This window comes from Methylobacterium sp. GC_Met_2 (genome assembly GCF_026540795.1).
GTDB lineage: Bacteria > Pseudomonadota > Alphaproteobacteria > Rhizobiales > Beijerinckiaceae > Methylobacterium.
Genome location: NZ_JALNUM010000035.1, coordinates 1 through 49,345, shown reverse-complemented (window position 1 = coordinate 49,345; position 49,345 = coordinate 1). Strand labels below are relative to the sequence as shown.

The window sequence follows — 49,345 nt, the reverse complement described above, 5'->3', positions numbered from 1 at the left end:
CAACTCCTCCCCGCAAGGGGGAGGAGAGATCCGCGCGTCTGATCCTCAGGCCGCCGCCGGCTGCCCCTCCGGCTCCAGGTAATCCTGCACCGGCTGCGCGGGCCCGCTCCGCATCAGCACGTAGAGGAACGGCACCAGCAGCAGCGTCGCCGGCGTCGCGAAGGCGATGCCGCCCATCACAGCCCGCGCGAGCGCCGCGTTCTGCTCGCCGCCCTCGCCCGTGCCGAGCGCCATCGGGATCAGCCCGAAGAACATCGCCGAGGCGGTCATCAGCACCGGCCGCAGCCGGGTCTCGCCCGCGGTGATCGCCGCCTCCTGGGCGCTGCAGTTCGTCGCCTCCCGGTGCTCCTTGGCGAAGGTCACGAGCAGAATCGAGTTCGCCGAGGCGATGCCCACCGACATGATCGCCCCGAAGATCGACGGGATCGAGAACGCGGTGCCGGTGATGAACAGCGCGAAGGTGATGCCGCAGAACGCCATGGGCAGCGCCGCGATCACCACGAAGGGGTCGCCCCAGCTCTGATAGTTCACCGCCATCAGCAGATAGACGGCGATCAGCGCGATGCCGAGGCCGATCTCCAGGCGGAAGAAGGCCGAGCGCATGTTCTCGATCTGGCCGCGGACCGCGATCTTGTCGGGCGCCTCCAGGTTCTTCTGCTCGTCCTGCACGACCGCGTCGATGTCGCGCGCCACCGAGCCGAGGTCACGGTCCTGCACAGCGGCGAAGATGTCGAAGGTCGGCTGGATGTTGACGTGGCTGATCATGGTCTGCGTCGGCATCCGGCGCAGATCCGCGAGGCTGGAGAGCAGCGTCAGCACGCCGGGGCCGGAGCCCGAGGTCGCGGCCGCGCGGACGAACATCGGCGTGTTGCGCAGGTCGGTCAGCGAGCTGTTGCGGTACTCGGGCGTCTGCACCCAGAGCTGATAGGGGATGCCGGTCTTCGGATCGGGCCAGAAGTTCGGCGTCACCTGATAGCTGCCCGACAGCGAGATGTTCATGTTCTGCGCCACCTGCTGCTCGGTGAGCCCGAGTTCGGAGGCGAGGCGCCGGTCGACGTCGACGTAGAATTGCGGCTCGTTGACGATCTGCTGCAGATGGACGTCGACGAGGCCCTTGGTGTGCTTCAGCCGCTGCACGATACGCTGGGCGACCTCCAGATCCTTCTCCTTGTGCCGGCCGGAGACCTGCACGTCGATCGGCGTGATGACGCCGAAATTCAGGATCTGGGTGATCATGTCGGCGGGCTGGAAATACACGGTCACGTCGGGGAAGCGCTTCATCAGCACGTCCCGCAGGCGTTTCGTGTAGCCGGCCACTGAGCCGTGGCCCTCCTTGAGGCTGATGAGCATCTGCCCGTCGTTGTAGGAGACGAACGAGCCGTCCGAGAACGCGAAGTTGTAGTTGTTCGAGGGCAGGCCGATGTTCTGGAGGATCTGGTCGACCTCGGCCGGCGGGATGATCGCGCGGACCGTATCCTCGACCTCGGCGAAGACCTGCCGGGTGGTCTCGATGCGCATGCCGGTGCGGGTGCGCAGATGCAGGGTCATCTGGCTCGCCTCGATCTGCGGGAAGTAATCCTGCCCGACGAAGACGAACAGCACGCCAGTCATCCCGAGTACGACGCCGACGACGCCCAGGGTGACGATCCGGTGGCGCAAAACCGCGTGCAGCAGGCCGACATAGCCCCGGTGGAACCGGGTGAAGCCGCGCTCGAAGTGGCCATGGACCCAGCCGGCAAGCCGCATGACCGGCGCACCGATGAGACCGACGGCGCGGGCGATGCGGCCCCGCCGGGGTGGCTCCTGCTGGTCCCGGTCCTTGGCGTGCTTCTGCCGGTATTCCGGCGCCACGATCACGTCGATCAGCAGCGGCACCAAGGTGCGCGACAGCAGGTAGGAGGTCAGCATCGCGAACACGACCGCCAGCGCCTGCGGCGTGAACAGGTACTTTGGCGTGTCGGTGAGCGCGAACACCGCCGTGAAGGCCGCGCAGATCGCGAGCGTCGAGATCAACGCCGGCTTGGCGATGCCGGCGGCGCCATGGACCACGCTCTCGCGGAACTCCTCGCCCTCCTCGAACAGCCGGTAGGTGTTCTCGATCGCCACCGTGGCGTCGTCCACGAGGATGCCGACCGCGAGCGCCAGCCCGCCCAGCGTCATGACGTTGATGGTCTCGCCGAGCGCCGCCAGCACGGCGAGCGAGGTCATCACGCAGAGCGGGATCGAGATCAGCACGATGATCGTCGAACGCCAGGAGCCGAGGAACAGCAGGATCGCGAGCCCGGTCAGGGCCGCCGCGGTCAGCGCCTCGTGCAGCACGCCCTCAATGGCGTTTGAGACGAAGACCGACTGGTCGAACAGCTGCTTGATCGACAGCCCCTCGGGCGCCGCCGCGCGGATCGTCGGCATCGCCGCCTTGACGTTGTTGACGACGTTCAGCGTCGAGGCGGTGCCGTTCTTGATGATCTGCATCAGCACGGCCTGCTGGCCGTCGGCGCTCACCACGTTGACCTGCGGCGGGCCGCCGTCGCGGACATAGGCCACGTCGCGCATCAGCACGGGCTGGCCGGCCACCACCTTGATCGGCGCGAGGTTGAGGGTCTCGATCGAGGGAGGGGTGGCGTTGAGTTGGACTGGGTATTGTTGCTCGCCGATCTTGGCGAGGCCGGACGGCACCGTCAGGTTCTGGGCCGTCATGGCGTTGGTGACGTCGAGCGGCGTCAGGCCGAGCGCCTGCAGGGCGTTGAGGTCGAGATCGACCATGATCTGCCGCGGCGCGCCGCCGAAGGGCGACGGCAACGTCGAGCCCGGCACCTGCGCCAGCGTCTGGCGGATCCGGTACTGGGCGTAATCGTAGACCTCGTTGAGGCTCTGTTTGGCCGAGGTCAGGGCGAGCTGGATCACCGGCACCGAGGAGGCGGAGTAGCGCACGATCACCGGCGGCTGCGTGCCGGTGGGCATCACGGCGCGGATCGAGTTGGTCGAGGACACCACCTGGGCGATCGCGAGGTCGATGCTGACGGTCGGGTCGAAGTAGATGCGCTGCACCGCCGTGCCCTGGAGCGTGGTCGACTCCATGCGGCGGATGTTGTTGACGTTGTTGGAGATGCCGTATTCGGCATAGGTGGTGATGCGCTGTTCCATCTCCGGCGCCGACAGGCCGGTATAGGTCCAGACCACCACGACGACCGGGATGTCGACGACCGGCAGCACGTCCTTGGGGGTGACGACGATGGCGCCGATGCCGCCCAGCATCATCAGCACCGCGAGCACGTAGGTCGTGATCCGGAACTTGAGGGCGTAGAGGACGAGGCCCATGCGGTCTCCGCCGGCCGGCGCGGGGCCGGCAACTCCGCGTTGTGTACCGGCTAGCCGTTACACCCGGACTGTTTCGCTATCACGTCCGGACAGGCAAGGGACGGGCCGCGTCGCCGCAGGGTTGCGGTGGCGCGCGCGGGAACGCCGAGTGGCGCTATCTTGCCGGCATGGGCCCGCAGATCGCCTTCAGCGCCGTCCAGTCCGGCGAGTCGAGGAGGGGTGCCCGCGCGCCGGACGGGGCTGTCGCGAGCAACCGCATCACCGCGGCACGGTCCCGGGTAAAGGGATGGGTGCGCAAGTAAGCCGGATCCCCACCGCTATCGGCCGCGATCCGCTCCAGAATGGTGGCCACGGCCGCCCCGTCGCCGCCCGCCCGGGCGAGGGCCGCGACCGCATAGCCATCGGCTGCACGCTCGGCCTCCCGGCTGTGACGGGCCGACGACACGGTCCGCCCGAGCGCCACCACGACGGCCGAGCCGGTCACGTCGCCCGTCAGATAGCCGCGCACGAAGGCGAAGCCGGAATTGCGGATCAGCCCCCGGGTCGCGGTCGCGAAGACCAGGATGCACCAGCCGGAGGCCCGTGCCGCGTAGGCGAGTCCCGATCCGTCCTGGCCCAGGCGGATGCCGCGCCACAAGGTGCGGGAGACTCGGTAGCGGCGGCAGCGGCACAGCGCGAGCTGCCCGAGGACGAACAGCACGACGACGCTGAGGAGCGCCGAGACCTCGGCGACGTTCGGGAACAGGAGCGAGACCGCGAACAGGCCGACATAGGCCTGCACGAGGACCACGATCGCGACGAGAAACCCGAGGAACAGCTCCTGCCCGCCGCCGACATAGAGGGCGGTCGACCCATCCACGACGGTCCGGCTCCAGAGGAAGCGCTGCAGGTTCGAGATGTACCAGAATCGGTAGAGGCCGGAGGTGAGGAGCGAGAGCAGGAAGCCCTTCACCACGATCCCGGTCAGCCCGTCGAGCCGAAGGTCACCTCGCCTTCGCGCGTCGTCGCGACGGCCCCTGCCCCAATCCGATCGCCCATCCTGCCCCCGACACGCCACAGATTCGCGGCGTCGGCGGAGTCTTGCGCATCGGCCAGGAATGCTCAAGACAAACGGGCGTCACGACCCAGCCGAGGGCCGAAGCGCAAAGATTTCCTGTCGGCGGTACAACAGATCGACGGTCGAAACGAGCCGCAAAAATTCTACTTCAAAGAGGATCAGCGCAGCAGAGCCGACTTATCGACTTGCAGGGCCCCGGCGATTTCATCAAGTGCCTTGTGCTCGACCGCGCTGATGCCATCGATATCGGCCACGTCGGCGCCGATCAGGAATACGTCCTGGCGCTGCTCGATCGGCCGCTCCGCGATGGCGCCGATGAGGCGCAGGTTCTCCAGCCGGCCGGCCCGGGTCTTGGCCCGGGCGATCGCCTCGTAGAGTTCCTGCTCGACCCGCAGGGTGTCGTAGGATTTCTCGAGGATCGGGTTCGCGCGGATCCCGGTGATCGCCGATTCGATCTCCTCCTCGGCGACATCGCCATCCGCCACGATGACGTTGGCGGCGGACGAGACCGCCGCCAGCAGAAAGACGGCATCGCCCGCATACGACATGATCGTGCGGCCGAACCGAAGGATGGCGTCTTGAAAAATGCTCATGCCGATTCCCGTCCGGTCGGAGATGGCGGATATTGTGGCCGCCGAGTCAAGATGCGGCCGAGCTTGCCCAGGGGATGCCGCTTTCAGGTGGCGGGTTCATGCCCCGGCCAGTCCCGTCCGAGATGGGCCGCCACGCGGGCCGGATCGTCGCCGACCTCCGCCACGGCCGTCTCGACCTGCTCCACGGGCACCATGAACCGGCGCGCCCAGTAGGCTCTCTCCCAGGCATGGCCGACGTTCACGGCCCGGGGCTCGGTCGGATCCTGCTCGCTCTCGTCGGCCATCGGCCCTCCGCGTCTCGCGAGGGCCACGCGGCCCCCGGCGTGACAAACGCCGGCCGGGGCTGATCGGGTCCACTCAGCAGCAGCGGAAGCCCGCGGTGTTGCCCACACCGAGGCGGGCAGTCTCACGATTGCGGAAGAACGCCATCTCGGTCATCGGCGCCCGGTCGAGATGGATGCGGCCCGACCGCGGCCCTTACCCGACACGGAGGGTGCGGGCGGCGGCCCGCAGCGCGTCGTTCATCCGGCCCTGCCAACCCGGCCCCGTGGCCTTGAACGCCGCGACCGTGTCGGCATCGAGACGCAGGCTCACGAGCTGCTTGGTCGGTGCCTTCTGCAGCCCGCGGGAGCGGCGCAGGGTGGCCGCCAATTCAGGGAAGGCCTCGGCGAAGGGGCGCGCCGCCCGGGCCTGTTCCGCGGTGATCTCGGGGTTATTCGGATCGCCCGCGATGCCGGCCTGGATGCGCGACTCGTCGGCATCGGTGATCGGCGGAAGGTCGAGCTTAGGCATTCTCGTAGATCCTCCGTTCCGCACGACTGGCCGGACGCAGGCTGATCAGCGACAGCGCCTCCGATCCCAAGGGCGCGATCACCGCCGTGACGAGCAGTCCGTCCAGCACACCGATCGCCACGAAGCGGGGCCGACCGTCTGGCCCTGGATAGGACGGAACGATCACTGATTCCTCGAACACGAGGCGGTCGCGCGCATCCGCGAAGTCGAAGCCGTGCTTGGCGAGATTGGTCGCCCGCTTCGACTCGTCCCAGACAACGCGCATGCCTTCAGCTACGATCCTGACCGTGAGAGGTCAATCGAATCGTAGCTACGATTTGCGACCGCTCCACTGCTCAGCAGCAGCGGAAGCCCGCGGTGTTGCCCACCCCGAAGCGGGCGTTCTCGCGATTGCGAAAAAACTCCACCTCGGTCATCGGCGCCTGGTCGGGATGGGTGCGGCGAATGTGGTCGGCATAGGCCGCGTAATCCCCCTGTCCCACCATCAGCCGGGCGCCGTCGCAGACGCATTTGGACAGCGTCTTGATCCGGTCCCGCAGGTTCGTCGGCTGCATGGGCCCTACTCCGCAGGGACCAGGCGCGGCTCGGTCTCCAGCGCGGTCCAGCGATCGGCCCGCCATGCCTTCAGGCAGGCCGCGATGCCGAAGCCTGCGATGGCCACGACGAGGCCGATGAACAGGGCCGCCAGCACCGCGTCGATCCGGTCGTTGAGGATGATCTGGCTCATCTGGTCGGCGGTCTTGGCGGGCGCCAGGATCTTGCCCTCGGCCGCAGCCGTGGCGTAGCGCTCGGCATGGGCCAGGAACCCGATCTTCGGATCGGCGGAGAAGATCTTCTGCCAGCCGGCCGTGAGGGTGCACAGGCACAGCCACGCGGTCGGGATGATGGTCACGAACGCGTAGCGCTCGCGCTTCATCTTGAAGATCACCACCGTGCACAGCGTCAGCGCCACCGCGGCGAGCATCTGGTTCGAGATGCCGAAGAGCGGCCACAGGGTGTTGATGCCGCCGAGCGGGTCGGTCACCCCCTGGTACAGGAAGTAGCCCCAGGCGCCGACCGAGATGGCGGTCGCCGCGATGCTCGGCCCCCACGACGTGGTGTTCTTGAACGACGGCACCGCCAGCGCGACGAGATCCTGCACCATGAACCGGCAGGCGCGCGTCCCCGCATCCACCGCGGTGAGGATGAACAGGGCCTCGAACAGGATCGCGAAGTGATACCAGAAGGCCATCATCGCCTTGCCGCCGATGGCCGAGGAGATGATGTGGGCCATGCCGACCGCCAGCGTCGGAGCGCCGCCGGCCCGCGAAATGATGGTGCGCTCGCCGACGTCGGCGGCGGTCTGGGTGATGATCTCAGGCGTCGTGGCGAAGCCGAGCTTGGTCACGGCGGCGGCTGCGGTTTCCGGCGTGGTGCCGATGAGCGCCGCGGGCGCGTTCATGGTGAAGTACACGCCCGGGTCGATCACGCAGGCCGAGACCAGCGCCATGATCGCCACGAAGGATTCCATCAGCATGCCGCCGTAGCCGATGAAGCGGGCATCGGCCTCGCTGGCGATCAGCTTCGGCGTGGTGCCCGACGCGATCAGGGCGTGGAAGCCCGAGACCGCGCCGCACGCGATGGTGATGAACAGGAACGGGAACAGGCTGCCGGCCCAGACCGGGCCGGTGCCGTCCACGAACTTGGTGACCGCCGGCATCTGCAGGTGCGGAGCGACGACCGCGATGCCGAGCGCCAGCCCGACGATGGTGCCGATCTTGAGGAAGGTCGACAGGTAGTCGCGCGGGGCGAGCAGCAGCCAGACCGGCAGGATCGAGGCGACGAAGCCGTAGCCGATCAGCATCCAGCAGAGCTGCGGGCCCGTGAAGGTGAAGGCCGGGCCCCAGACCGGGCTCGCCGCCACCGAGCCGCCGGCCATGATCGCCAGCATCAGCAGGACGAAGCCGAGGACCGAGCCCTCGCCGATCTTGCCCGGGCGGATGTACCGGGAATAGACGCCCATCAGCATGGCGATCGGGATCGTCGACATCACCGTGAAGGTGCCCCAGGGGCTCTCGGCCAGCGCCTTCACGACGATCAGCGCCAGCACGGCGAGCAGGATCACCATGATCAGGAAGGTGCCGAACAACGCGATGATGCCCGGCACGGTGCCGAGTTCGGCCCGGATCAGCTCGCCGAGCGACCGGCCGTCCCGGCGCATCGACACGAACAGGACCATGAAGTCCTGCACGGCGCCGGCGAGCACCACGCCGGCCAGGATCCAGAGCATGCCCGGCAGGTAGCCCATCTGGGCGGCGAGCACCGGGCCGACCAGCGGGCCCGCGCCCGCGATCGCCGCGAAATGGTGACCGAACAGGACGCCGCGGTTGGTGGGCACGTAGTCGAGCCCGTCATTGTGGCGCACGGCGGGCGTGACCCGTTTCGGGTCGAGACGCATCACCTTGTCGGCGATGAATTGGGAGTAATACCGGTAGGCGATCAGGTAGACGCAGACTGCCGCGACAACGATCCAGAGGGCGTTGACCGTCTCGCCCCGCTGGCTCGCCACGATCGCCAAAGCCGCGGCGCCGAGCGCGCCCACCAGGGCCCAGGGCCCATGCCTGCCGATCGCCGAACCCATGATGTCCCTCCCGGAGGCCGCATCGAGCTCGGTTGGCTCCCCCGAGCCCCCCGGCCGGAATTCGTGGATCCCGTGCGACAGGACCGGTTTATCCTCTCCACATCCCGTTGACGCAAGCGATCCGAACTGTGATGCAGCGCATCAGACCGCACGATAAACGCACCGTGTAACAGCGTACATTCGATGCGGACCCGACTTTCTCATCCGAGCCGGACCATGGAAACCAGACGCCGCTCGCCGCTGATGTGGCTCCTGCTGCTGCCCTTCCTGGGGCTCCTCTGGGTGCCGTTCTACAACCAGCGCGATCCGATGCTGTTCGGCTTCCCGTTCTTCTACTGGTACCAGCTGGCCTGGGTGCCGCTGACCTCCGTCATTCTCTACGTCGTCTACCGGGCCGTGCGCGATGACCGCTGATCTCGACATCCCGGCGCTGTCGGTCTTCGTCTTCTTCTTCCTGCTCGTGACCGTGATGGGTTTCGTGGCCGCGCGCTGGCGCCGGCCCGAGACCCTCGCCCATCTCGACGAATGGGGCCTCGGCGGTCGCAAGTTCGGCACGTGGATCACGTGGTTCCTGATCGGCGGCGACTTTTACACCGCCTATACGGTCATCGCGGTGCCGGCGCTGGTCTATGCGGTGGGTGCCTACGGCTTCTTCGCCCTGCCCTACACGATCATCGTCTACCCGTTCGTGTTCGCGGTGATGCCGGTCCTGTGGCAGGCCGCCAAGGACAAGGGCTACGTCACGGCGGGCGACGTCGTGTACGGCACCTACGGCTCGCGGGCGCTGGAACTCGCGGTCGCCGTCACCGGCGTGATCGCCACGATGCCCTATATCGCGCTCCAGCTGATCGGCATGGAGGTGGCGATCAAGGCCCTGGGACTGCACGGCGAGCTGCCGTTGATCGTCGCCTTCCTGGTTTTGGCCTTCTACACCTACTCGTCGGGTCTACGGGCGCCGGCGCTGATCGCGTTCGTCAAGGACATCATGATCTACATCGTGGTGCTGGTGGCGGTGGCGATCGTGCCCTCGAAGCTCGGCGGCTACGCTGCGGTGTTCGACGCGGCCGACGCCGCCTTCAAGGCCAAGGGCTCGGGCGGCATCCTGCTCAGCCCGGCGCAGATCCTGCCCTACGCCTCGCTGGCGCTCGGCTCGGCGCTCGCGGCCTTCATGTATCCGCACACACTGACCGGCATCTTCGCCTCCTCGGGCGGCAACACGATCCGCAAGAACGCGGTGCTGCTGCCGGCCTACACGCTGCTCCTCGGGCTGCTCGCCATGCTGGGCTATATGGGCCACGCGGCCGGCCTGAAGGTGACGAGCAACAACGACATCGTGCCCGCCCTGTTCAAGACCCTGTTCCCGAGCTGGTTCGCGGGCTTCGCCTTCGCGGCGATCGCCATCGGCGCCCTGGTGCCGGCGGCGGTGATGTCGATCGGTGCCGCCAACCTGTTCTCGCGCAACGTCTGGAAAGCCTACGTCAACCCGAACGTGACCTCGGCCGGCGAGGCGCAGGTCGCCAAGATCACCTCCATGCTGGTCAAGCTCGGCGCGCTGGTGGCGATCCTGGTCCTGCCGACGCAGTTCGCGCTCGATCTCCAGCTGCTCGGCGGGCTGTGGATCCTGCAGACCCTGCCGGCCCTGGTGTTCGGCCTCTACGTCTCGTGGTTCCGGGCACCGGCTCTGCTGGCCGGCTGGGCGGTGGGTTTCGTGGCCGGCAGCCTGATCGCGTGGTCGGACGGCCTGAAGCCGCTGCACAGCCTGACCTTCGGCGACACGAAGCTCACGCTCTATACCGGGCTCCTGGCGCTCGCCGTGAACATCGTCGTGGCGGTGCTGGTGAACGCGGTGCTGACCCTGGGCGGCCGGAATACGGCCGTCGCGGCGGGCCGCTGAGCCCGTCGGAAGCCTGTTTGAGGAGAGCACAATGGCGAAGGTCGCATTCCTGGGTCTCGGCGTGATGGGCGGCCCGATGGCGGGCCACCTCGCCAAGAAGGGGGGCCACGCTGTCACGGTCTACAACCGCACCACCCCGAAGGCGGAAGCCTGGGTGAAGACCTATGGCGGCGCCTTCGCGCCGACGCCCCGGCAGGCCGTCGAGGGCGCCGAGATCGTGTTCGCCTGCGTCGGCAACGACGATGACCTGCGCAGCGTCGTGCTGGGCGATGACGGGGCGCTCGCCGGCATGAAGCCCGGCGCGATCTTCGTGGATCACACCACGGCCTCGGCCGAGGTCGCGCGGGAACTCGCCGCCGCGGCCGAGGCGAAGGGCGTCGGCTTCATCGACGCCCCGGTCTCCGGCGGCCAGGCGGGCGCCGAGAACGGCGTGCTCACCGTGATGTGCGGCGGCGAGGCCGCGACCTACGCCAAGGTCGAGGGCGCGATCGGATCCTTCGCCCGGGCCTGCCGGCTGATGGGCCCGGTGGGCTCCGGCCAGCTCACTAAGATGGTCAATCAGATCTGCATCGCCGGTCTGGTCCAGGGCCTGTCGGAGGGCGTTCACTTCGCCAAGCGGGCCGGCCTCGACGTCGAGGCGGTGCTCGACGTGATCTCCAAGGGGGCCGCCGGCTCCTGGCAGATGGAGAACCGCGGCAAGACCATGAGCGCGGGTACATTCGACTTCGGTTTCGCGGTCGACTGGATGCGCAAGGACCTCGGGATCCTGCTGGACGAGGCCCGCCGCAACGGGGCGAAGCTCCCGGTCTCCGCGCTGGTGGATCAGTTCTACGCCGAGGTGCAGGCCATGGGCGGCAACCGCTGGGACACGTCGAGCCTCGTGGCGCGGCTGGAGCGCTGAGTTTTTTCGCACTTCAGAAGGCCGGGGAACCCGCACGGCAATCCAGACCCCGCCACGGCCCCTCCCTCCCCCTCTGTGGGCCACGGTCTTCACGCATCTCAGGCTAAGGCGCGGGTTCCCCTCTCCCCGCGGGCGGGGAGAGGCCCGCACGGACCTCGTCGTCCGTGCGGGAAGCGGAGGCGAAGCCGCAGCGGCGGTGAGGGGGCGGCTCCGGAAGAGACTCCTCCGTTCGTGCCCCCCTCACCTTCGGCTGCCGCCTCGCTCCGGCGACGACAAAGTCGCCGGAGCGCTCTCCCCGCAAGCGGGGCGAGGGGATCACCCGGCTTTAACGATGCAGCCGAATCAAGAGCGGCAGAGCGCTGTGTGAATCCGGTAGCCCCTCTCCGGAGGAGGGCGTTTCGCGGCAAGTTCACAGCTCAACCTGGGCCGCCTCCGGATCCATCCAGTGCCAGCCCTCCCCCATCTGGTGGCGGAACCACGTGAACTGGCGCTTGGCGTAGGCGCGCGTATCCGCCTGCCCCCGAAGAATCGCGTCTTCGAGGCTCACCGCCCCGTCGAGATGGGCGATCAGGCCCGGCACCCCGTGGGCGCGCATCACCGGCAGCATCGGGTCGAGACTCCGCGACCGCAAGCGGGCAACCTCATCCAGCGCGCCCTCCGCGATCATGGTCCGGAACCGGACATCGATCCGGGCGCGCAGCACCGCGCGATCGGGCGCCAGGAAGATCTTTTCGAGGTTCCATCCGGCCAGCGGGCCGGGAACGGGATCGCCGTAGAAGCTCGCGATCGGACGTCCGGTGGCGAAAAAGATTTCCAGGGCGCGCATCACGCGCATCCGGTCGCTCGGGCGCAGGCGTGCCGCCCCCTCGGGATCGTGCCGGGCGAGGTCGGTGTGCAGCGCCTCGGTCGGGCGCCCCTCCGCCGCGCCCCGCACCTGGGCGCGCACCGCCTCGGGCACGGGCGGCAGCTCCGAAAACCCCTGCTCCAGCGCCCGGAAATACAGGCCCGTTCCGCCCACGAAGACCGGCAACCGTCCGTCCAGGGTCAGGAGCAGCGCCGTCGCATCCCGGGAGAAATGCCCCACGGAATAATTCACGGCGCCGTCGACATGGCCATAGAGCCGGTGGGGCACCCGCGCTTCCTCGTCGGGATCGGGCCGGGCGGTCAGACGCCGAAGGTCGGCGTAGACCTGCATGGAATCGGTGTTGATCACCACGCCGTCGTGACGCTGCGCCAGCCGGGCGGCGAGCGCCGACTTGCCCGAGGCAGTGGGCCCTGCGATGAGGATCGCCGCCGGGCGCCCCCCGGCCTCTCGGTCTGGCAAGGCGAACCTCCACAATGCTGGTCGCGGTCCTGATAGCAAACCCGGATCGGCCGTCCATCACCGACGCGGTGCTGGCCGAGACACGCGCGGTGCTGCGGACGGAGCACCAGCCCCGAATCCTGCACGGTGAGGTGGCGGCCGAGTTGCTGGTGCCCGGCGAGCCCGCGGCTGCAGCGGCCCTGACCGACGCACTGCGGACGGCGCTGGCCGGGGAGCCGATCGACCTTGCGGTGCTGCCGGCCGATGCGCATCGGCGCAAGCGCCTGTTTCTGGCCGACATGGATTCCACCATGATCGAACAGGAATGCATCGACGAACTCGCCGGGACCCTCGGCCTCAAGGACCACGTGGCGGCGATCACCGAGCGGGCGATGCGGGGCGAGATCGCCTTCGAGCCCGCGCTCCGGGAGCGCGTCGCGCTCCTGAAGGACATTCCGGTCGATGCGGTCGACGGGCTGATCGCCGAGCAATTGAGCCTCACGCCGGGCGGTCCCACGCTGGTGCGGACCCTGCGGGCACACGGCGCCCGGACCTGTCTCGTCTCCGGCGGCTTCACCCTGTTCACCGGCCCGATCGCCGCGATGATCGGCTTCCACGAGCATCGATCCAACGTACTGGGTGTGGCGGACGGCCGCCTGACCGGCACGGTCGAGGATCCGATCGTCGGCAAGGCGGAGAAGCGTGCGACGTTGATCGAACTGCGCGGCGTGCTCGGCCTCGACGCCGCCGACACGCTCGCGGTCGGTGACGGCGACAACGACCTCGATATGCTGGCCGAGGCCGGCCTCGGCGTGGCGTTCCGGGCCAAGCCCGCGGTGGCCGCGGCGGCACAGGTCCGCGTCGAGCACGGCGACCTCACCGCGCTCCTCTACCTGCAGGGCTACGCGGCTGCGGAGTTCGTGGGGTGAGCGCTCAGGGGATGGTCCGGGTCAGGACGACCACGGCACCCAGCACGGCCAGCGTCTGAAAGCCGATCGCGCCGACGAGCCAGCGCACCGTCTCGACTTTTGCGGCGGCGATCGCACCCTTCACGGCTTCGATCTCGACCTTTGTTTCCAGGCGCAGACCACCGATGTCCGCCTGTGTCGTGAGACGCAACGCTTCGATATCCGACCGGGTCTGAATCTTCAGGGCCTCGATATCGCTTCGAACGATTTGAATCTCGGCTTGCACATCCCGGATATTGGTTTGCAGGTCACGGATGTCGGCTTTCGCAGCGATGTTCCCATCGAAGACGTCTACGAGTGCGTCGGCCAAGCCCTCCGCCTGTTCGGGCGCCAGCTTCGCCTTATCACGCAACGCCCGGGCGAACTTCAAGGTATCGAAGGCGACAGCTGTCATAGGTCCAGGACCGTCCGAGCCGCACCGACTCGCCGGATCAGTGTGCCGCCCCGCAGCGCCGCGTCAATGCGGCGTCCCGCATGCAAAAGGCCGCCGCTTCTCACGTAGCGACGGCCCCTGATCCTGCGTGAGAGCCCGCTCAGTCCAGCCCGACCGCCACGAAGCGCACGTCGCCCGTCGCGCTCGCCACCAGCAGCAGCACCGACTTGCGCCCATCCTTCTTCAGGGCATCGATCCGCTTGGTCACGTCAGCCGGCGTGTTCACCGCCTCCTGGCCGACCTCGACGATCACCTCGCCCGGCTGGATCCGCTTGTCGGCCGCCGTCGAGTTCGGATCGACGCGGGTGACGACCACACCCTTCACCGTGTCCTTGATGGAGTACTTCTTGCGCAGATCGTCGGTCATGCCGGACAGGTTGAGGCCCAGCGCCTGACGCGTGGCGCTCTCCGGCTCGGGCTGGCGCAGGTTGGCGGGCTGCGGCTTGTCGCTGTCCTCCAGGCGGCCGAGGGTGACGGGCTTGGTCACCTCCTCGCCCTTGCGCATGACGATCACATCGACCTTCTGCCCCACCGGGGTGGAGGCCACGATCCGCGGCAGGTCGCCGGAGGCCTTCACGGGCGTGCCGTTGAACTTGAGGATCACGTCGCCGACCTCGATCCCGGCGGTCTTGGCCGGGCCCTTTTCGTCGACGCCGGCGACAAGAGCGCCCCGCGGCCCACCCTTGAGGTTCAACGCCTCGGCGGTGGCATCGTCGACGTTCTGGATCCGCACCCCGAGCCAGCCGCGGCGAACCTCGCCGAACTCGCGGAGCTGGTCGATCACCGGCTTGGCCGTGTCCGAGGGGACGGCGAAGCCGATGCCGACCGAGCCTCCGGTGGGCGACAGGATCGCCGTGTTGATGCCGATCACCTCGCCGTCCATGTTGAACAGCGGACCGCCGGAATTGCCCTTGTTGATGGCCGCGTCGGTCTGGATGTAGTTGTCATACGGACCGGACTCGATGTTCCGGCCCCGGGCCGAGACGATGCCGGCCGAGACCGAGCCGCCCAGCCCGAACGGGTTGCCGATGGCGATCACCCAGTCGCCCGGCCGCATCTTGTCGGAATCACCGAACGGCACCGCTTTCAGCGGCCGGTCGGCTGTGGGCTTCACGCGCAGCACCGCGAGATCGATCTTCGAATCCTTGCCGACGATTTCGGCTTTCAGCTTGGTGCCGTCGTGCAGGATCACCTGGATGTCGTTGGCATCGCCGATGACGTGGTTGTTGGTCACCACGAGCCCTGAGGCGTCGATGATGAAGCCGGAACCCAGCGAGTTCGACTTGCGCTGCGTCCGTGGCGTGTCGTTGTCGCCGCCACCTCCCCCGCCTCCCCGACCGCCGCGGCGATTGAAGAATTCCTCGAACAGATCCTCGAACGGCGTACCCGGAGGCACCTGAGGTCCGGCTCGGCTGCCGCCGCGTGCCTCGACCGTCGTGGAGGCGGAGATATTCACCACCGCATCGGTCACTTGGTCGGCGAGGTCGGCGAGCGAGGCCGGCCCCTTGGCGAAAGCCGGGATCGGCAGGGCCGCCGTCACCGCGGCGGCGCCCACGAGGACGGCCGCCACAAGGCTGCGGGCGCGGGAGCGGGCCAGGATACGGGGCTGCGCCTCGGCGCGGCCGAAGGGCGCCACGGGGGCGCGCACGACGGGGTGCATGATCGACCTCTTCAAGACCGCGTTTCCGGCTCCGCGAATCCCTGACCGGAGATCAGGGTCCGCGTGTTGTCGCACTCAGTAGTCCCGGGGGCCGGGACGCCGACACGCTCAGCGTGCGGCGCCCGCGGTGGACCCGGTGGTCGCGTTCGGATCTGCAGGGCGCGGGGGACGCGTTGCCGCGGCGCGGCCCTGTGGATCGCTGAAGTAGCGGAAGAAGTCCGTATTTGGGCTGATCACGAGGCGCGTGTCCGATCCCTTCAGCCCAACCTCGTAGGCCTGCATCGAGCGGTAGAAGCTGAAGAAGTCCGGGTCCTTGCCGAACGCCTCGGCGAGGATCCGGTTCTTGTCTGCGTCACCCTGACCGCGCAGCTGCTCGGATTTCTGGGTCGCCTCAGCCAAAATCACCGTGACCTCGCGATCGGCCTTTGCACGGATCGTGGCGGCGATCTGATCGCCATTCGCCCGGATGTCGGCGGCCTCGCGCTCGCGCTCGGTCTTCATCCGCTTGTAGACAGCGGCCGAGTTCTGCGCCGGCAGATCGACGCGGGTCATGCGCAGATCGACGATCTCGATGCCGAGCGCCTTGGCCTGCCGGTTCACGTCCTCCTGGATCTGGTGCATCAGCTGGCCGCGATCGGTCTTCACGATGGCGTCGCGGGTCGAGCGGGCCAGCACGTTGCGCAGACCGGAATTGGTGAAGCTCGCGAGCCGCTGGTTGGCCAGCCCGATATTGCCCACCGCCTGATAGAAGCGCAGCGGATCGAGAATCCGGTAGCGGGCGAAGGCGTCCACCTCCAGGTTCTGACGGTCCGCGGTGAGCACCGTCTGAACCGGTAGATCGAGGTCGAGCACGCGCTTGTCGAAGATCACGACGTTCTCGACGAACGGGACCTTGAAGTAGAGCCCGGGCTTCTCTTCGCCGGTGGCGTTGAGGACGGCGCGGACCCGGCCGAATTGCAGGACCAGCGCCTGCTGCATCTGGCCGACGGTGAAGATCGAGGCGTAGAGCCCGATCGCGACGATCGCGGCGACCGCGATCAGGCCGGTGCGAAGAGCCTGCTTCATCGGGCGGCTCCCGTCTGGGTCTGGGTCTGGGCCCGGGCGCCGAACTCCGAGAGCGGCAGCACCGGCAGCACGCCGGCCGCCGTCGCGGCGCCGGGCTGTGTCCCGTTCTGGTCGATGATCACCTTGTTCACGGAGCCCAGAACCTTCTCCATCGTCTCCAGGAAGATCCGCTCGCGGCTGATCGCCGGGGCAGCCTTGTAGGAGGCGTAGACCTCGCTGAAGCGCGCCGCCTGGCCGGTGGCATCGGCGGTCGCCTTGGTCCGGTAGGCCTCGGCCTGCTGGAAGATCTGGGACGCCTTACCGCGGGCCTGAGGGACCTCGCGGCTGGCGTAGGTCTTGGCCTCGTTCTGCGCCGTATCGGCATCCTGCTGGGCGGCGTTCACGTCGATGAAGGCCGGGCGCACCTCGGGCGGCGGGTTCACCGAGACGAGCTGCACCACCTCGATGCGCACGCCGGCGCCGTACTCGTCCAGCGCCTTCTGGACCATCTCCTTGACCTCCTGGGCGATGCTCGACTGCTCGTTGGTCAGGATCGCCTGGATGTTGCGGCGGCCGATCACCTCGCGCATCGCGCTCTCGGAGATCGCCTTGATGGTGCCCTCGGGGTTCTGGAGGTTGAACACGAAATCGGAGGCCTTCAGCGGGTTGATCCGCCACTGCACCTCGAAGTCAAGATCGACGATATTCTCGTCGCCGGTGAGGATCAGGCTCTCGTCCGGCACGTCGCGGTTGCGGCCCTGGCCGCCGGGACCGGCGCGGAAGCCGATCTGGATCGAATTCTGCGATCCGACGTCAGGCTTGACCACGCCGCCGATCGGATAGGGGAAGTTGTAGCGCAGGCCCTCGCCCTTGGTGCCGACATAGCGGCCGAAGATCGTCTCGATGCCGACCTGACGCGGGTAGACGGTGTAGAATCCGGTGGCGAGCCAGACCGCGACGGCGAGCGCCGCGATCACCGCCGCGCTACGACCGCCACCGAGGCCGGTCGAGCCGCCGCCGCCATAGCCGCTGGAGCCGCCACCGCCCGGGATCAGGCCGCGCAGCCGGTCCTGCCCGCGCCGAAGCAGGTCCTCAAGGTTCGGCGGGGTCTTACCGCCGTTGCCCCACGGACCTCCACCGCCGTTGCCGCCGTTCCCGCCGGGCCGGCCCCAGGGGCCTCCGCCGCCGCTCTGATTGCTCCAAGGCATCCTAGCCGTCGTCTCCCGCCTGTCCGCGCCCGACCTTCATGCCGGCCGGCGCCCCTTGCCTGAACGGCCACGCTCGCCCGCCTAGTCCCGCCGATCCGGGTCGATAGCCGGGCGACCTGGGCCTGTCGGAGGCCTAAGAGCCTGCACGCGCGCATCTTCCTGTAAGATACGCAAGCCCGACGTGAGCACGCGCACCAGACAGGCACCTGCGGGCGCACGCCCCGTGCTGTCAAGGCTGGCAGGTGGGCATCCCGGTCCCCAAAGGCAAATGCGGCCGCGCGCCTCAGCGCACACGTTCCCAATCTACGAACGCGAACGCGTGCTCGTCGCGTGGGCCGGCGGGGTGCGCCTCGCGCAACATCTCGCGGAACCAAGCTCGGTCGAAGGCCGGGAATCGCACGTCGCCTTCGGGCTCGGCCGCAACCTCGGTCAGATGAAGGCGATCGGCCTGCGGCAGGGCCAGGGCGTAGATCTCTGCGCCGCCGACCACCATCAGCTCAGAGCCGGACGCGGCCGCCAGTGCGGCTTCCCAGTCGTGAACGACCTCGACGCCCTCGGCCCGGAAAGCGCGGTCGCGGGTCAGGACGAGCGTGCGGCGGCCCGGCAGCGGTCGGCCGATTGAGTCCCAGGTCCGGCGGCCCATCAGCATCGGCTTGCCCATAGTGAGCGCCTTGAACCGCTTCAGGTCGCTGGACAGGTGCCAGGCGAGGCCGTTGTCGCGGCCGATCACGCCATTGCGGGCGACGGCCGCGACCAGGGAGACGATCGGTCTCATACCGCCACCGGCGCCGCGATGGCCGGATGCGGGTCGTAATTCTCGATGGCGATGTCCTCGTACCGGAAGGCGAAGAGGTCCCGCACCGCCGGGTTCAGCCGCAGCTGCGGCAGCGGACGCGGCTCCCGGGCCAGCAGGGCGCGGGTCTGCTCCAAGTGGTTCCGGTAGAGATGCGCATCGCCGAATGTATGGATGAAGTCGCCGACCCCGAGGCCCGTCACCTGCGCGATCATATGGGTTAGGAGCGCGTAGCTCGCGATATTGAACGGCACACCCAGGAAGGCGTCGGCCGAGCGCTGGTAGAGCTGGCAGGAGAGCCGCCCCTCGCTTACGTAAAACTGGAACAGGCAGTGGCAGGGGGCGAGCGCCATCCTGTCGAGATCGGCGGGGTTCCAGGCCGAGACGATCAGGCGGCGCGAATCCGGGTTGCGCCGGATCTCGTCCAGCACCCAGGCGATCTGATCGACCGTGCCGCCATCGGGCTTCTGCCAGGAGCGCCACTGTTTGCCGTAGACCGGGCCGAGGTCACCGTGCGCGTCGGCCCACTCGTCCCAGATCGTCACGCCGTTCGCCCGGAGCGCGGCCACATTGGTGTCGCCGGCCAGGAACCAGAGCAGCTCGTGAATAATCGAGCGCAGGTGCAGGCGCTTCGTGGTGACCAGGGGAAATCCGGCCGACAGGTCGAAGCGCATCTGGTGGCCGAACACCGAGAGGGTGCCGGTGCCGGTGCGATCCTCCTTGGGGGCGCCCGCGTCGAGGATGCGCCGGAGCAGGTCGTGATAAGCGTCCATCCGCCATTCCTGCGCGCGACCGGGCCGCCGGGCAAGCGCGCCGGCAGCATCTATGCACCGCCGTCGCGCATCAGGGTGATCAGCTCGGCCAGAGCAGATAGGTCACGAGCGCCAGGTTCGACCAGCCGTGCAGGGCAATGCCAGGCCAGAGCCGGCCGGTCCGCCAGCGGAGCCAGCCGAGGGCCAGGGCCAGCGGCAGCAGCGAGACCGGCCGGGCGAGCCCCCAGGACGAGACATGGGCGGCCGCGAAGATCAGAGCGGTGACCAGGATCGCCCCCACGGGCCCGACGGCGGCCTGGGCGCGGGCGAAGGCCTCGCCGCGCAGCAGCAGCTCCTCGGCCACGGGGGCCAGGATCGTGAGATAGGCGAGCCACGCCGCCACTGCGGCCTGGCTCATGAAGGGCGACAGCCGCACGTGCTGGCCGAAGCTCGCGCCGAACAGCTCAGCCGTACCGGTCACCCACACGATGTGCAGCACCGGCCAGGCCAACAGGATCCCCAGAAGGAGGACGGGTCGCATCCCGTTCGGGCGCTCGCGGTCGAGGGCAAGGCGGCGGCGCCATCCGGCCCGGTCCCGTAACCACGCCCCGCCGATGACCAGGAGGGCGAGGAAAACCTGACGCAGGGCGTCGACCGCGAAGGCCCGGTGGGCGAGTTCCACCGCGCCGAGGAACGGGCGCCGCTCCGGCGGCAGGAACGGGTCGATCCCGCTCCACAGATCGAACCCGACGCGTACGGCGGCGAGCGACAGCACGCTCGCTGCGCCGAGATAGAGGATCACCAGGCCGATCAGGGCACCGAGGCGCCAAGTCGCGGACCAGATCCGGTCGAGACGGCCTCGCTGATCCGGCATGGGGGCGCCCGACTGCGCACTTCCGGCAACAGCCTCGCCCGGAGGCGCGATAAGAGGCGGTGGCGCGACACGATCGGGCTTCAAAACCGGACCGATCCCCTCTATATCTCGGGAGCCGGTCGCGAGGCCGGCTATGGCGATAAACGTTCTTCGCAATAAACCTATCGGACCCGGGGGCGGTACCCGGCGCCTCCACCGGAACCCAGGACATGCTGCCGCAAGGCGCGTTGTCAGAAGCCTGGGCTCCGGCGGGGGCGACATAGGATCGACGAGGGCGTAAAGGTTGGACTTTCGCTCGGCATGGTTCCGCCGTTATCGGGCCGTTGCAAGAGTTGCCAACGACAACTTTGCTCCGGTGGCGGTGGCCGCGTAAGCGGCCCCCAATACCGACTTGAAGACCTAGCGGGTAGCACCGCATAGGCGGGGTTCGGAGGCACCCGGCACCAGAAGCTTCCACTCCAAGTCCTCGGTCCGGCCATCCGCGGCGGGGCGCCGGGCAGACCGGGCGAGAGCGCAACCGCTGATGGCAGACGACCTGATCCGCTACGATCTCTTGGTACAGGACGCCCTGCGTGGCGTCGTGCGCAAGGTGCTGACCGACGCGGCCCGCGAGGGGCTGATGGGCGAGCACCATTTCTACGTCTCGTTCCGGACGGAGGCGCCCGGCGTGCGGATGTCGCAGGCCCTGCGCGAGAAGTACCCGCAGGACATGACGATCGTCCTGCAGCATCAGTTCTGGGACCTCAACGTCACCGAGCACGCCTTCGAGGTCGGCCTGTCCTTCTCGGGCGTTCCGGAGCGGTTGCTGGTGCCGTTCGACGCGCTGTCGGGCTTCTTCGACCCCTCCGTGCAGTTCGGGCTGAAGTTCGATCTGAGCGAGGCCGGCGAGGCGCCCGAGGAGGCGAACGCCACCCCGGCCAAGGCCGGCCCGCGCGGGGCTGGTTCCGAGCCCGGCGAGGTTCGCCCCAAGGGTGCGGGGCTCGCTACGATCGGCGCAGCTGCGCCGAAGGGTCTGCCGGCTCCCGCGGCGGCGAGCGACAAGGGCTCGCCCAAGCCGGACGAGAAGGCACCCCGACCCGCCGCCAAGAAGGAGGGCGAGGAAGCCGGCGCCGAGGTCGTGAGCCTAGACGCGTTCCGCAAGAAGAGCTGAACCGGCCGGGCCGAATCACATGTCGGCCCTCGGCCTCGGCGATCTCATCATTGCGTCCCGGCTTTACGATCGCGTTACCCGTCAGCTTGAGGCGTGACGGGGCGCTTAGCCCCGCCCCTCGGCCTCCATGCGCAGCCCGTGCTCCGGCCGCAGCGTCACCCGGTGCAGCGGCGTGACCGGCGGGTGATCTTCCGGCAGGTGGAACCGCACGGCCCGCACGATATGCGCCAGCAGGATCACCGCCTCCTGCACCGAAAAACTCTGCCCGATGCAGACCCGCGGCCCCGCCCCGAACGGCAGGTAGGTGAAGCGCGCGATGCTGTCACGGTTCTCGGGAAGGAACCGCTCCGGAACGAAGGCCTCCGGGTCGTCCCAGAGCAACTGGTGGCGGTGGAGCACCCAGGGGGCCACCATGACCAGCGAGCCCCGCGGCACCTTGATCCGGCCAAACCGGTCGTCCCGCACTGCCTGTCGGCTAAGGAACGGCACCGGCGGGAACAGCCGCATCGCCTCCTCGATCACCGCCCGCGTGTAGGGTAGCCGCTCCACGGAAAAGTCCCCCGGTCCGGCGGCATCGATTTCGGCTTCGATCCGGGCTTGGGCAGCAGGATCCTGCGACAGGCAATACAGCGTCCAGGTCAGGGAATTGGCGGTGGTCTCGTGACCGGCGGCGATGAAGGTCACGATGTTGGCCTTCACGGCGAGGTCCGAGAGGCCGGTGCCGGTCTCGGGATCCTGCGCGGCGAGCAGCAGCGTCAGCAGATCGCGCGGCGCCTCGTCCTGCGCCATCAGCGCCCTGCGCCTGGCGATCAGCTCATCGACTACCTCGGCGAAGAAGCGACCCGCCGGGCGCGCCCGCAGGCGGCCGATCCGCGGCACGAAATCGGGTACGCCGAACACGTCGAGCGGGTCGATCGGTCCCACCGCCTCTAAAAACCGGGTGATCGCGCGCCCGAGGGCGTCCGGATCGCCCGGCAACCCCTGCGTAAAGATCGTCCGCTCCAGCACGTCCAGCGTGACCCGGGTCATCTCCAGGGCGACGTCGACCTGCTTGCCGGCCCGGCGGGCGAGACGCCGGCCGAGCCGCGCCCCGGCGGCGTTCATGGCGTCGGAAAAGCCCTGGACCGTGCGGGCGTTGAAGATCGGTGCCAGCGTCCGGCGCTGAAGCCGCCACTCGTCGCCCTCGGCACTGAGCAGGCCGTTACCAAGCCCAGGGGCGAGAACCCGGCGCTGGAGGTCGTCCTTGCGGTAATTCTCGGCGTTCTCGATCAGCACGTAGCGAACCAGCGCCGGGTCGCTCACCAGGGTGATCCGGCCCATCGCACCCTCGGCCGCCACCACCGGCAGCTTGAAATGCGCGTCCATCCACGTGGTGATCGGATTCTTACGCGCCGCCCGCAGGAACGCGAACAGGCCGAGCGGTTCCTTGAGCGGAGGCGGCACGGTAGGGCGGAACCGGGTGGCGGGCTCGGGCAGGTCGATCGTCGCGCTCATCGGCTCCTTCCGGCGGGAACAGAGCCCCGCCCTTGTCGGCGCGCTGCGGAAAACCGGCATCGCGATTCATCGGCGCCTCATTTAAGTAGGCACCGCACTGCACCAGACGTAGAGGCCACGATGTCGCCCACCGAGACCGCCACCCGCACCGAGTCCGATACGTTCGGTCCGATCGAGGTCCCGGCGCATCGCTACTGGGGCGCGCAGACGCAGCGCTCGATCCAGAACTTCAAGATCGGCACCGACCGGATGCCGGCGCCGCTGGTCCACGCCCTCGGGGTGGTGAAGCAGGCCGCCGCCCTGGTGAACAAGGATCTCGGCGCGCTCGACCCGAAGCTCGCCGATGCCATCGCGGACTCGGCCGCCGAGGTCGTGGAAGGTCGCTACGACGACGAGTTCCCGCTCGTCATCTACCAGACCGGCTCGGGCACGCAGTCGAACATGAACGCCAACGAGGTGATCGCGAGCCTCGCCAACGAGCGGCTAGGGGGCCAGCGTGGCGGGAAGTCCCCGGTCCACCCGAACGACCATTGCAACCGCGGCCAATCCTCCAACGACACTTTCCCCACCGCCATGCACATCGCGGTAGCCCGCGAGATCCAGGGGCGGCTGTTGCCGGCGCTCTCCCACCTGCATGGAGCGCTCGACGCCAAGGCCCAGGCCTTCGCGTCGATCGTCAAGATTGGCCGCACGCACCTTCAGGACGCGACGCCGGTCTCGCTGGGCCAGGAATTCTCGGGCTACGCCGCCCAGGTGGCGCTGGGCGGTTCGCGGGTCGCCGCGACGCTGCCGGGGGTGCTGGCGCTCGCCCAGGGCGGCACCGCGGTCGGCACCGGCCTCAACGCCCATCCGGAATTCGCCGAGCGCTTCGCCGCCAAGGCTGCCGAGCTGACTGGATTGCCCTTTACCTCGGCCGACAACAAGTTCGAGGCGCTGGCCACCCATGACGCCCTGGTGTTCACGCAGGGCGCGCTCGCCGCGCTCGCCGCCGGCCTGTTCAAGATCGCCCAGGACATCCGCTTCCTCGGATCGGGCCCGCGCTCCGGCCTCGGCGAGCTGTCGCTGCCGGAGAACGAGCCCGGTTCGTCGATCATGCCCGGCAAGGTCAACCCGACCCAGTGCGAGGCCTTGACCATGGTCTGCGCCCAGGTGATCGGCAACGGCACCACAGTGAGCTTCGCAGGCTCCCAGGGCAATTTCGAGCTCAACGTGTTCAAGCCGGTGATCGCCAACGCGGTGCTGCAATCGATCCGCCTGCTCGCCGATGCGGCGATCAGCTTCACCGACAATTGCGTCGTGGGCGTCAAGGCCAACAAGGACAAAATCGCCGACCTGATGAGCCGCTCGCTCATGCTGGTGACCGCGCTGGCCCCCTCGATCGGCTACGACAAGGCCGCCGAGATCGCTAAGACCGCGCACAAGAACGGCACCACCCTCAAGCAGGAAGCGCTGCGCCTCGGCTACGTGACGGAGGAAGAGTTCGAGCGCGTGGTCCGGCCGGAGACCATGCTGGCCCCCCGCGTCGACTAAATTTGCGACTTGGCCGGCGCGGATGTCACGCGCCGGTCGGCACTATCGGGAGGCGATCCGTGGCCGAGATCATCAACCTGCGTCAGGTCCGCAAGGCGAAGGCTCGCGCGGCCGACGATGCCAAGGCAGAATCGAACCGGATCGCGTTCGGGCAGCCGAAGAAGGCCAAGACCCTGCAGCAGCGGCGCAAGGCCCTGGAGACCGAGCGCCACGAGGGCCATCGCCTCGAACGGGGCGAGTCCGATCCGGCGGAATGAGGATCCGATCCTATACCCGTGCGGCCGCCTCTGTATGAGCGCGGGCCTTACCAAGCACTCCGTGATGATCGCGGGTCACCGCACCAGCGTGTCCCTGGAGGATCCGTTCTGGGCGGCCTTGCGCGAGGTCGCGGCGGCACGGGGCCAATCGCTCCAGGCGCTGATCGGCGCCATCGATGCCGGGCGCGGCGGCCAGAACCTGTCCTCGGCGATCCGGGTGTTCGTACTGGAGGCCGTGCGCCGACCGCCGATCCAGCAAACGTGAAGCAGCCCCAGGCCAGCCCGAGCTTCCCGCCTGCGGCAAAGTGTGACATCTGCGCGACAGACCAACGTAGGGTGCATCGCTCATGACCACGCGCGAACCGCTGCTCAAACCCGTTCCGATCGCCGACTTGCGGCCGACTCAGATGACGGTCGGCTACCGGGAGGTTGCGGAGAAGCGCCGTCGCTGGCGCAGCTATGACGGCGAGAAGAAACGGGCCTTCCTCGGCGCGCACATGATCCCGACGGTGCTGGGCCCCAAGAAGCGCCATTACGTGGTGGACCATCACCACCTCTCCCGCGCCCTGCAGGAAGAAGAGGTGAAGGAGGTGCTGGTGACGGTGATCGCCGACCTGCACCATCTTGAGAAGGATGCGTTCTGGACGGTGTGCGACCACAAATCCTGGGTCTACACCTACGATGCCGAGGGCGTGCGCCGGGATTTCGAGGATCTCCCGAAGGCGATCGCCGATCTGGCAGACGATCCCTTCCGCAGCCTCGCAGGCGAGTTGCGCCGGGCCGGTGGCTTCGCCAAGGACACGACGCCGTTCAGCGAGTTCCTGTGGGCGGATTTCCTCCGGCGCAACATCAAGGAGAAGCGGGTCGAGAACGATTTCTCCGACGCCCTTGAGAAGGCCATGGCGCTGGCTAAGTCGAAGGGCGCCGGGTACCTCCCGGGCTGGTGCGGCCCCTCGGAAGGCTGATCAGATCCCCCAGTAGGGCGCCACATCGTAGTAGCGGTGGATCTGCTCCTCCCAGGCGCCGTCCGCGGCCGGATCGGTGCCCTCGGGGGAGCGAGCCGGGGCAGCACGCAACTGCTCTTCCGTGAGGTCGAGCACGTAGGCGTCCTGCCGGGGCTCGAACTGGAGCACCGACCAGGGCAACGTGTAAAAATCTTCACCAAGCCCCAGGAAGCCGCCGAAGCTCATCACCGCGTAGGCGACCCGGCCGGACACCTTGTCGAGCATCAGACGTTCGATCCGGCCGATTCGACTCCCGTCGCGCCGGCGCACATCGGTGCCGATGACCCGGTCGCTGGCGATCAGGCGGCGGGGTTCCCGCGGGGCAGGCTGACCGGTTCCTGGCATGGGCGCCTCCCGATATGTCGCGTATTTGCCCGAAAAACGCCCCGGGCGTGGGCCACGTTCCAGCACGCACCCGCCGGCACGCACCCGCGCCCGCGCTCCCAGACGGACGACCATCACCGCATGCCGATGCCGCGCCTCGCCTCGTCCTTGGCCCAGAGCCTCGCGCTCGCCGCCCTGCTCCTGCCCGCTGCTGCGCAGGCCCAGGACCGCGGCAGCGTCGCCCCGAAACCCCTGCCGCCCCTAGAGCATCCGGACGCGCCCTCGACGCCCGCCAAGGCGTTGTTCGGGCGCGTGACGAAGGCCACCGCGGGACCGGCCCACATCTATGGATTCTACGCGAAGGGCTGCTTCGCCGGCGGCGAGGCGCTGCCGCTCGACGGACCGAACTGGCAGGTCATGCGCCCGTCCCGCAACCGGATGTGGGGCACGCCCCATCTCGTCGATTTCGTCGAGCGTCTGTCGCAGAAGGCCGCCCGGGTCGGCTGGCCTGGGCTGCTCGTCGGCGACATGGCCCAGCCCCGGGGCGGTCCGATGATCACCGGCCACGCCTCGCACCAGATCGGCATCGACGCCGACGTCTGGCTGACGCCCATGCCCGATCACCGCATGAGCCGGGCGGAGCGCGAGGAAACCTCCGCCACCGACATGGTCCGACCCGACCGGCTCGACATCGACCCGCGCGTCTGGACGCCGACGCACCTGCAATTGATCAAGCTCACCGCCGAGCAGCCGGAGGTGGAGCGCATCTTCGTCAACGCGGCGATCAAGAAGGCCCTGTGCCGTGACGCCGCGGGCAGCCGCTGGATGTCCAAGGTGCGCCCGATGTACGGGCACAATTACCACTACCATATCCGGCTCGCCTGCCCTGCCGACCAGGAGGATTGCCAGCCGCAGGGCGCCCCCCCGAGCGGCGACGGCTGCGACGACCTCGGCTACTGGTTCTCGGATGCGGTGTTGCACCCGAAGCCACCGAAGGTGCCGCCGAAGCCCAAGCCCGCCATGACCATGGGGGCGCTCCCGAACGCGTGCCGGGCGGTGCTGAAGGCACCGTGAGGCGATCGGGGGCAGTTCACGAACCGGCGCGATGTGCTAACGCCCCGGAATGCCCCGCTGGCTCTTCCTCATCTTCGCCACCGCCATCGCCCTCTCGGTCCTGGGCAGCGTGCTGATCGTGCTGCGCAGCCCGAACAGCACGCCGCCGCTCGTGGGCAACGCTCCCGCCCCCGCCTCGACGGGCATGCCGCCCAAGCCCCGCGGGAGCCCGTAAGGATCGTCCGGCGGCAAGTCCTGAAAGGCGTCAGGCGGCGACGCCGGTCCCCACCGGGCAGCTGACGCCGGTGCCGCCGAGGCCGCAATAGCCGCCCGGGTTCTTGGCGAGGTACTGCTGGTGGTAGCCTTCCGCGAAGTAGAAATGCTCCAGCGGCTTGATCTCGGTGGTCACGTTCGGGAAGCCGCGCTGCCGCAGTGCTTCGGCATAGGCTTCGCACACCGCCCGGGCGGTCGCCTCCTGAGCGGGGCCGTTCGTGTAGATGCCTGAACGGTATTGGGTGCCGACATCGCTGCCCTGGCGTAGGCCCTGGGTCGGATCGTGGCTCTCGAAGAAGGTCCGCAGCACCGACTCCAGCGGCAGCAAAGCCGGGTCGAAGGCGACCAGCACGACCTCGTTGTGGCCTGTCTGGCCGGTGCAGACCTCCTCGTAGGTCGGGTTCGGGGTGTAACCGCCGACATAGCCCACGGCCGTCGCGAACACGCCCTCGGGCAATTGCCAGAAGCGACGCTCCGCGCCCCAGAAGCAGCCGAGCCCGAGGACGATCGTCTCGATGCCCGGTGGATAAGGCCCTTTGAGCGGGTTGCCGTTGACGAAGTGGGTCTCGGCCGTCGACAGCGGCGTCGGACGCCCCGGCAGGGCCTCGGCGGGGCTCGGCATCTCGGGGCGCTTGCGGAACAGAAACATCGGGTTGCCTCCCGGTCTCGGGTTCCGCCCAATATGGGTAGGTGTCCACTTCGGAGAAAGCATCCGGCAGCCGGGGAACATCCGGCTCGTCGACGGCCGATAGAGGGCCCTATGCGTTCCGGGCAGGCGACGCCGTCACGGGTGTCGTCCCACTCACGCCCTCATCCTGAGGTGCCGCAGCGCAGCGAAGGCCTCGAAGGTGCCCTTCAGAGGGCGCCGCGATCCCTGGAGCCTTCCTTTGAGGCCCGCTTCGCGGTCACCTCAGGATGAGGGAGCAGGTGGGATAGCCGCATCCCGAAACCGTCCGGCATCCCTATCTTGGATTGTGCTTGGCGATCAGGGCTTCGTGAGGAACCCGATCGGCTCACGGCCCGGCTGGCCGAGCCAGAGCAGGACCGCGCCGAGACCAAGCCCGATCAGCGAGGCCGGCGCCAGGGTGAGCGGCAGGCCCAGCACATGCCAGAGCCAGGGCGCCGCCCCCTCGACGCTGCCCTGCAGGGCGCCGGCCCGGTCCTTGAACAGGGCGGCGATCACCTCTGAGAGCGGCGTCACCCGCAGGCCGTTATTGGCGATGGAGCGGGCACCGTCATAGACCAGCGCGACGAAGCCGCCGGCCATCAGCAGGAAGCCCAGGACGCGGACCAGGAAGCGGAACATCGCGGACGTCTTCGAAGCCTTGCGCGCCCGGCGGGCGCCCGTCCCGGGAGTATGGGGCCGGGCCGCCGGTTGCAACCACCGGCGCGTCCTGTTGCCGGTCCGGGACGCCCGTGTCACAGGCAGCGGGCGGCGGCGGGCCGTGCGGGAACGGTCGGCCTTGGACGCACGCGCGACGTCACTCTCCCTTGGCCTCGTGATCTTCGATTGCGACGGCGTCCTGGTCGACAGCGAGCCCCTCAGCCTCGCCTGCCTCACGGCCGGCCTCAACCGGATCGGCGTGGCGATCGACCTCGCCACCGTGCGGGCGCGGTTCACCGGCACCTCCATGCCCTCGATCATGGCGCACATCGCCCGGGACTATGGGGTTACGGCGCCCGAGGGCTTCGTCGAGGCGGTCAAGGCCGAGACCCTCGCGCTGTTCGATGTCGAATTGCGGGCGATGCGCGGCGTCGCCGAGGCGGTGGCGGCCCTCGGCCTGCCGCGCTGCGTGGCCTCCAGCAGCGATCCGGTCCGGCTGGGCCATTCCCTGACGCTCACCGGGCTGCTGCCGCTGTTCGGCGCGCACGTGTTCTCCTCGGCGCAGGTGCCGCGGGGCAAGCCCTTCCCGGACCTGTTTCTGTTCGCCGCCGACCGGATGGGGGTCCCGGCCGAGGCGTGTCTGGTCATCGAGGACAGCGTGCCCGGCGTCACGGCCGCCCGGAGCGCCGGCATGCGGGTCGCCGGCTTCACCGGCGGCGGCCATTGGGTCCACGACCCCGCCGGAGCGGACCTCGTGCACGCCGGCGCCACCCGGATCTTCTCGGATTTTTCCGATCTTGCCGCGGTGATCGCGGAGGCTTGAAGGGTCTCGTCTCTAGTGCATCGATCCAGACGGAGGCGTCAGCCGAGTCTGGAAAAATTGATGCAAAACCAAAGAACTCGTGCTCACTCGCATGAACGAAGTGAGTGCGTCAGAGCACTAGGAAGCGGAACCGGGGCCGCTTCCCTCCCAGGCGCAGCTCCGAAAACGGAAATCGCTTCCGTTGACGGTCCGTCGCCGCATCGCCATCTTCGGAAGTGCCGATGTGGCTTCGCGCCCGCGTCGGTCGCGGTGATTTGAGAAGCGTAGCTTGCGCCGCGTCATCAAACGCTAAAGCACTGCGACGGCCTTCGTGCCGCGCGGTCCTTCAGTCTGGAGGACATCCGATGTCGAAGAGACCCCCGGTCGACCACCCTACGCTCCCGAACGTGCCTTGCTGCCGCGCCCGACACCGGCGCTGTCGACGCTAGCGTGTCGACCATCATCCAGCAGTCATCGCTATCCGGCATGGCTTCACGCCGGCCCAGGGAGTTCCAAGTGCCATGCACAGTCTCTTTGCAGAACACATGCCCGGAGAGGGCCTGAAGGCGGCCGATCCGGCCACCATTCCGTTGCCTGGTCCGGCCGGGCCGCCGCGGGTGATCGAGATCGGTGAGATCACCGCCGGGATCGCCGTGCCAGAAGGGCGCGGGGTCCGGTTCTTCTCATCCGCCCGTGATTTCGATGGGCTCGACGGCACCCTCTTCCGGACCGCCGAGCAGGCGACCCGCGCGGCCCGGGAGCGCGTGCGCGCCCGCGCTCACCCCGGGGCCGGGCAGGAGCGGGCCCAGCTCCGCCGCGCTTGATCGGTGCATCGCAACAGCCCTCCGCTGAAGCAGCCGACACGCTTCGGCGGAGGGGGGATCATCCGGTTCGAGCGCGCTATCGCCCGCATTCCTCGCGGGTGCGCTTCATGGCTTCGGCGAAGCCGCCGAGCGCGTACTCGTCGCTCGTGGGATTACCGCGCATCGACGTGGTCTTGATGATGAGCTTCGGGTTGCGGGTGCTCATCTCGGAAACGACCCGGGCCTCCTCGGCCGGGTTCTGCAGCCACGCGTTCCCGTCCTTCACCACGAGGCCGTAGCGGTTGCTGCCGAGGTTGAGGCTCGGGTCCGTGGGGGTGGCGGCCGAGCCGGGTTTGACTTGGGAGGCCGCGGGCTTCGAGGGGAAGCCCAGCATCACCGCCACCTCGTTCTGGACGTTCTCGCCCTTGCGCACGCTGACGAACAGGTAGGCGGTATCGCGCTTGAGGGTCTTGGGCGAGCGGGCCTGCGGCTGCGCGATCGCGTAGCAGAGCTTGGTGCGGCCGTCGCCGTTCACGAATACGTTCCAGTCACCGAAGATCGCTACCGGTGTGGCCTGCTGCATGCCGGGGGGCGTCACCGCTCTCTTCTCGGCCCGGGCCGCCGGCCGCTGGCGGCCGCGCCGACGGCCACGCTGGGCCGGGGCCGCATCGTCCCCACTGGTATCGACCGCAGCGTCCTGTGCCCACGCGACCGTGGCGGACAGGCCCGGGACGCCGAGCAGACCTCCGAAGACACCGGTGACGAGACCGGATGAGAGCAAGACGAGAGCTCCGACCGGGAGCAGACGTGAGGCGCGGACCATCTTCACTTCCTGACGACGGGCGGCCCTTTCAAGGGCCGGACCGGGGTTCAGGATTAGTGAAGCTTGCGTAAAACGTCTGCAAGATGGCGAGAGAGCGCCATCCGCATCAGATCGCGCGTGCCTCCACGGCCTGCGCGGCGATCACCACCGCTGCGGCGGCAACCGGTTCGACCGTCTCACCGATAGCCATCGGAACGGCGTTCGGTTGCGCGGGGACGGCCTGCTTGCGGGGCGGATCGTTGTAGGGGGTGTTGTAGCCCTTGCGCACGGCGGCCCAGTAGGCCTCCCGGGTCAGGCCGGAACCGGTCAGGGCGGCATCGATCATCGCCGTCGCCCGTGCCGCCAGATCCGAAACCTCTTCCGGCTGCAGCCAACTCTCGACAGGCATCCTGCGCACTCCGTTCCACACGGCAAAGCTTGTAACGGGTCGGACTTAGCCAGATGGTGAACGCACGACTTGGCGGATGGTTGCACCGCACAATTTTCTTCCCCGTCTGTGGGTAAGCGGGATGGCGCACACACTGGCCTGGCGTGAGCCGGGACCAGCCCCGCGCACCGGTTTTTGTCATCAAGGATTCGCTGACCAAACCAAGAGGCATCCGGGCAAGCCAGAGAATTGCCCTGCACCTGGGAGGCTAATCCGCTCCAGATCGGAGCTTACGGCTCCGGGCAAGTCAGGCCCTCGCCAAATAATTCGCTCTCTACTTCCAGATTCTGCGAACTCATCTCGACATTCGGATTTTATCACTTGCAAATCCCGCGTCGATGCGGGACCATTTCTTTGCCGTATCGTATGAGTCCGTCACTCAACTCAGGGCCGCTCCCACGGGCGGTGAAGCCTCCATGATCGGAGCCGTGAACAGGGTGCTGCCGGTCCCGCGCTCCGCGACGGCGGTGAGGGATCCGGCTCCCGGGGAGCGCCGGGCGCGGGCGCAGGACGACGTCCGGACCGACCCCGCCCTGGAAGCCCTGCGCCGCGCGCGTCGGGCCGAGATGGAGAGCCTGCTCGCATTCATGGCTTCGGCCCCGCCGGGCGCGCACGCCGTGGCGGCCCATACGCTGCAGGAGGCGGAGCGGAAGCTCGCGCGGCTCAAGGCGGAGGCCCGGGCGGCAGCGGCCTCCAGCGACCGGAAGGCGGCCCGCCAGATCGCCCGGGATCTGGCCATGCTTGCCCGCGTGATCGCTGATGCCGCCCAGGATTACGCCGTCGCGGAGGCGCAGCCGGACGTCGTATCGCCCGCCCTGGCCAAGGCCGCCGCGCGGATGAATGCCCCGTCCCGGGCCGGAGACGCGATCGATGTGGGATCCCTGATCGGAGAGGCAGCCTCGGCCGCCGCCGAGGTGACGCAGGCCAAGACGGAGAGCGAGGCGCCGGATACGGCAGCGCCGAAGAAGGCTGAGGCCAACGGCGAGATCCGGCAGCCGGTGGATTCCGGAACCGCACCCAACAGCGCTTCTCCGAGTGGAGCGGGCAGCCCGGGCGATGAGGACATCCTGGTCAAGGCCCACAGACTGTTCGAAGAGGCCGTGGCGTGGCTGCACGCGATGGCGGCCTTGATCAGCAGGCGGCCGAGCCGGGCAGGCCACGCCGAGCCGGACGAGCCGATTCCGGTCTGGCCTTTGGGACTGTCCCTGCCTTCCACAAGCGCCCCTCTACCGGTTGCCTCTCACGGCCAGTGAATGACGAGATCGAAGCCTTCCTCCGGCGCGGGCGGGACAACATAGCGGCTGACCAGATCGAAATCCGCCTCCGTCACCGTGAAGTCGTGCGTGCCTTCGGCGTTCCGTCGGAGCAGGCGGGCCTTGCAGACCGCATCGGGCACATCGAAGACGTGGAGCTGGTGCGCGACACCGGCCGCCTCGAACAGGGTCCGCATCCAGGCCCGGTTGGTCAGCGTGTTGGCCGGAAAATCCAGAACCACCGACACGCCGAGGCTCAGAAGGGACACGATGTGCGGCCCCATGGCGTCGCGCAGCCGCGCCGCGTTGCGGGCGTAGTCGGCGAGACAGGTCTGCGCGTCGGGATAGAGCCGGGCGAGCCAGTGATCTTCTGCGATCACGACGGTGTCGGGTTCCTGCCCGAGGCGGGCGGTGAGCGTCGATTTTCCGGCCGCGATCATGCCGCACACAAGGTGCAGCGTCGCATCGTTCCTGGACAAGGTGGGAGACCTTGAGCTTGCGGCACCGAGGCCGCGAAGGCGTTCACATGCGGGATCGCCCGGCCTGACGGATCAGACCGGGTATCGAATGCGACCGCGAATCGCGGTCCCCGCGCTGTGAACCCACAAGGTCATGGGCGAACCGTGCCATCGCCCGGCCGCCTTGGCCAGGGGGTGTCCTGCACAGGGCGCCCGGATCCGCTCAGCCGAGCCGCTCGATCCAGCCCTGCGCCTGCTTGCGCACGTTCACGGGCGCAGTGCCGCCGTAGCTGGTGCGGCTCGCCACCGAGTTCTCGACGCCGAGCACCGCGTAGACCGCCTCGGTGATCCGCGGCTCGGCCTCCTGCATCTCGGCCAGCGACAGTTCCTCCAGCCCAACACCCTTGGTCGAGGCGGCGCCGACGAGGCGGCCAGTGACGTGGTGAGCCTGACGGAACGGCAGTCCGAGTTCGCGCACCAGCCAGTCGGCGAGATCGGTGGCGGTGGCGTAGCCCGAGCCAGCGGCTTGGCTGAGCACCGCGGCGTTGGGCTCGAGGTCCTTCACCATGCCGGTCATGGCGGCCAGGCATAGGGACAGCGCTTGGAGCGCGTCGAACGTGCCCTCCTTGTCCTCCTGCATGTCCTTCGAATAGGCGAGCGGCAGCCCCTTCATGACAACGAGCAGGCCGGTCAGCGCGCCGATGATCCGGCCGGACTTCGCCCGCACCAGCTCGGCGGCATCGGGGTTGCGCTTCTGCGGCATGATCGACGAGCCGGTGGTATAGCCGTCCGACAGCCGCACGAAGTTGAACTGCGCCGAGGTCCAGACCACCAGCTCCTCGGCGAAGCGCGACAGATGCACGGCGCAGATCGAGGCAGCCGCGAGCGATTCAAGGGCGAAGTCGCGGTCGGCGACCGAATCGAGGGAGTTGGCGGTCGGCCGGTCGAAGCCGAGCGCCGACGCGGTGGCGTGCCGGTCGATCGGGAAAGAGGTGCCGGCGAGCGCGGCGGCGCCGAGCGGGCATTCGTTGAGCCGCGCCCGGGCGTCGCGGAACCGCCCCCGGTCGCGGGCCAGCATCTCGACATAGGCCAGGCAATGGTGGCCGAAGGTCACCGGCTGGGCCGATTGCAGATGGGTGAAGCCCGGCATCACGGTCTCGGCGTGCGTCAGCGCCTTTTCGGCCAGCGCCCGCTGCAGGTCGGCGGCCTGCTGATCGAGGGAATCGAGGGTGTCGCGCACCCAGAGCTTCATATCGGTGGCGACCTGATCGTTGCGCGAGCGCGCCGTATGCAGGCGCCCGGCGGCCGTGCCGACGATCTCGGTAAGCCGGCTCTCCACCGACATGTGGATGTCTTCGAGTTCGCGCTTGAACACGAAGGTGCCGGCTTCGATCTCGTCGCGCACGGACTTGAGCCCGGCCTCGATCGCAGCCACATCCTCCGCGGGCAGGATGCCGGCTTGGCCGAGCATCGCCACATGCGCCAGCGAGCCGCGGATATCCTGGGGCGCGAGGCGCTTGTCGAATCCGATGGAGGCGTTGATCTCCTCCATGATCTCCGCCGGGCCGCTCGCGAAGCGGCCGCCCCACATCCGGTTGCTCATGTCGATCCTTCCGCGCCCTGAACGTCCCGGCAGGCAAAGCTGATGCCCAGCCGCACACCCATCCTGGCCGGCGCAGGCGTCGTCGCGCTCGCCGTCCTCGGGATCGCCCTATACGGGAGCGGTCTCCTGCCCGGCAACACGGGCGGGGCGCTCCAGCCCTGCGCTGCCGCCAAGCCGGCACTCGCCCGGGTCGACGCCGCCGCGAAGGGCGAGGTCGCCGCCATGCAGGCCCTGCCGCAGGCCCGGCCCGCCCCCGAGATCCGGTTCAAGGGCCCGGGCGGGGCCGAGACCGAGCTCACCGATCTCAAGGGCCGGCTGCTGCTGGTCAATCTTTGGGCGACGTGGTGCGCCCCCTGCAAAGCCGAGATGCCGGCGCTCGACCAACTTCAGACGCAGCTCGGTGGGCCGGATTTCCAAGTCGTCGCCATCAATGTCGACACCCGCAACCTGGAGAAGCCGCCGGAATGGCTGAAACAGGCCGGCATCCACGACCTCGCCTTCTATGCCGATCCCGGCGGGCGCGTGCTCCCGGCGATCCAGCGCGACACCCAATCCCCCGGCCTGCCGACCACCATGCTGATCGACGCGCAGGGCTGCACCCTCGGGGTGATGAAGGGGCCGGCCGCGTGGTCGAGCCCGGATGGGCTGGCGCTGATCCGCGCGGCTCTGGGGCGGACGTCGTAGAGGTTTTCTGTCCAGCTTGCTTGCCCCCGCCTCCGATGCGCGGCAAGGCCTGCCGCGATGACATCGCCAGCCCCCCATCGCACCCCGCCGAGGCGCGGCCCGCGCCCCCTTTCGGCCATCCGCACGCTGCTCGCCAGTGAGGCGGCGGGCGGGCTGATCCTGATGGGCGCGGCGGCGCTCGCCCTCGTCATCGCCAACGGGCCGTTTGCCGGGACCTACGCGCACGCGCTCCACAACGCCCTCGGGCCGATGAGCGTCCAGCACTGGATCAACGACGGGCTGATGGCCGGGTTCTTTCTGCTGGTCGGCTTGGAGATCAAGCGCGAGGCGCTGGACGGGCGGCTGCGCACCTGGCCGGACCGGATGCTACCCGGCTTCGCGGCACTCGGCGGCATGGCGGTTCCGGCCGGATTCTACGCGCTCGCCAATGTCGGCAGTGACACCCTGCGGGGCTGGGCAATCCCGGCCGCCACCGACATCGCCTTCGCGCTCGGTGTCCTGGCACTCCTCGGGTCCCGGGCACCGGTCTCCCTGAAGATCTTCCTCAGCGCGGTGGCGATCATCGACGATCTCGGCGCCGTGCTGATGATCGCACTGTTCTACAGTTCCGGCCTCGACCTCACGATGCTGGGACTGGCCGCCCTCGTGGTCGCCGGCCTCTACGGACTCAACCGGGCCGGCGTATCGTGGCTTCCGGCCTACCTGATTCTCGGCCTCGTGCTCTGGGTCCTCGTGTTGCGCTCCGGGATCCATGCGACCATCGCGGGCGTGCTCCTGGCGCTCACCATCCCGATCCGGGTCAGCCCAGGTCGCCCCGAGGACGCGCTCTCGCCGCTGCATCGGCTGGAGCACGCGCTGGCCCCCTGGATCACCTACGGGGTGGTGCCGGTCTTCGGTTTCGCCAATGCGGGCGTGAACCTGACCGGCCTGACCGGCGACGCGCTGCTCCAGCCCGTGACGCTCGGCATCGCGGCCGGCCTGTTCCTGGGCAAGCAAGCCGGCGTATTCGCGAGCCTGCGGCTCGCCGTCGCGCTCGGGCTCGGGCAGCGCCCGGCCGGCGCGGGGTGGGGGCAGGTCTACGGCGTCGCCGTGCTGTGCGGCATCGGCTTCACCATGAGTCTGTTCATCGGCGGCCTCGCCTTTGCGGACCCGCAGCACGAGACCGCGGTGAAGCTCGGCGTGCTCACGGGCTCCGCGCTGTCGGGCCTCGTGGGCGCGGCGATCCTCCTCCTCGCCCGGCCCCGCGCTGCCGCGGCCTGAACCCGTCCGCGCGACCCCGGCTTCGCGGCACGGGCCGAAATGCGCTACCCCCTGCTGGCATGCGCTTCTATCTTGGCCTCGCCACCACCTTTCACGATCCGGCCCTCGCACTGGTCGGGCCCGACGGCACCCTGCTCTTCGCCGAGGCTGCGGAGCGCCACCTCCAGTACAAGCGTGCGCCGAACTGCGAGCCGGACGCCCCGGCCCGGATGGCCTCACTGCTGAAGGAGCACGTGCCGCCGGGCTCGGAACTCGTGATCGCCTCCACGTGGGGTGCGCAGTTCAGCGACTTCCTGCGGGGCCAAGCCGGCGCCGGCGCCTTCGACCTGATGGCGCTCGCCGCCCACACCACCGCGCTCAACCGCTCCTTCGTCCCCGAACAGGCGGAGCGGGTGTTCATCGCCGATCTTCACGGCGCGCAGGAGCGGGCCGGCCACGGCACCCTGCTGGCGCTGAACCAGGAGGCGCGGATCACCGGTGCGGCCCCCCGGGCCACGATCGCCGGGCAGCGGCGCTACCCGCACCACCTCTGCCACGCCGCCTACGGCCTCTGGGGCAGCCCCTTCGCGGAGGCCACCGCCCTGGTGGTCGACGGCATGGGCGAAACCGGCGCGGCTGCGATCTACCGGATGGAGGAGGGCCGGATCTCCGAGCTGCGCCGCCATCGCGGGCGCGGGTCGCTCGGCTTCCTCTACGGGCTGATCACCGATCTCGCCGGCTTCGACCAAGTGAAGGGCGAGGAGTGGAAGATCATGGGGCTCGCCCCCTACGGCCAGCCCGATTTTGACCTCGCCGCGCTCCTCGCCCGCCTCTGCACGGTCGAAGCCGGTCGCCTGCGCTACGCCGACGCCGAGACGATCCGGGCCGTCGCCGAGGAGATCCGCGCGCGTCGCCCGGCGGATGCCCTGGAGAACGGCTGGGCCAACCTCGCCCGCTGCGGCCAGGATTTTTTTGGGATTTTGATGGACGCGTTGGTGGCGGAGGCGTACGCGCTGGCGCCCTCCGAGAACCTGGTGATCGCCGGGGGCTGCGGCCTCAACTCGTCCTTCAACGGCCGGGTTCTGGGCCGCTCCGACTTCGCCCGGCTGCACGTGCCCTCGGCCCCGGCCGATGACGGCAACGCGGTCGGGGCCGCGTGGCTCGCCTACGCGGAGGATCATCCGGACTGGGCCGGGCCGCCGCGCGAGCAACGCCCGCTCTCACCCTATCTCGGCTCGCGGGTCTCGACCGCCCCCATGGAGCGCCTTGCCGAGCAGGAGCCCCGCGCCCGGCGCGTCGGCCACGCGGAGGCGACGCAGGCCGCGGCGCGAATCCTAGCGGAGGGCGGCCTCGTCGGCTGGGTGCAGGGCCGGGCCGAGTTCGGGCCCCGGGCGCTCGGCAACCGCTCGATCCTCGCGGATCCACGGCCGGAGGGCGCCAAGGACGCGCTTAACGCCAAGGTGAAGTACCGGGAGTCGTTCCGGCCCTTCGCCCCCTCGGTCCTGGCCGAGGCCGGGCCGGACTGGTTCGAGGATTACGCCGACAGCCCCTACATGGAGCGCACCCTGGTCTGGCGGGAGGCGGTCCGTGCCCGCGTGCCGGCGGTCGTGCACGCAGACGGCACCGGCCGGCTCCAGAGCGTCACGGCGGCGCGCAACCCCGCCTACGCCGCTCTGATCGAAGCCTTCGCCGCTATCACGGGCGTGCCGATCCTGCTCAACACCAGCTTCAACGTCATGGGCAAGCCGATCCTCCACAGCGCGGAGGACGCGATCCTGATGTTCTACACCACCGGCCTCGACGCCCTCGTGGTCGAGGATTGGCTGGTGGTGAAATGAGACGCGCCGCGCCCGGAAGAGACGCGGCGCGTGATTTGGTGCTGCAGCCCGTGCGAAAAGCTTACTCGCAAACCTCGACGCGGCGGTAGGTGAACTCGCCGTCGCCGAGCCACTCCTTGCGGCGCTCGTAGTGGCAGATCGGGCCGCGGCGCTCGCGGATCACGACGGGCTCGGGCTCCTCGACGAGCACGCGGCGCGGACGGTACTCCGGCGGCGGGGGCGGAGGCGGGTTGTTGGCGCCGTTGATGAGGGCGCTGCCCACGACGCCGCCGACCACGCCAGCCGCGAGGCCGCCGACGATGGCGCCGGTCTGGTCGCGGGCGGTGGCCGGGGCGACGGCCCCGAGCACCAGGGTCGTCGCAAGGGCGGCGGCCCCGGCGCGAATCATCGTGAAGGAACCGCTGAAGGACACGCGCAACATCTCCCGTTCGTGTTGAGCACAATCCAACACCGGAGGATTAAAAATCCCCGAAGCCGCCCAATGCGAACATGTGCCAGATGAACCGGACGATTCGAGCTCGGATGGGATCAGAGCAGCCCGTCGAGGCTCTCCACCACAGTCATTGGGGCGAGGTCGGCGTATTCCTCCGGCAGCCCCTTGCGGTTGACCCAGGCGGTGCGGAACCCGAAGGCGGTCGCCCCCGCCACATCCCAACGGTTCGAGGAGCAGAACAGCACGTCCCTTGCCCCGACAGCGAGCCGGGTCAGGGCGCTCCGGTAGGCGTCGGGGTGAGTCTTGAAAACCTGCGCGTCGTCCACCGACAGCACGGCGTCCAGGTGATCGGCCAGCCCCGCCGAGGCTACGGCGCGGTCGACCATGGCGGCGTTGCCGTTAGTCAGGATCGCGGTGCGGATGCCGCGCTTGCGCAGGGCCGCCAGCACGCCCGGCACCTCCGGATAGGCCTCGAGGTCGCGGTAGGCGTCGAGCAACCGCTCCCGCAGGCCCGCATCGACGTTCGGGTGGACCTCGAGCGCGTAGTCGAGGGCCCGTACGGTCAGGTCCCAGAAGGCGGCGTAGCGACCCATCAGCGACAGGGTCCAGCTGTATTCGAGCTGCTTGGTGCGCCAGACCTCGGACAGGTGGTCGGCGTCCGGCCCCACCGCCCCAGCGTAGCGCTGGACCGCGGCGTTGACGTCGAACAGCGTGCCGTAGGCGTCGAAGACGGCGGCCTTCACGCCCGCGAGCAGTCCTGATGCGTCGGTCATGGCGATCCTCTCTAGGTGCTACCGCCCGATCTGGGGCCGGACCCGCACCGCGGCGAGCCCGACCTTTTTCTCACGCACGGCGCAGGCGCAGGCCGAACAGGTGCAGCAAACCTGCCAGCAGGCCGCCATAGACCACCGCGCCGGCGAGCCCGAGCAGTGCCAGAACGGCGAGTTCGCGCCCGTGCGACAGGGCCGGAACCAGCGCCTGGGCGAGGCCCTGGCCGTAGACGGCCACCACCGCGAGACCGAGGCAGGCGAGCACGACCCCCGCGACGGTGAGCCCGAGCGTGCGCCCCGGTGCCGTCCAGTTCCGGCGTTTGGCTAGGACGAGCAGCAGGATCAGGTTCACCCACTGGGCGACCGCTGTGGCGAGCGCCAGTCCGGTCACACCATAGGGACCGGTGAGCCAAAGCTTAAGGGCGACGTTCACCCCGATCGCCGTGAGCGAGGCCCAGAGCGGGGTCTTGGTGTCCTGGCGGGCATAAAAGCTCGCCGTCGCGCTGCGGACCAGCACCACGGCCGGCAGCGCGAAGCCGTAGGCCGCCAGCACCGAGGCGGCCCGGGCGGCATCTTCCGCGCTGAAGGCCCCGCGCTGGAACAGGGCCGCCATGATCAAACCCGGGATGGTCAGGAACGCCACCGTGAACGGCGCCGAGAGCGCCAGGGAGAAGCCCGCCGCCCGGTTCTGGGCCGCATGCGCCCCGGCGACGTCCCCAGCGGCGATCCGGCGGCTCATCTCGGGCAGCAGCACCGTGCCGGCCGCGATGGCGATGACCCCGAACGGGAGCTGGTAGAGCCGATCGGCGTAGTAGAGCGCCGAGACCGCGCCGGTCGGCAGCCAGCTCGCGATGATCGTGTCGGCGAAGGCCGCGATCTGGAATCCGGCGGAGCCGATCACCGCCGGCCCGAGCACCGCAAAGAAGCGTTTCAAGGCCGGATCGGCCCGCGGCACGGCGAGGTCCGGCATCACGCGCACTCTCCGGCAGCCCCACCAGAGCAGGCCGAACTGGAGCACGCCCGAGACGGCCACTCCCCAAGCGGCCGCGTAGGCAGCGTTCGGGAACAGGAAGCTCACCGACAGGGCCGCCAGCATGGCGAGGTTGAGCAGCACCGGCGCGCCGGCCGCCACGGCGAAGTGCCGGTGGGCATTGAGGATGCCCGACAGCAGCGTCACCAACGTCATGAACAGCAGGTACGGGAAGGTGATCCGGGTCAGCGCCACCGCGAGCTGGAAACGCTCGCCATCCTCGGCGAAGCCCGGCGCCAGGGCGTGAACCACCCAGGGCATCGCCGGAAGAGCAAGGTTGAGCAGCACAAGCTGCACGATCAGCATCAGCGTGAAGACGCGATCGGCGAAGCGGTGCGCGACCCCCGGTTCACCGGCCTCCGCGAGCCCGGCATAAGCCGGCACGAAGGCGGTGTTGAACGCGCCCTCGCCGAAGATCGCGCGGAAATGGTTCGGCAGCCGGAACGCCACCACGAACGCGTCCGCCATGGGCCCGGCGCCCATCACGGCGGCCATCACAACGTCCCGGGCGAAGCCGGTGACGCGCGAGACCAGGGTCCAGCCGCCGACCGAGAGGATGGAGCGGATCATGGATTCGGGCGCAACGCTGTTCGGCGCCGCTCTCCCCGCAGAAGGGTGAAGGAGCGCTGTTCCACCGTCACGGATATTGATCGCAAAGGAATGGCCGGACCCTTCAGCACCGGGTCATCCGATGATGCGCGCATCAAGAGCCGGTTTCTTCGGCCACCTCAAGGGTGCCGCGGACACAAGGCCCGCGACACCGGCTGGACGCCTCAGGCGGTTGCCTCGGCGTACATCTTCTCGACGTGCTCCCAGTTCACGAGGTTCTCGATGAACGCCTTGAGGTAGTCGGGCCGGCGGTTGCGGTAATCGATGTAGTAGGAGTGCTCCCACACGTCGACGCCGAGGATCGGCTTCGCACCGTGGACCAGCGGGTTCTCGCCGTTCGGGGTCTTCATGATGGCGAGCTTGCCGTCCTTGACGGCCAGCCACGCCCAGCCCGAGCCGAACTGGCCAATGCCCGCCTGGATGAAGTCCGCCTTGAACTTCTCGGCGCCGCCGAGATCCTCGTCGATCTTCTTGGCGAGCGCACCCGGGATCGCGCCGCCGCCGTTGGGCTTCATCCACTGCCAGAAGTGGATGTGGTTGTAGTGCTGGCCGGCATTGTTGAAGAGCGGCTGATTCGTGTTGTAGGCGGCCTTGACGATCTCCTCGACGCTCTTGCCCTGGAGATCGGTGCCCTCGAGCAGCTTGTTGCCCGTATCGACATAGGCCTTGTGGTGCTTGTCGTGGTGAAACTCGAGGGTTTCCTTCGACATGTACGGCCCGAGCGCATCATACGCGTAGGGCAGTTCCGGCAGGGTAAAGGTCATCGCGTCTGTCTCCGCTTGGCAAAGAACATGGGCAAAGGGCAGCCTCGTCCCGGCGGGGGCTCCCGAGTCGAGAGACCGCTAGGTAAGTCGGGCGCCGCAGGACGGCAACGCCGTTCCGGGCCGGCCACGTGGGAACTTCCGGAAACGGAAGCCGCTAGGCTGCTCGGGCCCCGCCACAGACAACCGGCGGCGTGCGCTATCCCGGGAGATCTCGCCGTCCGGTTTTGCAATATCCCGGCCAGGCCTTACTGTGCGCAACGCCTTTAGGGCCGGCGGGAGCCGGCACGTGCCAGAGAGTCTCATGATCGCTGCGCTGTTCGCGCTCGCCGCCGCCATGATCATCGGGGGCTGCGCCGCCGTGATCCAGGGCTTCCCGTATGTACGGTTGGAGAGCGGACTCGCGATGGTGATCGCGGGCTCGGTGGCGGCCTCATCGGGGGCGGTCCTGCTGGGCCTCGGCGTGCTCGCCGTCAGCTTCCGGCGCGTCGCGCGGGCGATCGAACAGGTTCCGACATCGGGGCCGCGGCAGGTCTCGCCCGAAGCTGCGCTCCTTGCCTCGCCCGGCGCGGCGCCGAACACCGCCGACGAGGGCCGGGCTCGGCTGCCGATTCTGCCCGCGGCCCCAGCCTTCATCGTGCCATCGGTGGTCGAGCCGCCCTTCGATCCCGAGCGCCCTCGGATCGAGCCAAACCTGGATCTCCGGCCGGAGGCGGCTTCACCTGTGCCGGCCGATCTACCGAAACCGGTCCGGTCCGAGCCGACCCTGTACACCCCTGTACCGCCCATCGTCCCGCGGGGGCCGATCCCCCCGTCCCAGCCGGAGACGCCTCGATCCGAGGCGGTGCAGTCCGTGGGGGTGCAGCCGGCAGGCGTGATCGCCCCCGAGGATGATCTGTTCGCCGCGCCCGAGTCCCTCCTTGGACCGGGGGCAGGGCCGCCTGCGCATCTGACCCCCGAGCCCGAGCCGAAGCCCTCGGCCCCGCAGCCCGACACGCGCACCGTGGTCGGGCGCTACGCCTCGGGCGGCAACACCTACGTGATGTTCGAGAACGGCTCGATCGAGGCAGAGACGCCGCAGGGCCGGTTCACCTTCGCGTCCCTCGACGAGCTGAAGGCCTTCGTGGACGGAGGCGGCGAATCCGGCACGCGGGGCGCAGCCTGAGCGCCCGTTTCGGGGGGATCACACCAGCGGGTTGAGGCTGTCGTTGCGCGGCGGGATCGGGGCCCGCATGGTGAGGGCGAAGCCGCCGGGGGCGTAGTCGGTCGTCACCTCGGCCTGGACCTGCGCGATCAGGACCCTCTGGAGCAGCCGCGAGCCGAAACCCTGGCGGCTCGGCGGTGCCACCGGCGGCCCGCCGGTCTCCCGCCACGAGAAGCGCAGGATCCCGGCCGGTCCGCCGGGCTCCAGGGTCCACTCCACCGCGACCCGTCCCGTGCGGTTCGAGAGCGCCCCGTACTTGGCGGCGTTGGTGGTGAGTTCGTGGATCGCCATCCCGATCGGCACCGCGATCTCGGAGGGCAGGTCGATGGCTGGCCCCGACAGGCTGATGCGGCCCTCCGCGCCGCCGTCCGCGGTCACCTCCGCGTAGGGCTTCAGCTCGTTGAGCAGGAGGTTCTCCAGCGAGGCCATCTGCCATGTGTCCTCGGTGAGCACCGAGTGCGTGTGGGCCAATGACTTGATGCGCCCGACGAAGGCCTCGTAGAAGCTCTCGATGCTGGACGCCGTCCGCGCCGTGGAACCCACGATCGCCTGGACGGTGGCCAGCGTGTTCTTCACCCGGTGGTGCAGTTCGCGGATCAGCAGGCTCTGGCGTTCCTCGGCGAGGCGCCGGTCGGTCACGTCCGCGACCACGCCGATCAGGCGGCGCGGCAGGCGGCCGGGGGCATCGCGCTCGAACCGGCCGGCCATGTCGATCGTGCGCCAGGCGCCGTCCGATTTGCGCCGGATGCGGCCGCCGATCTGCAGGATCCCGTCCTCACGCAGCGCCCGCGAGATCGCCTTGCGCACGGCCGGGCGGTCCTCCGGGTGGAGGATGTCGTTCAGGAACTCGGCCTTGCCGATGGTGCCGTCCTCGGGCGCGTGCCCGAAGATCTCGTACATGTGCTCGTTCTCCCAGATCGCTTGGTCCTCGAGCATGTGCCACTCGAAGATGCCGAGCTTCGCGATCGTGGTCGCGACCCGCAGGCGCTGGTCGCGGGACAGGATCTCGTCCCGGGCCTCGACCCGGGTGGTGATGTCCTGGATGACGCCGACCATGCTGGCGGGCTCGCCGTCGGAGCCAAGCACAGCCTGTCCCCGAACGCGCAGGATCACCGTCCGCCCGGCCACCGTGATGGGCGTGTCGAACTGATAGGGTGAACCGGTCGCGCCCGCCTCGGCGATGAGCGCGCTGAGGCGCGCGAGTTCGGCCTCCGACAGGCTGGTCTTCATGTCCTCCCACGAGACGGAGCGGCCCGGCGGCCGGCCCAGGATCCGTGCCGCGCGCCGAGACAGGGTGAGGAGACCCGTCGCCCGGTCCCAGCGCCATTCGCCGAGACCCGCGGCGGACAGCGCCTCGCTGTTCGCCTCGGAATGGGCGGCCACATCCACGTCGACGGCTTCAACCACGAGGGTGCGGCCGGCCCGGCTTACCCGCACGTCGAGGGGGCTGCCACTCGTCCGTCGCCAGACCTGGAGGCCAGCCTGAAGGCCGATCTGACGGTCTCCTGGGCCTCCGCCAAGCACGTCGGCCACCGCCCGGCCGGGCAGCGTGCCCGGCGCCCATCCGATCAGATCGTGCAGGGTCCGGTTTGCGGCGGCGATCACGCTCTCGTCCGCCGACAGCACGAGGAGGCCGATCGCGGCCTCCTCGAAGCCGGCGCGATATGGGTCGTCCGCCGCCGGGCCCTGGGCCACCCGCTCACTCACTTGGACGAATCCTCGAACCCGCCCCAGCGCGCTCCCGCAGGAGCTGGCCCCTCGCCCGCCACGACCGAATCAGGATGGCGCCCGAGCGTGGCCGTGGCAAGGTGGTCCCCTGGAATTGCGGTGCCCCGTTCCCGCGGGCTTAGAGCCTGGGCGGCCGAAGGGGAAGCCGGGCTTGCGTCAGGCCGAAGTTTCGGAGCCGCGCGGCAGGCGGGCGAATTCCAGGTAGGTCGGCCGCCGTCCGGCCGCCAGCGCCTTGGCCTCGTAGCGGGTGCCGGGCCAGCCCGGGAAGGCTTTCGTCCAGTCCGACGCTGCCCGCGCCGTCCAAGTCAGGACCGGGCAGCGCGCGGCCCGCACCAGGGTCCAGCCGGCATAGTCGTCGATGTCGCTGGCGAAGCGGAACAGGCCGCCATCCTTGAGGACCCGGCCGATCTCGGCGAGCGAGGCGTCCGAGACGAAGCGGCGCTTGCGCTGGCGCCGCTTCGGCCACGGATCGGGATAGAGCAGGTAGACCCGGTCCAGGCAGGCATCCGGCAGGCGCGCCAGCAGGGCGGTCACGTCTTCGTCGCGGATGCGGATGTTGCGTAAGGACCGCGCCTCGATCGCGGCGAGCAGCTTCACCACGCCGTTGACGAAGGGCTCTGCCCCGATGAAGCCGATCTCGGGCTGGGCCGCGGCCTGCGCGGCGAGGTGCTCTCCGCCGCCGAAGCCGATCTCGAGCCAAACCGCTTCGGGTGGAGCGGGGAAGAGCGTGCGCGGATCGAGGGTCCGATCGTCCGGCGGCAGGCTCACGCGCAGGTTAGGCAGCAGATCGGCGAGTCGCCGCTCCTGCTCGCCTCGCAGACGCTTGCCCTTGCGCCGGCCGAAGAAGGCGCGTTCCGGCTCCTCGGCCGAGGGACCGGGCTGCCGGCTCATCTCAGACATGGCAACGACTTGGTCTCGGCCCGTTCAGCGCAGAGCGAAAGGATTCCAACGGGCGCGAGCCCTTTGGCGGGTCGTCAGGGCTGAGCCCGACAGCAGGGCTCCGCCCTGCACCCGCAAAAGGTCTCGACCTTTTGAAACCAGATTGCGCGAGGCTCAGGCCAGCGCCGACTTCAGCTTGTCGGCGAGGTCGGTCCGCTCCCAGGAGAAGCCGCCATCGGCCTCGGGGGCGCGGCCGAAATGGCCGTAGGCCGCGGTGCGCGCGTAGATCGGCTTGTTGAGGCCGAGCGCCGTGCGGATGCCGCGGGGCGAGAGATCCAGGGCGTCCATCAGCACGCCTTCGAGCTTGGCCTCGTCCACGTTTCCGGTGCCATGCAGGTCCACATAGATCGAGAGCGGCTTCGACACGCCGATCGCGTAGGCGAGCTGGATCGTCGCGCGGCGGGCGAGCCCGGCGGCCACGACGTTCTTGGCGAGGTAGCGGGCCGCGTAGGCCGCCGAGCGGTCGACCTTGGTCGGATCCTTGCCCGAGAAGGCACCGCCGCCGTGGGGCGCCGCGCCGCCGTAGGTGTCCACGATGATCTTGCGGCCGGTGAGGCCGGCATCGCCGTCCGGGCCGCCGATCACGAACTTGCCGGTCGGGTTGACGTGCCAGGCCGTGCTCTCGTTGACCCAGCCCTCCGGCAGGGCCTTGCGGATGTAGGGCTCGACGATGGCGCGCACATCCGCCGAGTCCAGGGACTCGTCGAGGTGCTGGGTCGAGAGCACGATCTGGGTCACCTCGACCGGGCGGCCGTTCTCGTAGCGGACCGTCACCTGGCTCTTGGCGTCGGGGCCGAGCTTGGCGGCATCGCCCTGCTTGGCCCGGCGGGCGTCGGCGAGGTCCTTGAGGATCCGGTGGGCGTAGAAGATCGGGGCCGGCATCAGCTCGGGCGTCTCGTCGGCGGCGTAGCCGAACATGATGCCCTGGTCGCCCGCACCCTCATCCTTGTTGCCGGCGGCGTCCACGCCCTGAGCGATGTCGGCCGACTGGGCGTGCAGGTGGATGGCGACGTCGTTGTTCTTCCAGTGGAAGCCAGCCTGCTCGTAGCCGATATCCTTCACCGCCTCGCGGGTCAGGGCTTCGAGATCCTTGAAGGTGACCGAGTCCGGCCCGCGCACCTCACCGGCGATGACGATGCGGTTGGTGGTGGCCAGCGTCTCAACCCCGAGCCGCGCTTCCGGCATCGCCGTCAGGTAGGCATCGACCACGGTGTCCGAGATCCTGTCGCAGACCTTGTCCGGATGCCCCTCGGAGACGGACTCGCTGGTGAACAGGTAGTTGGAACGCGGCATGGACGGCCTCGCCTGCAGAGCACGCCTGCGCGATCGCGGCGCTTGACCCTAGTTTGGGTCGGGGTTCTCGCACCCGACCCGAGTCCGGTCAAGACGGATTGCCGAACGGATCCGCTATAACGGACGATGTGAGTGGAAAAACGGCCGGTGCTGAATACCGAGTCCATCGTGTCGAAAATCGCAATCGACACGATGCTGTCAGTTATCGCTCGGGCTCAGCTTTTTGCCAAAGCCGATGATGCCTGTCGGAGCACCGTTCTAGTTGCCGAGCTTGCTCTCCAGGGCGCGGATCGCGTCGGCGACGTCGCGGCGGGTCTCCTCGGAGCAATTCTCGATGATGTGGCGACCCACGACCTCGGCCAGCCCCTTCAGCCCGCTGTCGGACAGGGATGCCTGCTCGCGCTCGCCGAATCCGGGGGCGACGAAGTCATCGGTCCGCGGCATGCCCTTGAAGAAATAGTCCATCGGCACACCGGTCATCCGGGAGAAGATGTCGAGATGGACGGCGCTGATCCGGTTCGTGCCCTTCTCGTACTTCTGGAGCTGGGCGGCAGACATACCGAAGCTTTGCGCGACGCGGCGCTGCGTGAGGGATGCCTTCCGCCGCTGCTCAGCGATGCGCTGCCCGACATAGACGTCGCGCTGATCGGTTTTCTGACCCGCCATGAAGAAGCTCGCCCACCCCCTTGCCACGATTCCTGGCGGCAAAGCTTAGCGCGCGCCGGCGATCTTGTCACCGGTGGGCGATCGACAAGGTGAAGGATCCGGCTGTGCGGCACCTTAGGACCGGAAAGGATGGCGTCCCCGGCAGGGCTCGAACCTGCGACCCCAGGTTTCATACCACTTCGGCTTTCGCCGCCGCACCCCGAGGGCTGCGTTCGTGGTCTGGACTATCCCTTCACCTTGGACCGGACTCGCGCCCGGCCTTTAGGTGCCGCCCGTCTAGTCTCTACACCTTCCTGCGAGGCGCGGGTGCGCCGGGCGGGCTTGGCTCGGGATCGGCAGGGTGCCGGGCGGTGAGGCGCCGGCGCCGGAAGCTTTCCCCGACTTTGAGCGGATCCGCCGCGCGGTTTCCCGATGCGACGCCCAATTGAACCTGTCTAGGAAACCTGTGCTCTGTCCAGCTGAGCTACGGAGACAACCGCAGGCTCCATAGCATTTCCCCCGCCGCAGGCCAACTACGCCCGGGTGGACAGGCGCGTTTCACGGCGCATGATGTCCCGGGGTGTCGGATGCGCGGTACGGTGGGCGCGGCGAAGCGGATCGGGGTCGCGCTGCTGGCGGCGTGGGCGACGGTGACCTCCGTGCGGGGCGCACCGCGAGGCGGTGTGGCGGATTGCATGGCGGGACCGGCGCGCGCCGAGGTGTTGGTGGGCGTCGGGCTCCGGGGCGAGATCCGCCTCGCCTCGGGGGGCCGTGCGGTGCTTGACTCGCTGCGCTGGCCGGACGCCCCGGAACCCGCCGCCGCGGCGCGGGGCTGGCTTGAGGCCCGGCGGGGTAGCGGACTCACGGTGATGCCCCGCGGGCAGCCCGATCGCTGGGGCCGGGAGCGGGCCGACATCCAGGTCGCGGAGGGCGACACGGATCTCGCGGGCGGGCTGATCGGCGAAGGTCTCGCCTTTGCCGACGCGAACGAGGCCGATTCGCTGTGCCGCCCGGCCCTGCGTCTGGTCGAGGCCGCTGCGCAGGCCAAACGCCGCGGCCTGTGGCGGGAGCCGCTCCCGGCGGCAACCGACGGCCCGGCGCTCCGCGCGTTCTCCGGGCGCTTCGTCGTGGTGGAGGGCCGGCTGCGCCATGTCGGCGAGCGCGGCGCCCGGACCTATCTCGATTTCGGAGCCCGGGGCGCGGACGCGCTCACGGTGACGGTATCGAAACGCACTTGGCGAATGGTGCGTGCCCGTGGTTTGAGTGCGGCCTCGCTCGAAGGCCGGACCGTGCGGGTGCGCGGCATCCTGGAGATCTGGCGCGGTCCGACCCTGGAGGCCGGGGCCGACGCCATTGAGGTCCTCAGCGAGGCGGACCGGCCCGA

Annotated in this window: 51 protein-coding genes, 1 other RNA gene and 1 pseudogene; 20 read left to right on the top strand and 33 right to left on the bottom strand. The window is 69.0% G+C overall.

The features are described from left to right. Positions 1 to 45: 45 nt before the first annotated feature. From OXS49_RS14315 to OXS49_RS14275, 9 genes and pseudogenes are all read right to left on the bottom strand, one after another. Complete coding sequence (locus tag OXS49_RS14315) at positions 46 to 3,318, bottom strand: efflux RND transporter permease subunit (RefSeq protein ID WP_267425097.1); 3,273 nt, start codon at positions 3,316 to 3,318, stop codon at positions 46 to 48. Between the two features lie 154 nt (positions 3,319 to 3,472). After that, the gene (locus OXS49_RS14310; RefSeq protein WP_267425095.1) at positions 3,473 to 4,273 is read right to left on the bottom strand and encodes a DUF898 family protein; all 801 of its coding nucleotides are present in this window, start codon (positions 4,271 to 4,273) and stop codon (positions 3,473 to 3,475) included. Positions 4,274 to 4,533: 260 nt separating this feature from the next. Beyond that, positions 4,534 to 4,968 (bottom strand): tellurite resistance TerB family protein, encoded by a 435-nt coding sequence (locus tag OXS49_RS14305; protein ID WP_243922055.1) that lies wholly within the window; start codon positions 4,966 to 4,968, stop codon positions 4,534 to 4,536. A gap of 83 nt (positions 4,969 to 5,051) precedes the next feature. Further along, positions 5,052 to 5,252, bottom strand: a complete 201-nt coding sequence (locus OXS49_RS14300; RefSeq protein ID WP_267425093.1) for a DUF3606 domain-containing protein — start codon at positions 5,250 to 5,252, stop codon at positions 5,052 to 5,054. Between the two features lie 73 nt (positions 5,253 to 5,325). Further along, positions 5,326 to 5,430: pseudogene (locus OXS49_RS14295) on the bottom strand (CstA-like transporter-associated (seleno)protein); the annotation flags it as partial. Between the two features lie 15 nt (positions 5,431 to 5,445). Beyond that, complete coding sequence (locus tag OXS49_RS14290; RefSeq protein ID WP_267425091.1) at positions 5,446 to 5,760, bottom strand: BrnA antitoxin family protein; 315 nt, start codon at positions 5,758 to 5,760, stop codon at positions 5,446 to 5,448. Further along, the gene (locus tag OXS49_RS14285; protein ID WP_267425090.1) at positions 5,753 to 6,025 is read right to left on the bottom strand and encodes a BrnT family toxin; all 273 of its coding nucleotides are present in this window, start codon (positions 6,023 to 6,025) and stop codon (positions 5,753 to 5,755) included. The genes OXS49_RS14290 and OXS49_RS14285 overlap by 8 nt, the downstream gene beginning before the upstream one ends. A 70-nt stretch (positions 6,026 to 6,095) precedes the next feature. Continuing rightward, complete coding sequence (locus tag OXS49_RS14280; protein ID WP_267425089.1) at positions 6,096 to 6,314, bottom strand: YbdD/YjiX family protein; 219 nt, start codon at positions 6,312 to 6,314, stop codon at positions 6,096 to 6,098. A gap of 5 nt (positions 6,315 to 6,319) precedes the next feature. Next, positions 6,320 to 8,380: a carbon starvation CstA family protein gene (locus tag OXS49_RS14275; RefSeq protein ID WP_267425088.1), complete on the bottom strand. Its 2,061-nt coding sequence runs from the start codon at positions 8,378 to 8,380 to the stop codon at positions 6,320 to 6,322. Positions 8,381 to 8,596: 216 nt separating this feature from the next. Here OXS49_RS14275 and OXS49_RS14270 point away from each other — a divergent pair, with 216 nt between their 5' ends. Genes OXS49_RS14270 through OXS49_RS14260 form a run of 3 tightly spaced genes read left to right on the top strand, consistent with a single transcriptional unit; the run spans position 8,597 to position 11,175 of the window. Next, entirely contained in the window at positions 8,597 to 8,794 is a 198-nt protein-coding gene (locus tag OXS49_RS14270) for a DUF3311 domain-containing protein (protein ID WP_244001008.1), read from the top strand. After that, entirely contained in the window at positions 8,784 to 10,274 is a 1,491-nt protein-coding gene (locus OXS49_RS14265) for a sodium:solute symporter (RefSeq protein ID WP_244001010.1), read from the top strand. The genes OXS49_RS14270 and OXS49_RS14265 overlap by 11 nt, the downstream gene beginning before the upstream one ends. A 13-nt stretch (positions 10,275 to 10,287) precedes the next feature. Beyond that, entirely contained in the window at positions 10,288 to 11,175 is an 888-nt protein-coding gene (locus OXS49_RS14260; RefSeq protein WP_267425098.1) for an NAD(P)-dependent oxidoreductase, read from the top strand. Positions 11,176 to 11,584: 409 nt separating this feature from the next. Here OXS49_RS14260 and miaA read toward each other — a convergent pair whose 3' ends face one another. Further along, positions 11,585 to 12,499, bottom strand: a complete 915-nt coding sequence (gene miaA / locus OXS49_RS14255) for a tRNA (adenosine(37)-N6)-dimethylallyltransferase MiaA (protein WP_244001325.1) — start codon at positions 12,497 to 12,499, stop codon at positions 11,585 to 11,587. A 14-nt stretch (positions 12,500 to 12,513) separates the two neighbouring features. Between miaA and serB the strand changes: the two genes are divergently transcribed. Then, complete coding sequence (serB, locus tag OXS49_RS14250) at positions 12,514 to 13,407, top strand: phosphoserine phosphatase SerB (protein WP_267425087.1); 894 nt, start codon at positions 12,514 to 12,516, stop codon at positions 13,405 to 13,407. A gap of 4 nt (positions 13,408 to 13,411) precedes the next feature. On the opposite strand, the gene OXS49_RS14245 is transcribed toward serB, so the two are convergent. The 7 genes from OXS49_RS14245 to OXS49_RS14215 all read right to left on the bottom strand — a co-directional run bounded on the left by OXS49_RS14245 (position 13,412) and on the right by OXS49_RS14215 (position 20,210). Then, on the bottom strand, positions 13,412 to 13,840 hold the full coding sequence (locus OXS49_RS14245) for a hypothetical protein (RefSeq protein WP_267425086.1): 429 nt from the start codon (positions 13,838 to 13,840) through the stop codon (positions 13,412 to 13,414). Positions 13,841 to 13,979: 139 nt separating this feature from the next. Then, the gene (locus OXS49_RS14240) at positions 13,980 to 15,539 is read right to left on the bottom strand and encodes a DegQ family serine endoprotease (protein ID WP_267425085.1); all 1,560 of its coding nucleotides are present in this window, start codon (positions 15,537 to 15,539) and stop codon (positions 13,980 to 13,982) included. A 108-nt stretch (positions 15,540 to 15,647) separates the two neighbouring features. Continuing rightward, the gene (hflC, locus tag OXS49_RS14235; RefSeq protein WP_243922011.1) at positions 15,648 to 16,604 is read right to left on the bottom strand and encodes a protease modulator HflC; all 957 of its coding nucleotides are present in this window, start codon (positions 16,602 to 16,604) and stop codon (positions 15,648 to 15,650) included. Beyond that, positions 16,601 to 17,791, bottom strand: coding sequence for an FtsH protease activity modulator HflK (hflK, locus tag OXS49_RS14230; protein ID WP_244001317.1), 1,191 nt, complete (start codon positions 17,789 to 17,791; stop codon positions 16,601 to 16,603). The genes hflC and hflK overlap by 4 nt, the downstream gene beginning before the upstream one ends. A gap of 283 nt (positions 17,792 to 18,074) precedes the next feature. Further along, a complete protein-coding gene (locus OXS49_RS14225; protein ID WP_267425084.1) occupies positions 18,075 to 18,566 on the bottom strand; it encodes a dihydrofolate reductase in 492 nt (163 codons plus the stop codon). Continuing rightward, entirely contained in the window at positions 18,563 to 19,357 is a 795-nt protein-coding gene (locus OXS49_RS14220) for a thymidylate synthase (RefSeq protein ID WP_267425083.1), read from the bottom strand. Before OXS49_RS14220 ends, OXS49_RS14225 begins: the two co-directional genes overlap by 4 nt. A 79-nt stretch (positions 19,358 to 19,436) precedes the next feature. Then, complete coding sequence (locus OXS49_RS14215) at positions 19,437 to 20,210, bottom strand: CPBP family intramembrane glutamic endopeptidase (RefSeq protein WP_244001311.1); 774 nt, start codon at positions 20,208 to 20,210, stop codon at positions 19,437 to 19,439. A 75-nt stretch (positions 20,211 to 20,285) separates the two neighbouring features. On the opposite strand from OXS49_RS14215, the gene ssrA reads away from it, so the two are divergent. Together ssrA and OXS49_RS14205 are read left to right on the top strand one after the other, a co-directional pair. Then, positions 20,286 to 20,668, top strand: a transfer-messenger RNA (tmRNA) gene (ssrA, locus tag OXS49_RS14210). 65 nt (positions 20,669 to 20,733) lie between these two features. Then, positions 20,734 to 21,360, top strand: coding sequence for a ClpXP protease specificity-enhancing factor SspB (locus OXS49_RS14205; protein ID WP_244001309.1), 627 nt, complete (start codon positions 20,734 to 20,736; stop codon positions 21,358 to 21,360). 105 nt (positions 21,361 to 21,465) lie between these two features. Here the strand turns inward: OXS49_RS14205 and OXS49_RS14200 are convergent, their stop codons facing one another. Continuing rightward, positions 21,466 to 22,854 carry a cytochrome P450 gene (locus OXS49_RS14200; protein ID WP_267425082.1) on the bottom strand — a complete coding sequence of 463 codons (1,389 nt, stop codon included), beginning with the start codon at positions 22,852 to 22,854 and terminating at the stop codon, positions 21,466 to 21,468. A gap of 120 nt (positions 22,855 to 22,974) precedes the next feature. On the opposite strand from OXS49_RS14200, the gene fumC reads away from it, so the two are divergent. From fumC to OXS49_RS14180, 4 genes are all read left to right on the top strand, one after another. Next, positions 22,975 to 24,384 (top strand): class II fumarate hydratase, encoded by a 1,410-nt coding sequence (gene fumC, locus OXS49_RS14195; protein WP_267425081.1) that lies wholly within the window; start codon positions 22,975 to 22,977, stop codon positions 24,382 to 24,384. A gap of 59 nt (positions 24,385 to 24,443) precedes the next feature. Next, entirely contained in the window at positions 24,444 to 24,641 is a 198-nt protein-coding gene (locus tag OXS49_RS14190) for a DUF4169 family protein (RefSeq protein ID WP_244001303.1), read from the top strand. 34 nt (positions 24,642 to 24,675) lie between these two features. Further along, a complete protein-coding gene (locus OXS49_RS14185) occupies positions 24,676 to 24,906 on the top strand; it encodes a ribbon-helix-helix domain-containing protein (RefSeq protein ID WP_267425080.1) in 231 nt (76 codons plus the stop codon). 82 nt (positions 24,907 to 24,988) lie between these two features. Beyond that, positions 24,989 to 25,606 carry a ParB-like protein gene (locus OXS49_RS14180; RefSeq protein ID WP_244001299.1) on the top strand — a complete coding sequence of 206 codons (618 nt, stop codon included), beginning with the start codon at positions 24,989 to 24,991 and terminating at the stop codon, positions 25,604 to 25,606. Here the strand turns inward: OXS49_RS14180 and OXS49_RS14175 are convergent, their stop codons facing one another. Continuing rightward, on the bottom strand, positions 25,607 to 25,990 hold the full coding sequence (locus OXS49_RS14175; protein WP_267425079.1) for a PRC-barrel domain-containing protein: 384 nt from the start codon (positions 25,988 to 25,990) through the stop codon (positions 25,607 to 25,609). It lies immediately after the preceding gene. A gap of 120 nt (positions 25,991 to 26,110) precedes the next feature. On the opposite strand from OXS49_RS14175, the gene mepA reads away from it, so the two are divergent. Together mepA and OXS49_RS14165 are read left to right on the top strand one after the other, a co-directional pair. Further along, on the top strand, positions 26,111 to 27,043 hold the full coding sequence (gene mepA, locus OXS49_RS14170) for a penicillin-insensitive murein endopeptidase (RefSeq protein ID WP_267425077.1): 933 nt from the start codon (positions 26,111 to 26,113) through the stop codon (positions 27,041 to 27,043). Between the two features lie 49 nt (positions 27,044 to 27,092). Continuing rightward, complete coding sequence (locus tag OXS49_RS14165; protein WP_244001293.1) at positions 27,093 to 27,257, top strand: hypothetical protein; 165 nt, start codon at positions 27,093 to 27,095, stop codon at positions 27,255 to 27,257. A gap of 30 nt (positions 27,258 to 27,287) precedes the next feature. Here OXS49_RS14165 and msrA read toward each other — a convergent pair whose 3' ends face one another. Further along, on the bottom strand, positions 27,288 to 27,944 hold the full coding sequence (gene msrA / locus OXS49_RS14160) for a peptide-methionine (S)-S-oxide reductase MsrA (RefSeq protein WP_267425076.1): 657 nt from the start codon (positions 27,942 to 27,944) through the stop codon (positions 27,288 to 27,290). A 336-nt stretch (positions 27,945 to 28,280) separates the two neighbouring features. Beyond that, on the bottom strand, positions 28,281 to 28,601 hold the full coding sequence (locus OXS49_RS14155; RefSeq protein WP_161392694.1) for a PetM family of cytochrome b6f complex subunit 7: 321 nt from the start codon (positions 28,599 to 28,601) through the stop codon (positions 28,281 to 28,283). Positions 28,602 to 28,758: 157 nt separating this feature from the next. On the opposite strand from OXS49_RS14155, the gene OXS49_RS14150 reads away from it, so the two are divergent. Together OXS49_RS14150 and OXS49_RS14145 are read left to right on the top strand one after the other, a co-directional pair. Continuing rightward, positions 28,759 to 29,442, top strand: a complete 684-nt coding sequence (locus tag OXS49_RS14150) for an HAD family hydrolase (protein WP_267425075.1) — start codon at positions 28,759 to 28,761, stop codon at positions 29,440 to 29,442. Positions 29,443 to 29,966: 524 nt separating this feature from the next. After that, positions 29,967 to 30,245, top strand: coding sequence for a hypothetical protein (locus OXS49_RS14145; RefSeq protein WP_244001329.1), 279 nt, complete (start codon positions 29,967 to 29,969; stop codon positions 30,243 to 30,245). A gap of 76 nt (positions 30,246 to 30,321) precedes the next feature. Here OXS49_RS14145 and OXS49_RS14140 read toward each other — a convergent pair whose 3' ends face one another. Together OXS49_RS14140 and OXS49_RS14135 are read right to left on the bottom strand one after the other, a co-directional pair. Then, positions 30,322 to 31,047 carry an invasion associated locus b family protein gene (locus OXS49_RS14140; protein WP_267425073.1) on the bottom strand — a complete coding sequence of 242 codons (726 nt, stop codon included), beginning with the start codon at positions 31,045 to 31,047 and terminating at the stop codon, positions 30,322 to 30,324. Positions 31,048 to 31,153: 106 nt separating this feature from the next. Further along, positions 31,154 to 31,435, bottom strand: a complete 282-nt coding sequence (locus OXS49_RS14135) for a hypothetical protein (protein WP_244001284.1) — start codon at positions 31,433 to 31,435, stop codon at positions 31,154 to 31,156. 455 nt (positions 31,436 to 31,890) lie between these two features. Between OXS49_RS14135 and OXS49_RS14130 the strand changes: the two genes are divergently transcribed. Next, a complete protein-coding gene (locus OXS49_RS14130; RefSeq protein ID WP_267425069.1) occupies positions 31,891 to 32,727 on the top strand; it encodes a hypothetical protein in 837 nt (278 codons plus the stop codon). Here OXS49_RS14130 and OXS49_RS14125 read toward each other — a convergent pair. Continuing rightward, entirely contained in the window at positions 32,715 to 33,206 is a 492-nt protein-coding gene (locus OXS49_RS14125; RefSeq protein WP_267425067.1) for an ATP-binding protein, read from the bottom strand. The two genes, OXS49_RS14130 and OXS49_RS14125, sit on opposite strands and share 13 nt — an antisense overlap. A gap of 202 nt (positions 33,207 to 33,408) precedes the next feature. Continuing rightward, positions 33,409 to 34,788 carry an argininosuccinate lyase gene (gene argH, locus OXS49_RS14120; protein WP_267425065.1) on the bottom strand — a complete coding sequence of 460 codons (1,380 nt, stop codon included), beginning with the start codon at positions 34,786 to 34,788 and terminating at the stop codon, positions 33,409 to 33,411. Between the two features lie 42 nt (positions 34,789 to 34,830). On the opposite strand from argH, the gene OXS49_RS14115 reads away from it, so the two are divergent. From OXS49_RS14115 to OXS49_RS14105, 3 genes are read left to right on the top strand one after another with little or no spacing between them, the layout of a single operon-like run. Continuing rightward, positions 34,831 to 35,472 (top strand): TlpA disulfide reductase family protein, encoded by a 642-nt coding sequence (locus OXS49_RS14115; protein ID WP_267425062.1) that lies wholly within the window; start codon positions 34,831 to 34,833, stop codon positions 35,470 to 35,472. 57 nt (positions 35,473 to 35,529) lie between these two features. Next, complete coding sequence (gene nhaA / locus OXS49_RS14110) at positions 35,530 to 36,732, top strand: Na+/H+ antiporter NhaA (RefSeq protein WP_244001274.1); 1,203 nt, start codon at positions 35,530 to 35,532, stop codon at positions 36,730 to 36,732. 59 nt (positions 36,733 to 36,791) lie between these two features. Beyond that, positions 36,792 to 38,549 (top strand): carbamoyltransferase C-terminal domain-containing protein, encoded by a 1,758-nt coding sequence (locus OXS49_RS14105; protein ID WP_267425059.1) that lies wholly within the window; start codon positions 36,792 to 36,794, stop codon positions 38,547 to 38,549. A gap of 61 nt (positions 38,550 to 38,610) precedes the next feature. Here OXS49_RS14105 and OXS49_RS14100 read toward each other — a convergent pair whose 3' ends face one another. From OXS49_RS14100 to OXS49_RS14085, 4 genes are all read right to left on the bottom strand, one after another. Beyond that, positions 38,611 to 38,937, bottom strand: coding sequence for a hypothetical protein (locus OXS49_RS14100; RefSeq protein ID WP_243922211.1), 327 nt, complete (start codon positions 38,935 to 38,937; stop codon positions 38,611 to 38,613). 140 nt (positions 38,938 to 39,077) lie between these two features. After that, positions 39,078 to 39,755 (bottom strand): haloacid dehalogenase type II, encoded by a 678-nt coding sequence (locus OXS49_RS14095; RefSeq protein WP_267425057.1) that lies wholly within the window; start codon positions 39,753 to 39,755, stop codon positions 39,078 to 39,080. Between the two features lie 70 nt (positions 39,756 to 39,825). Next, a complete protein-coding gene (gene murJ / locus OXS49_RS14090; protein WP_244001268.1) occupies positions 39,826 to 41,352 on the bottom strand; it encodes a murein biosynthesis integral membrane protein MurJ in 1,527 nt (508 codons plus the stop codon). Positions 41,353 to 41,555: 203 nt separating this feature from the next. Then, on the bottom strand, positions 41,556 to 42,155 hold the full coding sequence (locus OXS49_RS14085; protein ID WP_244001266.1) for a superoxide dismutase: 600 nt from the start codon (positions 42,153 to 42,155) through the stop codon (positions 41,556 to 41,558). A gap of 286 nt (positions 42,156 to 42,441) precedes the next feature. Between OXS49_RS14085 and OXS49_RS14080 the strand changes: the two genes are divergently transcribed. Then, on the top strand, positions 42,442 to 43,317 hold the full coding sequence (locus OXS49_RS14080) for a hypothetical protein (RefSeq protein WP_244001264.1): 876 nt from the start codon (positions 42,442 to 42,444) through the stop codon (positions 43,315 to 43,317). An 18-nt stretch (positions 43,318 to 43,335) separates the two neighbouring features. On the opposite strand, the gene OXS49_RS14075 is transcribed toward OXS49_RS14080, so the two are convergent. The 4 genes from OXS49_RS14075 to OXS49_RS14060 all read right to left on the bottom strand — a co-directional run bounded on the left by OXS49_RS14075 (position 43,336) and on the right by OXS49_RS14060 (position 47,982). Next, positions 43,336 to 45,063, bottom strand: coding sequence for an HWE histidine kinase domain-containing protein (locus OXS49_RS14075; protein WP_244001262.1), 1,728 nt, complete (start codon positions 45,061 to 45,063; stop codon positions 43,336 to 43,338). Between the two features lie 177 nt (positions 45,064 to 45,240). Beyond that, a complete protein-coding gene (locus OXS49_RS14070) occupies positions 45,241 to 45,984 on the bottom strand; it encodes a tRNA (guanosine(46)-N(7))-methyltransferase TrmB (protein ID WP_267425049.1) in 744 nt (247 codons plus the stop codon). A gap of 153 nt (positions 45,985 to 46,137) precedes the next feature. Then, complete coding sequence (metK, locus tag OXS49_RS14065; protein WP_243921977.1) at positions 46,138 to 47,316, bottom strand: methionine adenosyltransferase; 1,179 nt, start codon at positions 47,314 to 47,316, stop codon at positions 46,138 to 46,140. Positions 47,317 to 47,574: 258 nt separating this feature from the next. Further along, complete coding sequence (locus OXS49_RS14060; RefSeq protein WP_244001257.1) at positions 47,575 to 47,982, bottom strand: helix-turn-helix transcriptional regulator; 408 nt, start codon at positions 47,980 to 47,982, stop codon at positions 47,575 to 47,577. Between the two features lie 566 nt (positions 47,983 to 48,548). Here OXS49_RS14060 and OXS49_RS14055 point away from each other — a divergent pair. Next, a partial coding sequence (locus OXS49_RS14055; protein WP_267425046.1) for a thermonuclease family protein occupies positions 48,549 to 49,345 on the top strand: 797 nt, incomplete at its 3' end.

Coding starts and splice junctions, on each gene's coding strand:
- OXS49_RS14095 (WP_267425057.1), bottom strand. CDS start 39,755: ATGACCGACGCATCAGGACTGCTCGCGGGCGTGAAGGCCGCCGTCTTC.
- OXS49_RS14285 (WP_267425090.1), bottom strand. CDS start 6,025: ATGCGCGTTGTCTGGGACGAGTCGAAGCGGGCGACCAATCTCGCCAAG.
- OXS49_RS14165 (WP_244001293.1), top strand. CDS start 27,093: ATGCCCCGCTGGCTCTTCCTCATCTTCGCCACCGCCATCGCCCTCTCG.
- OXS49_RS14270 (WP_244001008.1), top strand. CDS start 8,597: ATGGAAACCAGACGCCGCTCGCCGCTGATGTGGCTCCTGCTGCTGCCC.
- OXS49_RS14135 (WP_244001284.1), bottom strand. CDS start 31,435: ATGCCTGTCGAGAGTTGGCTGCAGCCGGAAGAGGTTTCGGATCTGGCG.
- OXS49_RS14175 (WP_267425079.1), bottom strand. CDS start 25,990: ATGCCAGGAACCGGTCAGCCTGCCCCGCGGGAACCCCGCCGCCTGATC.
- OXS49_RS14280 (WP_267425089.1), bottom strand. CDS start 6,314: ATGCAGCCGACGAACCTGCGGGACCGGATCAAGACGCTGTCCAAATGC.
- msrA (WP_267425076.1), bottom strand. CDS start 27,944: ATGTTTCTGTTCCGCAAGCGCCCCGAGATGCCGAGCCCCGCCGAGGCC.
- mepA (WP_267425077.1), top strand. CDS start 26,111: ATGCCGATGCCGCGCCTCGCCTCGTCCTTGGCCCAGAGCCTCGCGCTC.
- OXS49_RS14290 (WP_267425091.1), bottom strand. CDS start 5,760: ATGCCTAAGCTCGACCTTCCGCCGATCACCGATGCCGACGAGTCGCGC.
- OXS49_RS14185 (WP_267425080.1), top strand. CDS start 24,676: ATGAGCGCGGGCCTTACCAAGCACTCCGTGATGATCGCGGGTCACCGC.
- OXS49_RS14275 (WP_267425088.1), bottom strand. CDS start 8,380: ATGGGTTCGGCGATCGGCAGGCATGGGCCCTGGGCCCTGGTGGGCGCG.
- hflC (WP_243922011.1), bottom strand. CDS start 16,604: ATGAAGCAGGCTCTTCGCACCGGCCTGATCGCGGTCGCCGCGATCGTC.
- OXS49_RS14245 (WP_267425086.1), bottom strand. CDS start 13,840: ATGACAGCTGTCGCCTTCGATACCTTGAAGTTCGCCCGGGCGTTGCGT.
- OXS49_RS14100 (WP_243922211.1), bottom strand. CDS start 38,937: ATGATTCGCGCCGGGGCCGCCGCCCTTGCGACGACCCTGGTGCTCGGG.
- OXS49_RS14220 (WP_267425083.1), bottom strand. CDS start 19,357: ATGGACGCTTATCACGACCTGCTCCGGCGCATCCTCGACGCGGGCGCC.
- hflK (WP_244001317.1), bottom strand. CDS start 17,791: ATGCCTTGGAGCAATCAGAGCGGCGGCGGAGGCCCCTGGGGCCGGCCC.
- OXS49_RS14085 (WP_244001266.1), bottom strand. CDS start 42,155: ATGACCTTTACCCTGCCGGAACTGCCCTACGCGTATGATGCGCTCGGG.
- nhaA (WP_244001274.1), top strand. CDS start 35,530: ATGACATCGCCAGCCCCCCATCGCACCCCGCCGAGGCGCGGCCCGCGC.
- serB (WP_267425087.1), top strand. CDS start 12,514: ATGCTGGTCGCGGTCCTGATAGCAAACCCGGATCGGCCGTCCATCACC.
- OXS49_RS14130 (WP_267425069.1), top strand. CDS start 31,891: ATGATCGGAGCCGTGAACAGGGTGCTGCCGGTCCCGCGCTCCGCGACG.
- murJ (WP_244001268.1), bottom strand. CDS start 41,352: ATGATCCGCTCCATCCTCTCGGTCGGCGGCTGGACCCTGGTCTCGCGC.
- fumC (WP_267425081.1), top strand. CDS start 22,975: ATGTCGCCCACCGAGACCGCCACCCGCACCGAGTCCGATACGTTCGGT.
- OXS49_RS14305 (WP_243922055.1), bottom strand. CDS start 4,968: ATGAGCATTTTTCAAGACGCCATCCTTCGGTTCGGCCGCACGATCATG.
- OXS49_RS14070 (WP_267425049.1), bottom strand. CDS start 45,984: ATGTCTGAGATGAGCCGGCAGCCCGGTCCCTCGGCCGAGGAGCCGGAA.
- OXS49_RS14200 (WP_267425082.1), bottom strand. CDS start 22,854: ATGAGCGCGACGATCGACCTGCCCGAGCCCGCCACCCGGTTCCGCCCT.
- OXS49_RS14315 (WP_267425097.1), bottom strand. CDS start 3,318: ATGGGCCTCGTCCTCTACGCCCTCAAGTTCCGGATCACGACCTACGTG.
- OXS49_RS14145 (WP_244001329.1), top strand. CDS start 29,967: ATGCCCGGAGAGGGCCTGAAGGCGGCCGATCCGGCCACCATTCCGTTG.
- OXS49_RS14215 (WP_244001311.1), bottom strand. CDS start 20,210: ATGCCGGATCAGCGAGGCCGTCTCGACCGGATCTGGTCCGCGACTTGG.
- OXS49_RS14180 (WP_244001299.1), top strand. CDS start 24,989: ATGACCACGCGCGAACCGCTGCTCAAACCCGTTCCGATCGCCGACTTG.
- OXS49_RS14105 (WP_267425059.1), top strand. CDS start 36,792: ATGCGCTTCTATCTTGGCCTCGCCACCACCTTTCACGATCCGGCCCTC.
- OXS49_RS14155 (WP_161392694.1), bottom strand. CDS start 28,601: ATGTTCCGCTTCCTGGTCCGCGTCCTGGGCTTCCTGCTGATGGCCGGC.
- argH (WP_267425065.1), bottom strand. CDS start 34,788: ATGAGCAACCGGATGTGGGGCGGCCGCTTCGCGAGCGGCCCGGCGGAG.
- OXS49_RS14140 (WP_267425073.1), bottom strand. CDS start 31,047: ATGGTCCGCGCCTCACGTCTGCTCCCGGTCGGAGCTCTCGTCTTGCTC.
- OXS49_RS14205 (WP_244001309.1), top strand. CDS start 20,734: ATGGCAGACGACCTGATCCGCTACGATCTCTTGGTACAGGACGCCCTG.
- OXS49_RS14225 (WP_267425084.1), bottom strand. CDS start 18,566: ATGAGACCGATCGTCTCCCTGGTCGCGGCCGTCGCCCGCAATGGCGTG.
- OXS49_RS14265 (WP_244001010.1), top strand. CDS start 8,784: ATGACCGCTGATCTCGACATCCCGGCGCTGTCGGTCTTCGTCTTCTTC.
- OXS49_RS14300 (WP_267425093.1), bottom strand. CDS start 5,252: ATGGCCGACGAGAGCGAGCAGGATCCGACCGAGCCCCGGGCCGTGAAC.
- metK (WP_243921977.1), bottom strand. CDS start 47,316: ATGCCGCGTTCCAACTACCTGTTCACCAGCGAGTCCGTCTCCGAGGGG.
- OXS49_RS14115 (WP_267425062.1), top strand. CDS start 34,831: ATGCCCAGCCGCACACCCATCCTGGCCGGCGCAGGCGTCGTCGCGCTC.
- OXS49_RS14240 (WP_267425085.1), bottom strand. CDS start 15,539: ATGCACCCCGTCGTGCGCGCCCCCGTGGCGCCCTTCGGCCGCGCCGAG.
- OXS49_RS14060 (WP_244001257.1), bottom strand. CDS start 47,982: ATGGCGGGTCAGAAAACCGATCAGCGCGACGTCTATGTCGGGCAGCGC.